General features: G+C 72.0%; 52 protein-coding genes and 2 pseudogenes (1 of these 54 running past the window's edge). 33 read left to right on the top strand and 21 right to left on the bottom strand.

The features are described from left to right. The 3 genes in view from ACYVIP_RS23380 to ACYVIP_RS23370 are tightly spaced (at most 43 nt apart) and all read right to left on the bottom strand, a layout consistent with a single transcriptional unit that may run on beyond the window. Nucleotides 1–112 carry the start of an LppA family lipoprotein gene (locus ACYVIP_RS23380; RefSeq protein WP_460399793.1) on the bottom strand. The gene continues 449 nt to the left of window position 1, outside the view, so only the first 112 of its 561 coding nucleotides appear in the window; it begins with the start codon at nucleotides 110–112; its stop codon lies beyond the left edge, outside the window. 19 nt (nucleotides 113–131) lie between these two features. After that, nucleotides 132–1,778, bottom strand: a complete 1,647-nt coding sequence (locus ACYVIP_RS23375) for an alpha/beta hydrolase (protein ID WP_460399791.1) — start codon at nucleotides 1,776–1,778, stop codon at nucleotides 132–134. Nucleotides 1,779–1,821: 43 nt separating this feature from the next. Then, nucleotides 1,822–2,118 (bottom strand): hypothetical protein, encoded by a 297-nt coding sequence (locus ACYVIP_RS23370; protein WP_460399789.1) that lies wholly within the window; start codon nucleotides 2,116–2,118, stop codon nucleotides 1,822–1,824. Nucleotides 2,119–2,504: 386 nt separating this feature from the next. On the opposite strand from ACYVIP_RS23370, the gene ACYVIP_RS23365 reads away from it, so the two are divergent. Genes ACYVIP_RS23365 through ACYVIP_RS23355 form a run of 3 tightly spaced genes read left to right on the top strand, consistent with a single transcriptional unit; the run spans nucleotide 2,505 to nucleotide 4,436 of the window. Then, the gene (locus tag ACYVIP_RS23365) at nucleotides 2,505–2,957 is read left to right on the top strand and encodes a hypothetical protein (RefSeq protein ID WP_460399787.1); all 453 of its coding nucleotides are present in this window, start codon (nucleotides 2,505–2,507) and stop codon (nucleotides 2,955–2,957) included. Nucleotides 2,958–2,959: 2 nt separating this feature from the next. After that, entirely contained in the window at nucleotides 2,960–3,568 is a 609-nt protein-coding gene (locus tag ACYVIP_RS23360; protein ID WP_460399785.1) for a cell wall protein, read from the top strand. Nucleotides 3,569–3,626: 58 nt separating this feature from the next. Then, nucleotides 3,627–4,436, top strand: coding sequence for a MauE/DoxX family redox-associated membrane protein (locus tag ACYVIP_RS23355; RefSeq protein ID WP_460399783.1), 810 nt, complete (start codon nucleotides 3,627–3,629; stop codon nucleotides 4,434–4,436). A gap of 72 nt (nucleotides 4,437–4,508) precedes the next feature. Here the strand turns inward: ACYVIP_RS23355 and ACYVIP_RS23350 are convergent, their stop codons facing one another. Continuing rightward, a complete protein-coding gene (locus ACYVIP_RS23350) occupies nucleotides 4,509–5,039 on the bottom strand; it encodes a hypothetical protein (RefSeq protein WP_460399781.1) in 531 nt (176 codons plus the stop codon). Nucleotides 5,040–5,105: 66 nt separating this feature from the next. After that, nucleotides 5,106–5,663: a GNAT family N-acetyltransferase gene (locus ACYVIP_RS23345; RefSeq protein WP_460399779.1), complete on the bottom strand. Its 558-nt coding sequence runs from the start codon at nucleotides 5,661–5,663 to the stop codon at nucleotides 5,106–5,108. Nucleotides 5,664–5,709: 46 nt separating this feature from the next. Here ACYVIP_RS23345 and ACYVIP_RS23340 point away from each other — a divergent pair, with 46 nt between their 5' ends. Together ACYVIP_RS23340 and ACYVIP_RS23335 are read left to right on the top strand one after the other, a co-directional pair. Further along, a complete protein-coding gene (locus ACYVIP_RS23340) occupies nucleotides 5,710–6,525 on the top strand; it encodes a protein kinase family protein (RefSeq protein ID WP_460399777.1) in 816 nt (271 codons plus the stop codon). A gap of 90 nt (nucleotides 6,526–6,615) precedes the next feature. Further along, the gene (locus ACYVIP_RS23335) at nucleotides 6,616–7,848 is read left to right on the top strand and encodes a winged helix-turn-helix domain-containing protein (protein WP_460399775.1); all 1,233 of its coding nucleotides are present in this window, start codon (nucleotides 6,616–6,618) and stop codon (nucleotides 7,846–7,848) included. A 199-nt stretch (nucleotides 7,849–8,047) separates the two neighbouring features. On the opposite strand, the gene ACYVIP_RS23330 is transcribed toward ACYVIP_RS23335, so the two are convergent. Beyond that, on the bottom strand, nucleotides 8,048–8,959 hold the full coding sequence (locus tag ACYVIP_RS23330; protein ID WP_460399773.1) for a DUF4097 family beta strand repeat-containing protein: 912 nt from the start codon (nucleotides 8,957–8,959) through the stop codon (nucleotides 8,048–8,050). An 8-nt stretch (nucleotides 8,960–8,967) separates the two neighbouring features. After that, nucleotides 8,968–9,513, bottom strand: coding sequence for a toxin-antitoxin system HicB family antitoxin (locus ACYVIP_RS23325; RefSeq protein WP_460399771.1), 546 nt, complete (start codon nucleotides 9,511–9,513; stop codon nucleotides 8,968–8,970). An 88-nt stretch (nucleotides 9,514–9,601) separates the two neighbouring features. On the opposite strand from ACYVIP_RS23325, the gene thyX reads away from it, so the two are divergent. Together thyX and ACYVIP_RS23315 are read left to right on the top strand one after the other, a co-directional pair. After that, nucleotides 9,602–10,354: an FAD-dependent thymidylate synthase gene (gene thyX, locus ACYVIP_RS23320; RefSeq protein WP_460399769.1), complete on the top strand. Its 753-nt coding sequence runs from the start codon at nucleotides 9,602–9,604 to the stop codon at nucleotides 10,352–10,354. 4 nt (nucleotides 10,355–10,358) lie between these two features. After that, on the top strand, nucleotides 10,359–10,754 hold the full coding sequence (locus ACYVIP_RS23315) for an ACT domain-containing protein (RefSeq protein WP_460399767.1): 396 nt from the start codon (nucleotides 10,359–10,361) through the stop codon (nucleotides 10,752–10,754). A gap of 62 nt (nucleotides 10,755–10,816) precedes the next feature. Here the strand turns inward: ACYVIP_RS23315 and ACYVIP_RS23310 are convergent, their stop codons facing one another. Further along, the gene (locus ACYVIP_RS23310; protein ID WP_460399765.1) at nucleotides 10,817–11,833 is read right to left on the bottom strand and encodes a DNA polymerase IV; all 1,017 of its coding nucleotides are present in this window, start codon (nucleotides 11,831–11,833) and stop codon (nucleotides 10,817–10,819) included. 33 nt (nucleotides 11,834–11,866) lie between these two features. On the opposite strand from ACYVIP_RS23310, the gene ACYVIP_RS23305 reads away from it, so the two are divergent. From ACYVIP_RS23305 to ACYVIP_RS23285, 5 genes are all read left to right on the top strand, one after another. Continuing rightward, on the top strand, nucleotides 11,867–13,321 hold the full coding sequence (locus ACYVIP_RS23305; RefSeq protein WP_460399763.1) for a serine/threonine-protein kinase: 1,455 nt from the start codon (nucleotides 11,867–11,869) through the stop codon (nucleotides 13,319–13,321). A 27-nt stretch (nucleotides 13,322–13,348) separates the two neighbouring features. Next, entirely contained in the window at nucleotides 13,349–13,975 is a 627-nt protein-coding gene (locus ACYVIP_RS23300; RefSeq protein WP_460399761.1) for a TIGR03085 family metal-binding protein, read from the top strand. Nucleotides 13,976–14,049: 74 nt separating this feature from the next. Then, nucleotides 14,050–15,543, top strand: coding sequence for a serine/threonine-protein kinase (locus ACYVIP_RS23295; protein ID WP_460399759.1), 1,494 nt, complete (start codon nucleotides 14,050–14,052; stop codon nucleotides 15,541–15,543). A gap of 34 nt (nucleotides 15,544–15,577) precedes the next feature. Next, entirely contained in the window at nucleotides 15,578–16,591 is a 1,014-nt protein-coding gene (dapA, locus tag ACYVIP_RS23290; RefSeq protein WP_460399757.1) for a 4-hydroxy-tetrahydrodipicolinate synthase, read from the top strand. Further along, nucleotides 16,588–18,270 (top strand): ribonuclease J, encoded by a 1,683-nt coding sequence (locus ACYVIP_RS23285; protein ID WP_460399754.1) that lies wholly within the window; start codon nucleotides 16,588–16,590, stop codon nucleotides 18,268–18,270. Before dapA ends, ACYVIP_RS23285 begins: the two co-directional genes overlap by 4 nt. Nucleotides 18,271–18,288: 18 nt before the next feature. On the opposite strand, the gene ACYVIP_RS23280 is transcribed toward ACYVIP_RS23285, so the two are convergent. Further along, nucleotides 18,289–19,785 carry an MFS transporter gene (locus tag ACYVIP_RS23280; protein ID WP_460399752.1) on the bottom strand — a complete coding sequence of 499 codons (1,497 nt, stop codon included), beginning with the start codon at nucleotides 19,783–19,785 and terminating at the stop codon, nucleotides 18,289–18,291. Here ACYVIP_RS23280 and ACYVIP_RS23275 point away from each other — a divergent pair. Further along, nucleotides 19,673–20,650, top strand: a pseudogene (locus tag ACYVIP_RS23275) (helix-turn-helix domain-containing protein); the annotation flags it as partial. The gene ACYVIP_RS23280 and the pseudogene ACYVIP_RS23275 sit on opposite strands and share 113 nt — an antisense overlap. 72 nt (nucleotides 20,651–20,722) lie before the next feature. Here the strand turns inward: ACYVIP_RS23275 and ACYVIP_RS23270 are convergent. Continuing rightward, on the bottom strand, nucleotides 20,723–21,625 hold the full coding sequence (locus ACYVIP_RS23270; RefSeq protein WP_460399750.1) for an EamA family transporter: 903 nt from the start codon (nucleotides 21,623–21,625) through the stop codon (nucleotides 20,723–20,725). 161 nt (nucleotides 21,626–21,786) lie between these two features. Between ACYVIP_RS23270 and ACYVIP_RS23265 the strand changes: the two genes are divergently transcribed. After that, entirely contained in the window at nucleotides 21,787–22,269 is a 483-nt protein-coding gene (locus ACYVIP_RS23265) for an Lrp/AsnC family transcriptional regulator (protein WP_460399748.1), read from the top strand. A 4-nt stretch (nucleotides 22,270–22,273) separates the two neighbouring features. On the opposite strand, the gene ACYVIP_RS23260 is transcribed toward ACYVIP_RS23265, so the two are convergent. Then, nucleotides 22,274–23,098, bottom strand: coding sequence for a lysophospholipid acyltransferase family protein (locus ACYVIP_RS23260; protein ID WP_460399746.1), 825 nt, complete (start codon nucleotides 23,096–23,098; stop codon nucleotides 22,274–22,276). A 150-nt stretch (nucleotides 23,099–23,248) separates the two neighbouring features. On the opposite strand from ACYVIP_RS23260, the gene ACYVIP_RS23255 reads away from it, so the two are divergent. Together ACYVIP_RS23255 and ACYVIP_RS23250 are read left to right on the top strand one after the other, a co-directional pair. Continuing rightward, on the top strand, nucleotides 23,249–25,837 hold the full coding sequence (locus ACYVIP_RS23255; protein ID WP_460399744.1) for an FtsK/SpoIIIE family DNA translocase: 2,589 nt from the start codon (nucleotides 23,249–23,251) through the stop codon (nucleotides 25,835–25,837). A gap of 94 nt (nucleotides 25,838–25,931) precedes the next feature. After that, nucleotides 25,932–27,053 carry a lipase family protein gene (locus ACYVIP_RS23250; RefSeq protein WP_460399741.1) on the top strand — a complete coding sequence of 374 codons (1,122 nt, stop codon included), beginning with the start codon at nucleotides 25,932–25,934 and terminating at the stop codon, nucleotides 27,051–27,053. A 50-nt stretch (nucleotides 27,054–27,103) separates the two neighbouring features. Here the strand turns inward: ACYVIP_RS23250 and ACYVIP_RS23245 are convergent, their stop codons facing one another. From ACYVIP_RS23245 to ACYVIP_RS23235, 3 genes are all read right to left on the bottom strand, one after another. Beyond that, nucleotides 27,104–27,550 (bottom strand): phospholipase, encoded by a 447-nt coding sequence (locus tag ACYVIP_RS23245; protein WP_460399739.1) that lies wholly within the window; start codon nucleotides 27,548–27,550, stop codon nucleotides 27,104–27,106. Nucleotides 27,551–27,665: 115 nt separating this feature from the next. Then, nucleotides 27,666–28,163: an amino-acid N-acetyltransferase gene (locus tag ACYVIP_RS23240; protein ID WP_460399737.1), complete on the bottom strand. Its 498-nt coding sequence runs from the start codon at nucleotides 28,161–28,163 to the stop codon at nucleotides 27,666–27,668. Between the two features lie 70 nt (nucleotides 28,164–28,233). Continuing rightward, nucleotides 28,234–28,836 (bottom strand): response regulator, encoded by a 603-nt coding sequence (locus tag ACYVIP_RS23235; protein WP_460399849.1) that lies wholly within the window; start codon nucleotides 28,834–28,836, stop codon nucleotides 28,234–28,236. 174 nt (nucleotides 28,837–29,010) lie between these two features. On the opposite strand from ACYVIP_RS23235, the gene rimO reads away from it, so the two are divergent. The 6 genes from rimO to pspM all read left to right on the top strand — a co-directional run bounded on the left by rimO (nucleotide 29,011) and on the right by pspM (nucleotide 34,376). Next, entirely contained in the window at nucleotides 29,011–30,429 is a 1,419-nt protein-coding gene (gene rimO / locus ACYVIP_RS23230; protein ID WP_460399735.1) for a 30S ribosomal protein S12 methylthiotransferase RimO, read from the top strand. Between the two features lie 108 nt (nucleotides 30,430–30,537). Then, entirely contained in the window at nucleotides 30,538–31,140 is a 603-nt protein-coding gene (pgsA, locus tag ACYVIP_RS23225) for a CDP-diacylglycerol--glycerol-3-phosphate 3-phosphatidyltransferase (protein ID WP_460399733.1), read from the top strand. Continuing rightward, complete coding sequence (locus ACYVIP_RS23220) at nucleotides 31,133–31,651, top strand: CinA family protein (RefSeq protein WP_460399731.1); 519 nt, start codon at nucleotides 31,133–31,135, stop codon at nucleotides 31,649–31,651. The genes pgsA and ACYVIP_RS23220 overlap by 8 nt, the downstream gene beginning before the upstream one ends. 178 nt (nucleotides 31,652–31,829) lie before the next feature. Beyond that, entirely contained in the window at nucleotides 31,830–32,288 is a 459-nt protein-coding gene (locus tag ACYVIP_RS23215) for a helix-turn-helix domain-containing protein (RefSeq protein WP_460399729.1), read from the top strand. Nucleotides 32,289–32,630: 342 nt separating this feature from the next. Continuing rightward, nucleotides 32,631–33,470 carry a PspA/IM30 family protein gene (locus ACYVIP_RS23210; protein ID WP_460399727.1) on the top strand — a complete coding sequence of 280 codons (840 nt, stop codon included), beginning with the start codon at nucleotides 32,631–32,633 and terminating at the stop codon, nucleotides 33,468–33,470. 30 nt (nucleotides 33,471–33,500) lie between these two features. After that, nucleotides 33,501–34,376, top strand: coding sequence for a phage shock envelope stress response protein PspM (pspM, locus tag ACYVIP_RS23205; RefSeq protein WP_460399725.1), 876 nt, complete (start codon nucleotides 33,501–33,503; stop codon nucleotides 34,374–34,376). Between the two features lie 86 nt (nucleotides 34,377–34,462). On the opposite strand, the gene ACYVIP_RS23200 is transcribed toward pspM, so the two are convergent. Next, a complete protein-coding gene (locus tag ACYVIP_RS23200) occupies nucleotides 34,463–35,488 on the bottom strand; it encodes a quinone-dependent dihydroorotate dehydrogenase (protein WP_460399723.1) in 1,026 nt (341 codons plus the stop codon). Nucleotides 35,489–35,530: 42 nt separating this feature from the next. On the opposite strand from ACYVIP_RS23200, the gene ACYVIP_RS23195 reads away from it, so the two are divergent. After that, nucleotides 35,531–36,403: a hypothetical protein gene (locus ACYVIP_RS23195; RefSeq protein WP_460399721.1), complete on the top strand. Its 873-nt coding sequence runs from the start codon at nucleotides 35,531–35,533 to the stop codon at nucleotides 36,401–36,403. Between the two features lie 331 nt (nucleotides 36,404–36,734). Here the strand turns inward: ACYVIP_RS23195 and ACYVIP_RS23190 are convergent, their stop codons facing one another. Further along, entirely contained in the window at nucleotides 36,735–37,610 is an 876-nt protein-coding gene (locus ACYVIP_RS23190; RefSeq protein WP_460399719.1) for a ParA family protein, read from the bottom strand. Nucleotides 37,611–37,644: 34 nt separating this feature from the next. Here ACYVIP_RS23190 and ACYVIP_RS23185 point away from each other — a divergent pair, with 34 nt between their 5' ends. The 4 genes from ACYVIP_RS23185 (at nucleotide 37,645) to ACYVIP_RS23170 (ending at nucleotide 41,433) form a co-directional block, all read left to right on the top strand. Continuing rightward, a complete protein-coding gene (locus ACYVIP_RS23185) occupies nucleotides 37,645–38,373 on the top strand; it encodes a class I SAM-dependent methyltransferase (RefSeq protein ID WP_460399717.1) in 729 nt (242 codons plus the stop codon). Nucleotides 38,374–38,430: 57 nt separating this feature from the next. Beyond that, entirely contained in the window at nucleotides 38,431–39,708 is a 1,278-nt protein-coding gene (locus ACYVIP_RS23180; protein WP_460399715.1) for a DNA polymerase IV, read from the top strand. Between the two features lie 59 nt (nucleotides 39,709–39,767). After that, entirely contained in the window at nucleotides 39,768–40,949 is a 1,182-nt protein-coding gene (locus ACYVIP_RS23175) for a hypothetical protein (protein WP_460399713.1), read from the top strand. An 88-nt stretch (nucleotides 40,950–41,037) separates the two neighbouring features. After that, nucleotides 41,038–41,433, top strand: a complete 396-nt coding sequence (locus ACYVIP_RS23170; RefSeq protein ID WP_460399710.1) for a hypothetical protein — start codon at nucleotides 41,038–41,040, stop codon at nucleotides 41,431–41,433. Here ACYVIP_RS23170 and ACYVIP_RS23165 read toward each other — a convergent pair. Beyond that, nucleotides 41,420–42,205, bottom strand: coding sequence for an SIR2 family NAD-dependent protein deacylase (locus ACYVIP_RS23165; protein WP_460399708.1), 786 nt, complete (start codon nucleotides 42,203–42,205; stop codon nucleotides 41,420–41,422). The genes ACYVIP_RS23170 and ACYVIP_RS23165 overlap by 14 nt on opposite strands. Beyond that, nucleotides 42,202–43,203, bottom strand: coding sequence for a PHP domain-containing protein (locus tag ACYVIP_RS23160; RefSeq protein ID WP_460399706.1), 1,002 nt, complete (start codon nucleotides 43,201–43,203; stop codon nucleotides 42,202–42,204). The genes ACYVIP_RS23165 and ACYVIP_RS23160 overlap by 4 nt, the downstream gene beginning before the upstream one ends. Before the next feature lie 216 nt (nucleotides 43,204–43,419). On the opposite strand from ACYVIP_RS23160, the gene ACYVIP_RS23155 reads away from it, so the two are divergent. The 3 genes from ACYVIP_RS23155 to ACYVIP_RS23145 all read left to right on the top strand — a co-directional run bounded on the left by ACYVIP_RS23155 (nucleotide 43,420) and on the right by ACYVIP_RS23145 (nucleotide 48,162). Further along, nucleotides 43,420–43,836 carry a DUF3040 domain-containing protein gene (locus tag ACYVIP_RS23155; RefSeq protein WP_460399704.1) on the top strand — a complete coding sequence of 139 codons (417 nt, stop codon included), beginning with the start codon at nucleotides 43,420–43,422 and terminating at the stop codon, nucleotides 43,834–43,836. Nucleotides 43,837–43,981: 145 nt separating this feature from the next. Next, nucleotides 43,982–45,547, top strand: coding sequence for an aldehyde dehydrogenase family protein (locus ACYVIP_RS23150; RefSeq protein ID WP_460399702.1), 1,566 nt, complete (start codon nucleotides 43,982–43,984; stop codon nucleotides 45,545–45,547). An 86-nt stretch (nucleotides 45,548–45,633) separates the two neighbouring features. Beyond that, nucleotides 45,634–48,162: an FAD-dependent oxidoreductase gene (locus ACYVIP_RS23145; RefSeq protein WP_460399700.1), complete on the top strand. Its 2,529-nt coding sequence runs from the start codon at nucleotides 45,634–45,636 to the stop codon at nucleotides 48,160–48,162. A gap of 65 nt (nucleotides 48,163–48,227) precedes the next feature. On the opposite strand, the gene ACYVIP_RS23140 is transcribed toward ACYVIP_RS23145, so the two are convergent. The 3 genes from ACYVIP_RS23140 to ACYVIP_RS23130 are packed head-to-tail and all read right to left on the bottom strand — an operon-like array spanning nucleotide 48,228 to nucleotide 53,000. Continuing rightward, on the bottom strand, nucleotides 48,228–50,708 hold the full coding sequence (locus ACYVIP_RS23140) for a transglutaminase TgpA family protein (RefSeq protein ID WP_460399698.1): 2,481 nt from the start codon (nucleotides 50,706–50,708) through the stop codon (nucleotides 48,228–48,230). Nucleotides 50,709–50,710: 2 nt separating this feature from the next. Further along, nucleotides 50,711–51,994: a DUF58 domain-containing protein gene (locus ACYVIP_RS23135; RefSeq protein ID WP_460399696.1), complete on the bottom strand. Its 1,284-nt coding sequence runs from the start codon at nucleotides 51,992–51,994 to the stop codon at nucleotides 50,711–50,713. A gap of 4 nt (nucleotides 51,995–51,998) precedes the next feature. Continuing rightward, complete coding sequence (locus tag ACYVIP_RS23130) at nucleotides 51,999–53,000, bottom strand: AAA family ATPase (protein WP_460399847.1); 1,002 nt, start codon at nucleotides 52,998–53,000, stop codon at nucleotides 51,999–52,001. Nucleotides 53,001–53,589: 589 nt separating this feature from the next. On the opposite strand from ACYVIP_RS23130, the gene mraZ reads away from it, so the two are divergent. The 3 genes and pseudogenes from mraZ to ACYVIP_RS23115 form a co-directional block, all read left to right on the top strand. After that, nucleotides 53,590–54,021 (top strand): division/cell wall cluster transcriptional repressor MraZ, encoded by a 432-nt coding sequence (mraZ, locus tag ACYVIP_RS23125; protein ID WP_260192729.1) that lies wholly within the window; start codon nucleotides 53,590–53,592, stop codon nucleotides 54,019–54,021. Nucleotides 54,022–54,250: 229 nt separating this feature from the next. Further along, nucleotides 54,251–55,207 carry a 16S rRNA (cytosine(1402)-N(4))-methyltransferase RsmH gene (rsmH, locus tag ACYVIP_RS23120; protein ID WP_460399693.1) on the top strand — a complete coding sequence of 319 codons (957 nt, stop codon included), beginning with the start codon at nucleotides 54,251–54,253 and terminating at the stop codon, nucleotides 55,205–55,207. Between the two features lie 19 nt (nucleotides 55,208–55,226). Further along, nucleotides 55,227–55,550 (top strand): annotated as a pseudogene (locus tag ACYVIP_RS23115) (hypothetical protein); the annotation flags it as partial.

Genomic DNA, 55,550 nt, shown 5'->3' with positions numbered 1-55,550 from the left:
GCATGAGCTGGGTGAACTGTTCTTCTGGGGTCACGCCGTTGTCCTCGTTTCCGCAGGCGGTGAGTGTGATGACGCAGGCCAGCAGGAGTGTGCCGAGTGCCAGTTTGGGCACGGTGGTCCCTTCGGGTCGCCTACCGGTCGTGGATGGCGTTGTCAGGTAGGCCGGTGAGGACGGCGGCCATGTTGAACTGACTGGTGCTGTTGTCGTCAAGGTAGTAGCTGTGCCAGGCGGATTCGGTCATCGGTCCGTAGGGACCCGCTTCTTCGCTGGCGGAGAGTTGGTTCATGCCGCCCATACCGCTGGGGTCGGGGCCGAACTGGCCCATGTCGGCGACCGGGTCGGAGCGGCCTTCGATGTTGAAGGCGTGCCCGTCGGGTATCTGGAGATTGCCGACGTCGCGGGTGCCGATACCGGGGGAGCCGAAGAACACCGCGTCATCGACGCCGGTGTCCTGCTGGAGGGCGTAGCCGGTGGTGACGGAGCCGTAGGAGTGACCGAGTGCGGTCAGATGCGGGTCGTCCGGCCGGCTGGCGTCGATGCCGTTGAGGAACGGTGCGAGCTTGTCCGCGCCTCGCAACGCGGCATCGGCGCCGGACACCGAGTTGTTGCCAAATGTCTCGTCCCATTGCGGCGCCTGATATCCGATCCAGGTCACGGTGGCTACCGTCTCCGCGCCACGGCCTTCGGCACGCAACAGCCGCTCGCTTCGTTCCTGCAGGTGCTTCATGTCCTGGTCGTAGGTCTTGAGGTCGCCGTCGACGGTGGTGGCGAGGCCGGGGGTGAAGACCGAGACGTGGTCGGCGGTGTCCACGTCGCCGACGGCGATGGCGGCCTCGGCGCGTTCACCGGTCAGGTCCAGGGTCAGCAGTTGGCGGTCGGACTGGCTGATGACCTCTCGGATGCGGTCGAGGGAGGCGAGTTTGGCCTCGACCTGTTCCAGGCCGGCGTCGGCGTTGCTGAACGTGCCGCCGAAGAGGTTGCCATCCAGTTCCGCGCGCAGTTCGGCGGCCTTCTGCTGAAGGGTGGCGTATTCGCGTTCGATGAGACCCCGGTTGGCCGCGTCCCGTACTTCGGCGGGCAGCCCGTTACGGTTGCCAAGCCAGTCCGGGTGTTCGCCGATGAGTTGCCGTCGCTCGGCTTCCGACAGGGTGCTCCACCAGCCGGCATTGTCCGCGGGTGAACCGCCTCGTGGCGGTTCCACCGTGGACAGTCCGCCCTGGTGGTCCCCGGCGGTCGCGGCGGCGGTCAGCGTGGTCGCGTCGCCCGCGCCGATCTCACCTCGGCGCGCGGCGTCGAGGACCCCGGTCAGGTCGTCGTCGATGTCCTTGGCGCGGCGGAGGATCTGGGTCACCCGATCGGCCAGCTCATCCGCGATCCGCTGCCGGTCGCGGGCGATCTCCTCCGCCGACCTCTGGTCGGCGCCCGGCGCAGGCCCTCGGTCGTGCACCGTGCCGGCGTCGTCGATGTCGAAGTTGTGGATGGTCGCCAGTTCCACCGCCTCCACCACGCCGTACCGGAGTCCGTCCACCGCGTCGGCGGCCTCACCCACCGCCCTGCGGACCGCGGCCAGTTGGGCCACCGCGTCCTCCAGGGCCTCACCCATCATCCGCTGTTCCCGGTAGGCGGCCAGTCGAGCCTCGCCGACCCAGTGTCCGGTCCTGCCGGCCTGGTCCAACTCGTCAGCCAGGCCAACGAGCAGATCGCTCCGGTCGACCAGTGCCCGCTCCGCGTCGTGCAACGGCTCGGCGGCCCAGCGCCGGACATCCCCAAAGGACACCACGGTTACCCCCCAGCATGTGTCGGACTTGGTCCGGTTTCGCCTAATGCGCGGGTTTGAACGCCTCGGTGGCCGCCTGCTCGTTGGCGGCGTACTCGTCGGCGGTCGTGGTGAGGCGGTCCGCGTGCCCGGTCGCCCAGGTTCCCCAGTTCCGGCATCTGCGGGTGGTGAAGTGATCCGCCCATTTCGTGATCGCCGGCCCGGACCGGGAGCCGGGCAGCCCGGTCGGCACCGCGGCGACCGCGGAGTTCACCTCAACGGAGCTGGCTTGCTCGCCGGCCGATCGTGCACCATCCGCCGCTGTCCGAATCTCGGCGATCTCGACCTCATAGCCGGCCATCGCTGCCCCCAGCGTCTCTCACAGTAATCGCAATCCCACATTGTGCCACTGTGGTGTTGCCCCGCAGGGGTGATTTGACGACAGGCGTGCCAACTGGGAAAACGTGACTCGAGTTGGGCCGTTTGCGATGCAACGCTGCTCCGAGTGGCTGGTGTGATCTTGGAATGCCACCAAGTAGCGTCGGGACCCGTCAGTAGCTAACTAACTCCCGTCTGTTCGTGCGAAAGTCCCACCCTGCAATCGTCACCGGGACCGCGTGCGTAGAGGGCCAGACGTGGGTCAGGGTGAGTTCGCGTTCCCGCGCGCGTGCTCATCCCGACCTGTCATGCCCTCGATTCGACGCGGATCGACGGCGATGCCGGGGCACTCCTTGAAGGGAATGACCCATGGCACAACAGGTTCACTCCGCGCCCGCCGCTCAGGGCGACCCCCGAGCGCCAACCACCGCCGAGACCTCGTGGTTCTGTTGCGGTGCCGCCTGGGGCCCGTGTGGCTCGGCCGGTGGCGGCGCCTGCGGCAACTGCCGGTCCGACAGCCGGCACTGCGCCTGGCCGAACACCTCCGACAACTGCTTCGCGATCACCAGACCCGACACCTGCGGGGACACCCTGCTGCGCCGGACCTGCGGCCACACCTTCTACGTCAAGCACCTGTGCGGCTCGACGGAGATCGCCGTGACCATCGCCGACTGCGGCCCGCAGACCGACCTGTGGTGCGGGGAGCGCTCCTGCTGCTCTGGCAACTGCGGGACCGACCGGCTGCTCGACCTGACCCCGTCCGCGTACAGCGCGATCGGCAACCTGTCCAGCGGCATCATGCCGGTCACCATTCGGAGCTGATCATGGATTCCTTGGGACGCAGGCGTTTTCTCAGCAACGCGGTGCTCGGCACGACGGCCGCCACGGTCGTCGGCGCGAGCACGATCGGGTCGTTCGCGCCAGAGGCGGCGGCCGACCAGCGGGCCAAGCTCGACGTCGAGGCGGGCGCACCCGACCCGAACTTCGTCGACGGCCGGGTGCTGAGCATCCGGCAGGGCGTACTGCTGGTCACCAGCGCCGACCGCAGCATGCACCGGATCCACCTGACCTCGGCGACCAGCGTGTGGAAGCTGCGCCCGACCACCTCGGACGCGGCCAAGGTCGGCGACGGGCTCTACGCGCGCGGCGTGCGCATGCCCGACGGCACGCTCGCGGCCGACGCCGTCTGGTTGAACATCGTCAACCTGCAGGTCCACATCACGTCGATCGGCCGGAACATGATGCACCTTGACCACCACGGCGACCGCATCGTCGGGCACGTGGTCGCGGGCACCACCGCGGCGGTCTACAACAGCACGCCCGCGGTGAGCGACCTGTCGATGCTGCAGGTGGGCAAGCACGCGCAGGTGATCGGCGCCTGGCGCCCGGACACCAACGAGGTCGACCTGGCCACCGTGTACGCGGCGGCCTGACTTCTCCTCCCGGGCCGCCCGCCGGGCGGCCCGGGACCCGGCGTGATCGGAGGACAGCGTGATCGAGTGGTTGGCGAGCGGGCAGCAGTTCGTCCTTGGCGGCGTGCTGATCTGGGCGAGCACGGTGAAGTTCGGCCGCCAGGCGCCGGCGGCGGCCCGCCGGTCGGCGTTGCGGCGGCTGGTCGGTGAGCGGTACGCCGTACCCGCCTACCGGGCGGTCGGTGTGGTCGAGCTGGGGCTCGGCTCGTTGTTGGTACTGCCGCCGGTGCTGGTGGTCGAGGCCTGGCTCGCGGTCGCGCTGTCGGTCGGCATGGTCGGGTACCTGACGTTCGCGAAGCTCAAGGCGCCGGACGCGGGCTGTGGCTGTCTGGGCGACAAGCAGACGCCGGTGCGCGGGCGGGCGTTCGCCAGGGCCGGGGTGCTGGTGGCCGCGGGGGTGCTCGCCGCGTGGGGCGTCGCGTGGTGGCCGGTCGCGCTGGCCGACTCGCCGCTGGCGTGGCTCGCGGTGGTGGTCGTGGAGGCGGCGGCGGTGGTCGCGCTGTCCCCGGAGCTGGATCACCGCTGGCTGCTGCCGTTGCGCCGGTGGCGGGTGCGGCTGAGCCACCCGTTGGCGCGGGTGCCCAGGACGATTCCGCTGGCGTCGAGCATCCAGCAGCTCCAGCACAGCGACGCCTACCGCTCGGTGGTGGAGAACCTGCGCTCGGACCTGCTCGACTCCTGGGAGGAGGGCGACTGGCGCATCCTCACCTACAGCGCCGACCAGGACGGCGCCAAGGCGACCGCGGTCTTCGCCGTCCCACTGACCGCCCATCGCCCGGCCGACATCAGAGTGGCGCTGGTCCCGGAAACCGACGACGCGCTGGTGTAAGCGCGCCACGAACTGCGATGAAGGCGTCCTTGGTCGCGTTGAAGGACGCCTTCATCGCATTGGACGGAGGGATTAGAGCAGCCAGCTGGCGAACATGGCGGGGGAGGCGGCGATGGCGCTGAAGCGGACGAATCGGCCGATCAGGCCGGCGGACAGGAACATGGACAGGCTCATTCGCACCATGCCCGCGAGCACCGTGGTGGCCATGTAGGGCGGTGCCCCGAGGACCGAGCTGAGACCGTAGGTACCGACCATCCACCGCGGATGCCGGTGGCATTTCTCCCGTAACCGGTCCACCCAGCCGCGGATGACCTTGGTGCGCAGCTGCCATCGAATTCGCCGCGCGGTGATCGGCCGGAGCCGCTCGCGCCTGCGCTGTTGCAGGCGATGCATCCACGCCGGTAACTGCAGCTGGCCGCGGGCGGCGTAGTAGTACACGAGCTTGCCGCCGACCTGGCCGACGGCCACCACCGCGCCGAGCGCGAGCCAGGGAATATGCGGTTCCTGAAGTGCGAGGCCGACCAGGAATATCTCGACGCTGACCAGCGGTAAGAGGGCTGACCCAAAGGCGATACCGAGGGTGATGCACAGCCATGCAACCACCAGTGTTACCCCTAGCGATGTCGAGGATCAGCCGACAGAGTATCTACAACCTATACGTGTCAAAAGTCAGGTCAGTTCGATACGGAGAGTTCCAGTCAACCGAATTTCTCGCAGCGGTCGGCCATCGGCGTCCAACGTACGGACGGTGCCGTCGCGCACCCAGGACGCGCGTTCCAGGAACCCGACCGACGCCTTGTCCGCCTCCGGCACCCAGGCGATCCCCCTGGTCGACCCGGTGTCCAGCATCGCCTGACCGGCCGAGGCGAGCAGTCGCCCGCCGTGTCCCCGGCGGCCCCAGCGGGGTTCCACCAGCATGGTGCTGACCAGCGCGACGGTCGGCGCGTCCTTGGCCGGCGTGCCGGCCGCGTCGGCGGTCTCCTCCTCGGGCGCCGGGCCGGCCGCGCAGAACCCCACCACGTACGCGCCCTCGACCGCGACGAACACCCGCGCGGGCCCGTGCTCGATGGTCTGTCGCCAGGTCAGCGCCGCCTCGGCGGGATCGAGGGCGTCCAGCACCGAGGCGGGCAGCAGGTCGGTGTAGGCCGCCCGCCAGGTCTCCAGCTGGATCCTGGCGATCTCCTCGGCGTCGGTGGGTTCGGCGGGGCGCACGGTGGCTTCGGCCATGGCCGGCAACCTACCCGAGCCCGTTCGGCGGCCGTACGCTTCCGCCGTGCACGTCCCCGGCTACGAGGTCCACGAGGTGATCGGCCGGCGCGGGACCGGGGTGGTCCACCGCGCCCGGCGGCTGGCCGACGACCGTGCGGTGGCGATCCAGGTCGACGACCGGCCGGTCGTCGACCGCGAGCGGTTCGCCGAGGACACCCGGGCCGCCCGGGCGCTGTCGGCCCATCCGTTCGTAGTGGCGGTGCTCGACGCCGGGGTGCTGGCGGACGCGCGGCCGTATGTGGTCATGGAGCCGGGTACCGACTCGCTCGACTCGCCGCTGCCGCCGGACGAGGTGGCCGAGCTCGGGCAGCGGATCGCCGACGTGCTGGTCGCCGCGCACGACCTCGGCCTGGCCCACGGCGGTATCGAGGCGAGCGAGCTGCTGGTCAGGCCGGACGGCGTGGTCGGGCTCGCCGGCTTCGGCCTGGCGTCGGTCCGCGCCGCGGCGACACCGGCAGGCGACGTGCGGGCGCTGACCGCGACCCTGTCCACGCTGCTCGGCGACACGCCGGTGTCGGCGGAGTTCCTGGCGATCCTGCGCCGCGGTTACCCCGACGCGGCCGCTCTGCGCGCGGACCTGAGCCAACTGACCGTCGCCGCCGCGCCCCGGCGCCCGAGCACGGCGCAGGCCCCGCCCGCCACGGCCGACGACGACGAGCCGGGCCGGGGCACCTGGTCTCCGGGGGAGCCGAGTGCGCCCGAGCCGGCGCCGCCGACGCCGGTCAGCCGGGCGGTGGTCAGCCGGGCGATGGTCGTGGTGTTCGTGCTGGTCGTGGTGGTGGCGGTGGTCGTGCTGGGTTGGGTTCTGCTGGCCGGGTAGTAACCGCCGTCAGTTTTGTCGGTGGTTCGTGCGATCGTGACGTGCACCGGGGTGCGGCGGCGCACCTGACCGGCCACCTTGTTCGGAGGAATGTCGATGATCGGGCCCGAGGTAGCGCGGCGGATCGCCCTGGCGGCGCAGGGATTCGCCGACGCTCGCCCAGGTGGCGAGGTGACCAGGCGGCACCTGAGCCGAGTGCTGGAGCGGGTCCGGTTGATCCAGCTCGACTCGGTGAACGTGGCGGTGCGGGCGCACTACATGCCGCTGTTCAGCAGGCTGGGGCCGTATCCGGCGGCGCTGGTCGACGACGCCGCGTGGGTTCATTCGACGCGCCGGCCGAGGATGTTGGTCGAGTACTGGGCGCACGAGGCGAGCCTGCTGCCGGTGGCGGACTGGCCGCTGTTCCGCTGGCGGATGCGCGACTTCGAGCGGCGGCTCGGGCAGCGCTACGCCGACCTGCTGGCCGGCTCGCCCGGGCTGCTGGACGACGTGCTCGCGGCGGTGAAGGACCTCGGCCCGATCGGCGCCGGCCCGCTGGAGCAGGAGCTGGGCCTCGCCGGCAGGCGCGCGGGCGGCGGCTGGTGGAACCGATCGTCGGTCAAGCACGCGTGTGAGTACCTGTTCGCCGTCGGCGAGCTGACCACCGGTGCGCGCCGGGGCTTCCAGCGGCTCTACGACTTACCCGAGCGGGTGCTGCCGCCATCGGTGCTGGCCACCCAGGTGTCCGACGAGGAGGCGTTCCGCGAGCTGACCAGGCGCGCGGCGATCGCCCACGGCATCGCCACCGAGCCCGACCTGCGCGACTACTACCGGATCAAGCCGCCGGAGCGCAGCCGGACCGCGGTCGCCGAGCTGGTCGAGGCGGGGGAGCTGGTGCCGGTCGAGGTGGCCGGGTGGCCGAGCCCGGCCTACCGCCACGTGGACGCGCGGGCGCCCCGGCGGGTGTCCGGGCGGGCGCTGCTGGCCCCGTTCGACCCGCTGATCTGGGAACGGGCGCGCACCGAGCGGATCTTCGGGTTCCACTACCGGATCGAGATCTACGTGCCGGAGCCCAAGCGGGTGTACGGGTACTACGTGTTCCCGTTCCTGCTGGACGGGGAGCTGGTGGCGCGGGTGGACCTGAAGGCCGACCGGGCAGCGGGGGTGCTGCGGGTGCGCGGCGCCTTCGCCGAGCCGTCCGCCGCGGCGACGACCTCCGCGCCGAGAGTGGCCGCCGAACTGGCCGCCGAACTCGCGGTGATGGCGGACTGGCTGGAGCTGGACGGGGTGGTGGCCGAGAACCGCGGCTCACTGGCCCGCGCCCTGCGCGCGGTACTCCGCTGAGCAAATGGCGGCGGGCCGGGCGACACCTCGCCGCCCGGCCCGCCATCCCCCCGGTTGGCCCCCCTCGGCCAGTCGGTGACCGCACTGAAGTAATGCAGCGAAGGGCTCCTTCGCTGCGGCTGGCGCAGCGAAGGAGCCCTTCACTGCATGAGACGCCTTCATCGCATGTGGGCGCCGCGGTCCGCACCGCGCGTGGGCGTCAGTCGATGGCGGTGGTGACCAGGGCCGCGCCGGAGCCGGAGCGGCCGCGGATCTTGAGGGGTGGCGCGGATTCGGGTGGGGTCGTGGACAGTCGGAGGTCGCTGCGGACCTCGCCGGAGCCGGACGACAGGTCGATCTCGGCCCGGTTGCCCTCCCGCACGCCGATCCGGATCGCGCCGGAACCGGTGTGCAGTTCGAGCTGGCCGGCCGCCGCGTTGGCGATGGTGACGTGCCCGCTGCCGGTGCGCACCAGCGCGTCGTCGTCGACCGTGCCGAGCCAGACGTCGCCGCTGCCGGTGATCACCGTGCTCGCGCCGCCGACCGCCGAGACCTCGACGTCGCCGCTGCCGGTCTTGACCCGCACGCCGGCCGCCATCGCGCCAAGGCGCACCACGCCGGAGCCGGTGTCGACCTTCGCCGGCGCGGCGGCCTGGTCGGAGCTGATCCGCCCCGAGCCGGTGTTCAGCTCCAGCCGCCCGGCCGCACCGGTGACCGTGAGGTCGCCGGAGCCGGTCTTGGCCGCCACCTGGCTGCCAAGCGGCGCCTGCACCGACACCGCGACCGCGACGTTGCGCAGGTGCATGTCCTTTGGCGCGCGCACGACCAGCCGGCCGCCGCTGAGGTCGACCCTCGTCTGGCGCACCGCCTCGGCCGGCAGGCTGCCCTCGGCCGGGTCGAGGTTGCCGAACTGGTAGCCGATCCAGTTCATCAGGTTCGACACCCCCTGGGCGAACGGCGTGCCCCCGTGCGGCTCGTGCCGCACCTCGACGTGCACCCCCGGGCTGTCGACCAGCCGTACCTCGATGCGGCCCGGCCCGGTGGCGAGATCGAGCTCGACCGGACCGTCGACCTCGAAACTCTGCTGGCGGACCAGCTCTTCTGAGCCCTCGGTGTCCTGCGTGTCAGTCATCGGTTTCCTCAGCCCTCGTACCAGCCGTGCACCCGCGACGACGAGTCGTCGCCCCGGCCCTCGTTCGGCCACTCACCCCAGCGCGCGCCCCACTCGCGGCCCCGGTTCTTGCCCTTGCCGTGCAGCGCGCCCTGGACCGCCTGCTGGACGAAGGTGTTCAGCGAGACGCCCTGGGAGGCCGCTGCCTGCTCGGCCTTGCTCTTGAGCTGCTCGAACAGCCGCAGCGTCATCCGGCTCATGTCGCCGCTCATGTCGCCGTCGTTGGGCGGGGGCGGCGCCTGCTCCTGCTCGCGCGGGCGCTCCCGGTTCGACCGGGTGCCGGTGACCACGACCTGCACGTCCCGGCCGTCGAGCCGCACGTCGATGACGTGGTCGTCGAGCGAGGCGGTGACCTCAGCGGCCAGGTCGGACAGCGCGTTCATGATGGCCAGGCGGGCGGCGGGTTCCAGCGCGGCGGCCAGCACCGCGGCCGCGCGCCGGGTGTTCTCGTCGCCGGCGGAGGCAGCCGTGGTCAGGTCCTCCCGCAATGAGGCGACGTACGGTGTGAGATCCATGATGCCACTATGACGTCATAGGTGACATCAGTCAAGGAACGGGTGACATTACGGTGCTGTCACCGGGATCCGGTTTAGGCTGCGAACCATGACGGAGACCGTGTCGCCCAAGGTGCAGTTGATCGCCAAGACGGAGTTCTTCCCACCGGCCGACGTGCCATGGTCGACCGACGCGGACGGCGGCGAGGCGCTCGCCGAGTTCGCCGGTCGGGCCTGCTACCAGTCATGGAAGAAGCCGAACCCGGCGACCGCGACCAACGCCGGGTACCTGCGGCACATCCTCGAGGTCGGGCACCTGTCGGTGCTCGAACACGGCTCGGTGAGCTTCTACATCACCGGCATCTCCCGCTCGCTGACCCACGAGCTGATCCGCCACCGGCACTTCTCCTACTCCCAGCTCTCCCAGCGCTACGTCCCCGAGCGGGACGCCGCCATGGTGGAGCCGGCGGCCATCGCGGGCGACCCGGAGCTGCACGCCAGGTTCCTCGCCGCCACCGAGGCCAGCGTCGCCGCCTACACCGAGCTGCTCGCCGGGCTCGAACAGCGCTTCGCCGACGTGCCGAACGCCACGCTGCGCCGCAAGCAGGCCCGTCAGGCCGCGCGCGCCGTGCTGCCCAACGCCACCGAGACCCGCATCGTGGTCACCGGCAACTACCGGGCGTGGCGGCACTTCGTCGCCATGCGCGCCAGCGAGCACGCCGACGTCGAGATCCGCGAGCTGGCCGTCGAGTGCCTGCGCGAGCTGCAGAAGGCCGCCGCGAACGTGTTCGACGACTTCGTCATCTCCGCGCTGCCCGACGGCACCGAGGTCGCGTCCAGCCCGTTCGTCACCGAGGGCTGAGCTGGTGAAGCGGCTGGTCATCGAGGTCGGCGACGGCGACTACACGGTGTCGCGGCTGCCGGCGGGCACGACACCGCCGGCCGGCCTGTTCACCGCCGGCGGCGCGACCGTGGTGTCGGTGGTCAGCGCCCAGGACGGGGTGACCGTGGTCTGCCCGACCAGCCTGACTCCCGAGGCCGAGGCCAGGGAGGACGGCTGGCGCCTGCTGTCGGTGCGCGGGCCGCTGGACTTCGCGCTGACCGGGATCATGGCCGCGTTGGCCGGCGAGCTGGCCGCGGCCGGGGTCAGCCTGTTCGCGGTGTCCACCTACGACACCGACCACGTACTGGTGAAAGCCGCCGACCTGGACCGCGCCCTCGCCGCCCTACGCGCCGCCGGCCACGAAGTCCCCATGCCCTGAATGAGGCATTGGCGACGTTCAACGTCCCGAATGGGGCATTCAGGGCAGTTGGCCTGGGTGTACTAGAACTCGGCTCGGACGCCGAGGAGGCGGACCGGGCGGTCGTCGGTGAACAGGGCGAGCACGGCGAGGGCGGCCCTGGTCAGCTCGTCGGCGTCGCTGGTCGGGGCCGGCAGGGTGCTGCTGCGGGTGTGGGTGAAGAACGGCGCGAACCGCACCTTCACCGCCACCCGCGCCGCCGGCCTGCCCTCGGCCGCCACGTCCAGCGCCACCCGCCGGGCGAGGTCGACGACCGCCGCGCTGATCTCGGCGGGCGTGGTCAGGTCCTGCTGGAAGGTGGTCTCCCGGCTGCGGGAGCGCGGGACGTACGGGGTGGCCGAGACCTCGGTGCCGCCCGCGCCCAGCGCCAGCGTCCGGTACCAGGGGCCCATGGCCGGCCCGAGCCGCGCGGCGAGCACCTCGGGGTCGGCCACCGCCAGCTCGCGGACCGTGTGGAAGCCGAGCCCGGCCAGCTTGGCCGCGGTCTTCGCGCCGATGCCCCACAGCGCTCTTGTCGGCAGCTCACCCATCACCTCGGCCCAGTTTTCCCTGGTCAGCCGGTAGATTCCGGCCGGCTTGGCGAACCCGGTGGCGAGCTTGGCGCGCAGCTTGTTGTCGCCGACGCCGACCGAGCAGTGCAGCCGGGTCCGGTCGAGCACGGCCCGCTGGATGTCGCCCGCGACCGCCTCCGGGTCCTCGGTGCGCACGCCGAGGAACGCCTCGTCCCAGCCGAGCACCTCGACCACCGCGTCGAACTCCCGCAGCGTGGCCATCACCTCGGCCGAGGCGGCGTCGTAGGCGGGCGGGTCGTGCGGCAGGAAGACCGCCGCCGGGCACTTGCGCGCGGCCAGCCGCAACGGCATGCCGGAGTGCACGCCGAACTCCCGCGCCTGGTAGGAGGCGGTGGCCACGACCGCCCGCTGGGTCGGGTCGCCGGTGCCGCCGACGACCACCGGCCGGTCCCGCAGCTCCGGTCGCCGCAGCACCTCGACCGCCGCGATGAACTGGTCGAGATCCACGTGCAGAATCCACGCCGCCATCCCGCCAGTGTCGCGCGCAGTAGCATCCTGCGGGTGACCCAGCAGCCCGAACAGGTGACGTACCAGCGCGTGATCGCCGGTCGGTACGCGGTACTCCAGGAGATCGGCCGCGGCGGCATGGGCATCGTCTGGCTCGCCGAGGACCGGATGATCGGCCGGCAGGTCGCCATCAAGGAGCTGCACCTGCCCGCCGGGGTGCCGCCCGAGGAGCGGCTGGTCCTGGAGGAGCGGGTGCTGCGCGAGGCGCGGGCGGCCGGCAGGCTCAACGACCCGGCCGTGGTCACCGTGTACGACGTGCTGCAGGAGGCCGGCAACACGTTCATCGTGATGGAGCTGATCAAGGCGCCGACCCTGTCCGCGATCGTCGCCCAGCAGGGGCCGCTGCCCCAGGACGCGGTCGCCCGGCTGGCCGAGCAGCTGATGTCCGCGCTGGAGGCCGCGCACGCCGCGGGCATCGTGCACCGGGACGTCAAACCCTCCAACATCATGGTGTCGGCCAACGGGCGGGTGAAGCTGACCGACTTCGGCATCGCGCAGTCCACCGACGACCCTCGGCTGACCACCAGCGGCGTGCTCGTCGGCTCGCCGAGCTACATCGCGCCCGAGCGGATCCGCGGCGGCGAGGCCGACCCCGGCTCGGACTTGTGGGCGCTGGCCGCGGTGCTCTACTTCGCGGTCGAGGGGCACTCGCCGTTCGAGCGGTCGTCCACCGCGGCGACCATGCACGCCATCCTCAACGAGGTGCCCTACCTGACCCGCTCGCAGGGGCCGCTGGCGTCGGTGATCATGGGCTTGCTGAACACCGTGCCCGAGGCGCGGCTGTCCGTCGACCAGGTCCGCGGCCTGCTCGCGCACGCGAACGCGACCCCGCCCGCGGGCACCAGGGCGATGGGACCGGGCGTCACCTACGCCGCGCCGGCCCTGCTCGGCCACCCGCCGGCGCGGGGCGGCCGCAAGTGGGTGCTCGTCGGGCTGGTCGGCATGTTGCTCGCCGGGCTGGCCGGCGGCTGGTTCACCGCGCAGGCGATCAACGCCGAGGCGGTCGACCCGGCCAAGGGCCCGACCATGACCTACGGCCGCGGTGGCCAGATCGAGGAGTTCGCGATCGACGACGAGGAGTGCTCGGCCGCGGAGCTGGCGGCCGGCAAGCGCTTCCCGTCCAGCAGCCGGACCGACTGCGCCGAGCCGCACGAGTTCGAGGTGGTGGAGGTGGACGTGTTCGACACCAGCGACCTCGACTACCTCGGCGAGGACGTGCTGACCCGCTACGCCGAGGCGACCTGCGCGATGGTGTTCGCCAGCGACCTGGTGGCCAACCGGGACAAGGCGGTGGAGCTGCGCTACTCGACGCTGCTGCCGTCCAGCAAGTCGTGGGACGACGCGGCCAACGACGACTCCACCGACGGCGGCGACCGGGCGATCAAGTGCGTGCTCACCAGCCAGAACGGCGGCCAGCTCGAGCAGACCCAGCTCCTCCAGCAGGAGTGACCGCCTGGCCATGGCTAGGCTCGGTACATGGCGGTTTCCACCGATGAGCGTGCCGCGCTCTGCGATCTGTTCACCACGCTCGGCCCGGACGAGCCGACCCTGTGCACCGGCTGGCGCACCCGCGACCTCGCGGCCCACCTCGTGCTCCGGGAGCGCAGGCTGGACGCGGCGCCCGGCATCCTGTTCTCGGCGCTGGCCGGGCGCACCAAGCGGATCCAGGACGGCATCGCCCGCCGGCCGTGGGCCGAGCTCGTCACGCTGGTGCGCACCGGACCACCGGCGCTGTCGCCGACCCGGATCCCGCTGCTGGACAAGCTGGTCAACTCCGTCGAGCTGTACGTGCACCACGAGGACGTCCGGCGCGCGCAGCCGGACTGGGAGCCCCGCCCCGCCGACCGCGCCCGCGACGCCGCCACCTGGGCCGGGGTCGCCAGGGCGGGGAAGATGACGCTGCGGCGCAGCCCGGTCGGGGTGGTGCTGCGCCGGCCGGACGGCGTCGAGGCGGTCGCGCGGCGCGGCCCGAACACCGTGGTCGTCAGCGGCGAGCCGGGGGAGCTGCTGCTGTGGGCGTTCGGCCGTGACCAGGTGCGGCTGACCTTCGACGGCGAGCAGGCCGCGCTCGCCACGCTGCGTGAGCTCAACCGGAGTCTGTGACCGCCCGTCCACGATTGACTGGAACCTGAGATCCTGCTGCCTGGTCGGAGACACATGGGCAGGAGGAGGTCGAGGTGACCGAAGAGCTCGAGAACACCGTGCGGCAGGAGCAGCCGGTCGGCCAACGACTGGTCGCCGGCCGTTACGCGCTGCTCCAGGAGATCGGCCGCGGCGGCATGGGGGTCGTCTGGCTGGCCGAGGACCGGATGATCGGCCGGCGGGTGGCGGTCAAGGAGGTGCACCTGCCAGCCGGGGTCCCGCCGGCGGAGCGGCAGGTGCTCGAGGAGCGGGTGCTGCGCGAGGCGCGGGCGGCCGGCAGGCTCAACGACCCGGCCGTGGTCACGGTGTACGACGTGGTGCAGGAGGCCGGCAACACGTTCATCGTGATGGAGTTGCTCGAGGCCGCCACGCTGACCGACGTGGTGTCCCGGCAGGGGCCGCTGTCCCAGGACGCGGTGGCCCGGTTGGCCGAGCAGCTGTTGTCCGCGCTGGAGGCCGCGCACGCGGCGGGCATCGTGCACCGCGATGTCAAGCCGTCGAACATCATGGTGTTGGCCAACGGGCGGGTGAAGCTGACCGACTTCGGCATCGCGCAGTCCACCGACGACCCCAAGCTGACCACCAGCGGCGTGCTGATCGGCTCGCCGAGCTTCATGCCGCCGGAGCGGATCAAGGGCGCGGAGGCCAAGGCCGCCTCGGACCTGTGGGCGCTGGGCGCGGTGCTGTTCTTCGCGGTCGAGGGGCATTCGCCGTTCGAGCGCTCGTCCACCGCGGCGACCATGCACGCGATCGTCAGCGAGGTGCCGTACCTGACCCGGTCGCAGGGGCCGCTGGCGTCGGTGATCATGGGGCTGCTGAACACCGTGCCCGAGGCGCGGCTGTCGGTCGAGCAGGTCCGCGGCCTGCTCGCCCAGGCCACCTTCACCCCGCCAGGGGGGATCACCGGCCAGGCCACCCAGCTCCACGCCGCGCCCGCCGGGTCGACCAGACACCTCGCCGGCCCGGTCCGGGGCCCGCGCCGGGGGCCGCTCATCGGCATGGCGGCCGGGCTGGCGGTGGCCATGTTCGCCGCCGGGTTCCTGACCGACCGGGCCTTCGGCGGCCCGGCGGAGACCGAGCGGCCGGCGGCGATGGACGCGACCGTCACCTACGGCGATGACGACGCGACGCTGCCGGAGTTCACCTGGAACGAATCCCCGGAGGGCGGCTGCCTGAACGGCCGGATCGAGCAGGGGCGGCGGATCTCGGGCAACGTCGAGTGCACCGAGCCGCACGACCTGCAGGTCTACCAACAGGGCTGGTCGATGAGCGTGCCCGACGAGTCCGACGACTACCCCGACCCGAGCTACCCCGGTGTGGACGTCCTCGCCCGCTACACCGAGCGGTACTGCACGATGGTGTTCGACTCCGAGTGGGTGGTCGGGTCCGACGCCGACAAGCAGAAACTGCGCTATCAGGCGGTCGTGCCGTCGAGAAAGGCATGGGGGGAGGAATACCGGTCGACCTACTGTGTGCTGCGCGACGCGCAGGACAAACAGCTGACCGAGGACTACATCGCGTCGAAGTGATAAGCAATTGGCTTCCGGGGTAGCGTCTAGGGCCATGAACATGTGTCCGACCGCGAAACCGGGTAGGCCGTTCGGCCAGGTGCTCACCGCGATGGTCAGCCCCTTCGATCCCGACGGCAAGCTCGATCTGGACGCGGCCGGGCGAATCGCCAATCACCTGGTTGACCTGGGCAACGACGGCCTGGTGGTCAACGGGACCACCGGTGAGTCGCCGACCACCAGCGACGGCGAGAAGGCCGACCTGGTGCGCGCGGTGACCGACGCGGTTGGCGACCGGGCCACGATCGTGGCCGCGGTCGGCACCTACAACACCGAGCACTCCGTGCAGCTGGCCCGCGAGGCCGAGCAGGCGGGCGCGCACGGGCTGCTGGTGGTCACCCCGTACTACTCGCGGCCCCCGCAGGCTGGGCTACTCGCGCACTTCACCGCGGTCGCCGACGCCACCGAGCTGCCGAACATGCTCTACGACATCCCGCCGCGCTCGGTCATCCCGATCGAGGTCGACACCCTGCGCAGGCTGGCCGAGCATCCGCGGATCCGGGGCGTGAAGGACGCCAAGGGCGACCTGTTCGCCGGCAGCGAGGTCATCGCGAGCACCGACCTGGCCTACTACTCCGGCGACGACGCGCTGAACCTGCCGTGGCTGTCGATCGGCGGGGTCGGGTTCGTCAGCGTCATCGGGCACGTGGTGGCCGGCAGACTGCGGCGCATGCTGGAGACCTACGAGAACGGTGACGTGAGCACCGCGCGCACCGTGCACCGTGGCCTGCTGCCGGTGCTGCGGGCCCAGGGCAGGGTCGGCGGGGTGCTGTTCGCGAAGGCCGCGCTGCGCGCCCGCGGGTACGACGTCGGCGAACCCAGACTGCCGCTACCCCCGACGACCGACGAGCAGAACGCGCTGATCGCCAGCGACCTGGCCGACGCGGGCGTGCCGCTGACCGAGGTGCCGCCGTCCAACGTGGACGCCGCGCGGGTGGCGCGGGCCGATGCCGCGGCCGCCTACGTCGCCACCACCACCCACACCAGCGCCGGGCAGGTGCATCAGTGACGGCCGGACAGTTGGCGCAGCCAGGCCCGTTGGTCGAGGGTGGCCTGCGGATCGTGGCGCTCGGCGGGATCGGCGAGATCGGCCGCAACATGACCGTGTTCGAGTACGGCGGACGGTTACTGATCGTCGACTGCGGGGTGCTGTTCCCCGAGGACCAGCAGCCGGGCGTGGACCTGATCCTGCCGGACTTCCGGGCCATCGAGCCCCGGCTGGACGACATCGACGCGATCGTGCTGACCCATGGGCACGAGGATCACATCGGCGCGGTGCCCTTCCTGCTGCGCCAACGACCCGACCTGCCGGTCGTCGGCTCCCGCTTCACCCTCGCGCTGGTGGCCGCGAAGTGCCGCGAGCACCGGCTGACGCCCAAACTGGTCGAGGTGGTCGAGGGCGGCCGGGCGGTCTACGGCGACTTCGACTGTGAGTTCTTCGCGGTCAACCACTCGATCCCGGACGCGCTGGCGGTCGCCATCCGCACGCCGGCCGGGCTGGTGCTGCACACCGGCGACATCAAGCTGGACCAGCTGCCGCTGGACGGCAGGCTGACCGACATCGCGGGCTTCTCCCGCCTCGGCGACGAGGGGGTCGACCTGTTCCTGGTCGACTCCACCAACGCCGAGGTGCCCGGCTTCGTGATGTCCGAGCGGGAGATCGGCCCGGTGCTGGACAGCGTGATCACCCGCGCCGACCAGCGGGTGATCGTCGCCTGCTTCGCCAGCCACGTGCACCGGGTGCAGCAGGTGCTCGACGTGGCCCAGGCGCACGGGCGCCGGGTCGCGCTGGTCGGGCGGTCGATGGTGCGCAACATGGGCATCGCCACCGATCTGGGCCTGCTGCGGGTGCCCGACGGCCTGGTCGTCGACCTGGACGAGGCGATGGCGCTGCCCGAGGGGCAGGTGCTGTTCGTGTCGACCGGCTCGCAGGGCGAGCCGCTCTCGGCGCTGTCGCGGATGGCGCGCGGCGAGCACCGCCAGATCGGCATCCGTCCCGGCGACACCGTCGTGCTCGCCAGCTCGCTGATCCCCGGCAACGAGACCGCGGTGTTCGGCGTGGTCAACGGGCTGGTGCGGCTCGGGGCGTCGGTGGTGCACCAGGGCAACGCGCGGGTGCACGTGTCCGGGCACGCGTCGGCGGGGGAGTTGTTGTTCCTGTACAACGCGGTGCGGCCGTCGAACGTGATGCCGGTGCACGGCGAGTGGCGTCACCTGCGGGCGAACGCGGCGCTGGCGGTGGCCACCGGGGTGCCGGCGGAGAACGTCGTGCTGGCCGAGGACGGCGTGATGGTGGACCTGATCGACGGCCGGGCGCGGATCAGCGGCCGGGTCGAGGTCGGCCATGTCTATGTCGACGGCCTGTCGGTCGGCGACGTCGGCGAGTCGACCCTGTCGGACCGGTTGATCCTCGGCGAGGGCGGCTTCATCGCGATCACCGTCGCGGTCGACTCCACGACCGGCCGGGCGCTTGGCCCGCCGACGATCTCCGGGCGCGGGTTCTCCGACGACCCCAAGGCGCTCGACCAGGCCTTGGCGCTGGTGGAGATGGAGCTGTCGCACACCGAGAGCGAGGGCATCACCGACACCCACCGGATCGCGCAGTCGGTGCGCCGGGTGGTCGGCCGCTGGGTCGCCGACACCTACCGCCGACGCCCGATGATCGTGCCGACCGTCATCCCGGTCTAGCCCGATGCCCTGAATGGGTCATTGGCGACGTTCACCGTCCTGAATGGGGCATTCAGGGCGGTTGACCCTGGGGAGCCAGCGCAGCGCGAGGACGCCGAGGGCCAGGTGCAGGAGGCTGGCCACGACGGCGGCCACGTGCAGGCCGGTGACGAACGCGGCCTTCGCCTGGTCGATGGTCTCGGCGGCCAGGCCAGGGAGCTGGCGGGTCTCGTGCAGGGTGGGCGCCAGGTCAGGACCATGGAGCCGGAAGATCACCGCGGCGAGTGAGCCGAACACCGCGATCCCGAGCGCGGTGCCGATCTCGTTGCCGGTCTCGGAGATCGCGGCGGCCGAGCCGGCGCGTTCGGTCGGCACGGCGCCGACGGCGGTGTCCGCGACGACGGCGAAGGAGATGCCGTAGCCGACGCCGGCGATGACCGTGGACGCGACGTACCAGCCGACACCGCCGTCGATCGTCGCCGGCAGCAGCAGGAGCAGTCCGGCCGCGATGGCGAGGTGGCAGCTGATCAGGATGGCTCGCCGGCCGACCCGGTCGGCCACCATCGGCACCACCACGCAGGTGGCGGTCAGCACGATGGCCCCGGGCAGCGCGAGGAACGCGGTCCGCAGGACGGAGAGGTCGAGCACGGACTGCAGATAGCTGCCGGCCAGGTAGGCGGTCGCCGACCACGCGGCCAGCGGCAGCAGCGCGCTGATGATCGCGACGGTGAAGACCCGGTCGCGGAACAGCGAGAAGTCCACCAGCGGGTGGGCCAGGCCGCGCTGTCGCCGGGCGAACCACCCGAGCAACGCCAGCCCGGTGAGGCCGGTGAGCAGGGCGACGGCCGAGAGTCCGTCGGTCGCCGCGTGCTTGAGGCCGTAGACGGTGAGCAGCAGACCCACCGAGGAGCTCACCACGCTGAGCACGTCCACGCGGCCGGGCCGGGTCGCGCGCACCTCACTGAGCAGCACCGGCGCGACGACCAGGAACCCGGCGATCACGGGCAGGTTGACCAGGAAGACCGACCCCCACCAGAACTGTTCCAGCAGGACGCCGCCGACCACCGGGCCGATCGCGAAGCCGAACGCGTAGGCCGCGGCGAAGATGCCGATGGCCCGCGCCCGGCGTCGCGGGTCCGCGAACAGCTCGCTCAGCACCGCCAGCGCGGAGGGCAGCAGGGTCGCGCCGGCCACCCCCATGAGTGCGCGCGCGGCGATGAGCAACTCGGGGGTGGGCGCGAAAGCGGCCGCCGCGGACCCGATGCCGAAGACCACCGCACCGACCATGAGCAGCCGAAGCCGGCCGTACCGGTCACCGACGCTGCCGAAGGTGATGAGCAGGGACCCGACGGCGAAGCCGTAGCTGTCCAGGATCCACAGCGCCTGGTCCGCGGTCGGCGTGAGCGCCTGGCTGATCCGAGGCATGGCCAGGAACAGGATCGACCCGTCCATCGACACCAGCAGGACGGGCCCGAGCAGCGCCAGCAGCCCCAGCCAGGAACGGCGGGTGGCGGTCGTCGGGTGCGATGTGGACATGGCGTCCACGCTTGGCGACGGTCAGCACAACAGCCATCCCCGTGCCGTGGGTACACCCAGCAGGTGCACCCACGGCGCCACCGCGCCGCCTACGCTCGAGGTCGTGGAGACCCTCGGCGCGTTCCTGAGGAGTCGTCGTGCTCGGATCACGCCGGCCGAGATCGGGCTGCGTTCCTACGGGACCGCGCGCCGGGTCCCCGGCCTGCGCCGCGAGGAGCTCGCCCAGCTCGCGGGGGTGAGCGCCGGCTACTACACGCGCCTGGAGCAGGGACAGGCCGAATCCGCCTCCGCGCAGGTGCTCGGCGCCATCGCCAGAGTGTTGCGGCTCACCGAGATCGAGGCGACCCACCTGCGCAACCTCGCGCGACCGCCCGCCGACCCCGGGCTGTCCGAACCACCCCAGGAGATCCCGCACGCCCGTGTCCTGGCCCTGCTGGAGTCGCTCGACGAGATCACCCCGGCGATCGTCCTCGGCCGCCGGGGAGACGTGCTGGCGTGGAACCGCACCGGCCACGCGCTGTTCGCCGGACACCTCGCCTTCGACGCGCCGGGGGACCGGGAGCGGCGGCCGTCGATGCCCCGGATGTTCTTCCTCGACCCCCTGGTCCGCGACCTGTACCGCAACTGGGACGAGCTCGCGCGCAGCCACGTCGCCTACCTCCGGCTCACCGCGGGCCGGTTCCCGACCGACGCGCGCCTGGCCGAGCTGATCGGGGAGCTGGCCATGCGCAGCGACGAGTTCGCCACCATGTGGGCCACCGGCACCGTCGCCGAGTGCACCGTCGGCGACATGCACCTGCGCCACCCCACCGTCGGCGCGGCGAGCGTCACCTACCAGGTCTGGCACCAGCCGGACAGCCTCGACCACCGGCTGGAGATCTACACCCCCAACGACATCGGTGCCGAGGACGCGCTGCGGCTGCTGACCCAGGAGTCGTCAGCGTGGCCGGTCGGCCAGCTGGACCAGGGTGGCGCCGGCGAGCAGGACGGCGGCGCCGACCAGCTGCACGGGGGTGAGGGTCTGGCCGAGCAGCAGCCAGGCCAGTGCGGTGGCCACGACCGGTTCGCACAGCGCGAGCACGCTGACCACGTTGGCCGGCATGTGCCGTAACGCGGTGATCGAGAGCAGGTAGGCGACGGCCGTGCTGACCACCGCGCAGGCGACCAGCAGGCTCCACACCGGCACCCGCCACGCGCCGAGGTCGGCGCCCGCGACCAGCAGGTCCGGCGGCAGCGACCACGGCGGCGCGATGACCGCGACCGCGACCGCGCCGACGACCATGCCCCAGGTGACCATGCCGATCGGGGACAGCGAGTTCATCCCGTGCTCGCCGAGCAGGAAGTAGGCCGCGGCACACAGCGCCGCCGCGATCCCGGCGAGCAGGCCGATCGTGTCCAGCCGCAGGCCCTGCCAGACCTGGGCGACCATGGCGAGCCCGGCCAACGCGAGCACGGTGCCGACCCACATCCGCGCCGGCAGGATCGTGCGGCGCACGAACCGCACCCACAGCGCGACCAGGATCGGCGAGGTGAACTCGAGCAGCATCGCGATGCCGATGGGGATCCTGGCCACCGCGGCGAAGAAGAACAGCTGCACCCCGGCCACCCCGACCAGCCCGTAGCCGGCGAGCAGCCGCAGGTCCGACCGGCGGACCCGCAGCAGCGCCGGCCGGACCAGCCCGACGGCCAGCAGCAGTGCCAGCGCGGCCAGCGCGATGCGCGCGCTGGCGACCTGCTGGGGGCTCAGCCCGGCGTCCATCGCGGGTTTGGCCAGCACGCCCGAGGTGCCGAAGCAGAACGACGCCGCCAGCACGAGCAGCGTGCCCCGCCGCCTAACCATCGTTCTCGAATCACTGGTCGCACGATCGCCGTTTGTGGTCGTGCCGGTGATCGTCATGCGGCCGGTGGCCCTTCCGTGGCAGGGAGTTCTCCGTTCGCAGGCTATGTCAGCGGCGGCGCGTCGCGATTGAATTTTCTCCCGCGCTGACGCAAGATTTTTGCGTGCGCAAGCTCACCCTGGATGAGATCGACTACCGGCTGCTCGACGAGCTGCAGGCCGACGCCGGCCGCACGCTCAGCGCGCTCGGCGAGATCGTCGGATTGTCGCCAAGCGCGGTGCAGCGGCGGGTGGAGCGCTACCGCACCTCCGGCCTGCTGGCCAGGACGGCGGCCGTGCTCGACCCGAGGTTCAGCCCGGACCTGGTGCTCGCCGTGTGCCTGGTGGGGATGGAACGCGAGTCGCGCCGGCTGCACGAGGCCTTCCAGCGGCGGCTGCTCGCCGCGCCCGAGGTGCAGCAGGTCTACGAGGTGTACGGCGAGTGGGACTACGTGGTGGTGCTGGCCGCGGCCGGGATGGCCAACCACAACGAGATCTCCGAGCGGCTGTTCATGGACACCCCGAACGTCCGCAAGTACTCGACGCTGTTCGTGCTGAACCCGGCCCGCACCGGCGCCGCGATCCCCACCAGAGCCCTTCGCCCGTGAGGACCTACGGCCGCCAGGGGCTGGTGCTGTCGGTCGGCCGGGTCGGGTCGTGGAAGCGCGGGGTGTCCGGCTCGTCGGTGCGCAGCGGAACCAGGTTGTCGGTGATCGCGCGCATGATCCGGCCGTGCGCCTTCACCGCGTCGCCCGGCGTGCTCTGGGACAGGTCACCGAGGTCGACCAGCGGGCCGAAGTGCACCCGGAACACCGGCCGGTCGCGGATCGCGCGCAGCGCCGACCCCACCATGGGCAGCACGTCCCGCACGCCGTTGACCCGCTCGCTGCCCCAGTACATCGCCTCGTGCGCGCCCCACTGGCTGATCGTCATCACCGGCGCCTTGGCCGCGAGCGCCATCCTGGCGACCCCGGTCTTGCCGCGCTCGGGCCACAAGCCTGGCTCGCGGCTGATCCGGCCCTCCGGGTAGACGAGCATCGGCCCGGACGCCGACTGCAGCGCCTCGGTAGTCCGCGCGAACGCCTCGATGACGTTGCTCTTGCCCCGGTCCACCCGGATGGACCCGCCCTGGCGCAGCCCCCAGCCGACCACGGGCGCGTCGAGCAGCCCCGCGGTCAGCACGAACCTGGGGTTGACCCCGGACTTACGCAGTGCCGCGGTCAGCACGAACGGGTCGAACATGCCGATGTGGTTGGCCGCGATCAGTCCGGGACGGTCCCGGAAGTCGGGCGGGATGGTGCCGGTGATCTCGATCCGGCCGACCAGCCGGACGAGCGCGCGATCCACCTGGGTCATGGCGAACCAGACCGGGGAGACGCGGGCGGCACCCTCCTTCCGGCGTGTCGGCTCGGTTAAGCGGCGAAACAGCGCGACCATGTGCCGGAGCATCGCATGGTCCCGTCCGGCAGTGAAGACGTGGGCCACAAGACGCCGGCCCCGGTTACCCGGGATTCACCGCGAATGGCCTTGCCGATGCCCGTGTGGCAGGAGTGACGTGTGTGGTGAGGGCGGACTACCGTGTCGGACATGGCGAACCGGACAGCAGCCTCGAAGTCGTCCAAGGGCAGCAGCGGTGGCCGTAGCGGTAGCGCTCGATCGTCGACCAAGTCCACCAAGACCACCAGTTCGACCAAGTCGACCAGGCCGTCCCCGTCGCCCCGGACTCGCGGTACCTCCTCGGCGTCCTCGTCGCGCACCCGTACCGCCGCCGCCCGCAAGCCCGCCGCCCGCCCGGCCCCCAAGCGCAAGGCCGGGGTCACGCACACTCTGGCCCGCGGTCTGCGCGGTGGCTGGAACCTGCTGGCCAAGGGCGTCGGCGGGCTGGCCAGGACGGTCGGGCGCACCAAGGAGCTGGACCCGGCCCACCGCCGGGACGGGATCGCCTTCGCGCTGATCGCCATCGGCGTGATCGCCGGCGCAGGGATCTGGTGGAAGGCGGCCGGCCCGATCGGTCGCTGGCTGGAGGTCGGCGCGCGCTCGACGGCCGGCGCGGCGGCGATGGCGCTGCCCATGGTGCTGCTGGTGATCGGCATCGCGCTGATGCGTTCGGACCCGCAGCCGGACAAACGGCCGCGGCTGGTGGTCGGCACGCTGCTGTTCGCCATGGCCTTCCTCGGCATCCTGCACGTGTTCAGCGACCTGCCGGAGGACAACGACGGCCGGATGTACGCCGGTGGCGCGCTCGGCTACGCCTCCGGCGGCATGCTCGCCAAGGGCGTGACGACCTGGGTCGCCATCCCGTTGCTGGTGCTCGTGCTCGGCTTCGGCGTGCTCGTGTTCACCGGCACCCGCTTCCGCGACATCCCGACCCGGCTGCGCGAGCTGGGCCTTGAGCCGGAGGACGACGAGGACTACCTCGACGGCGAGGGCCTCGACCTGCCCGGCACTGAGGAGGAGGACACCCCGGCCGCCGAGACCCGGCTGCGCCGCCCGTCCCGCCGCCGCCAGGCCACCATGGCCGAGGAGCCGCCAGCCGAGGCCCAACAGCTGGCGCTCGAACCACCCGAGGAGCCGCCGCCCCCGCCGCCGCGGCGCAAGAAGCCCAGCGTGCGCCCGGAGCAGGTCAAGGAGAACCCGCCGGCCAAGGAGCAGACCGGCCAGCTCGCGCTGACCCGCGTGGTCGACGGCGACTACACGCTGCCCGACCCCGGCCTGCTCGCCGGCGGCGACCCGCCCAAGGCCCGCAGCCGCGCCAACGACACGATGATCGAGGCGATCACCGGCGTGCTGGACCAGTTCTCGATCGACGCGCAGGTCACCGGCTTCACCAGGGGCCCGACGGTGACCCGCTACGAGGTCGAGCTCGGCCCCGGCGTGAAGGTCGAGAAGATCACCGCGCTGACCAAGAACATCGCCTACGCGGTGGCCACCGACAACGTCCGGCTGCTGGCCCCCATCCCCGGCAAGTCGGCGGTCGGCATCGAGGTGCCCAACTCCGACCGGGAGATGGTCCGCCTCGGCGACGTGCTGCGCTCGGCCACCGCGGTCAAGGACACCCATCCGATGGTGATCGGCCTCGGCAAGGACATCGAGGGCCACATGGTCACCGCGAACCTGGCGAAGATGCCCCACCTGCTGTGCGCCGGCTCCACCGGCTCCGGCAAGTCGAGCTTCGTCAACTCGATGCTGGTGTCGCTGCTGGCCAGGGCCACCCCGGACGAGGTCCGGATGATCCTGATCGACCCGAAGATGGTGGAGCTGACGCCCTACGAGGGCATCCCGCACCTGATCACGCCGATCATCACGCAGCCGAAGAAGGCCGCGGCCGCGCTGACCTGGCTGGTCGAGGAGATGGAGCAGCGCTACCAGGACATGCAGGCCAACCGGGTGCGCCACATCGACGACTTCAACAAGAAGGTCCGCTCCGGCGAGATCACCGCGCCGCCGGGCTCGGAGCGGGAGTACCGGCCCTACCCGTACATCCTGGCCATCGTCGACGAGCTGGCGGACCTGATGATGACCGCGCCGCGCGACGTCGAGGACGCGATCGTGCGGATCACGCAGAAGGCGCGCGCCGCCGGCATCCACCTGGTGCTGGCCACCCAGCGCCCGTCGGTCGACGTGGTGACCGGTCTGATCAAGACGAACGTGCCCTCCCGGCTGGCGTTCGCGACCTCGTCGCTGACCGACTCGCGGGTCATCCTCGACCAGCCGGGCGCGGAGAAGCTGATCGGCATGGGCGACGGCCTGTACCTGCCGATGGGCGCGTCCAAGCCGGTGCGGGTCCAGGGCGCGTTCATCACCGACGAGGAGATCAACGCGATCGTCTCGTCGGTCAAGGAGCAGGCGCAGCCGGAGTACACCGAGGGCGTGACGGCCGCGAAGGCCGGCGAGAAGAAGGAGATCGACGAGGACATCGGCGACGACCTCGACGTGTTGTTGCAGGCCGCGGAGCTGGTGGTCACCTCGCAGTTCGGGTCGACGTCGATGTTGCAGCGCAAGCTGCGGGTCGGCTTCGCGAAGGCGGGCAGGCTGATGGACCTGCTGGAGAGCCGGGGCGTGGTCGGCCCGTCGGAGGGCTCCAAGGCCCGCGACGTGCTGATCAAGCCCGACGAGCTGGACAGCGTGCTGTACCTCATCCGCGGCGGCGGCCCCGACCCGGACGAGGACGACTGAGCAACCGGCCGAACATTCGATAAGAACCTTTACCAGTTGTGATCGGGCCGTTACGGTGAGGTGGTCTGAACCAACTGTCAGAGGGGACAGTTAAATGCGTCGAGTACTCGCCGGGATCCTGTTCGTGGCACTGGGATTCGCCGCGCCGGCCGCGGTGGCCGAACCTGTTGCCGTCGCCGCGCCGGGCGACGTGGTCACCGCCCGCGCGGTCAGCGCACCGGGCTTCTTCTACGCCCGCACCTGGTTGATCACCTACACCTCGACCTCGTCCACCGGGCAGCCGATCACGGTCAGCGGCACGGTGATCGTGCCGCGCGGGGCCAACGCCGACACGCCGGTCGTCGGCTACGCGCCCGGCACCCACGGCCTCGGCGACCAGTGCGCGCCCTCCCGCCACCTCGAGGCCGGCGACGAGACCGAGGGCCTGCTGATCCACCAGTACGCGACCCGCGGCTACGCCGTGGCGATCACCGACTACGAGGGCATCGGCACGCCGGGCGACCACACCTACATCGCCGGCCGCGCCGAGGGGAACGCCACGCTGGACTCGGTCCGCGCCGCGCTGCGCCTGCCCGGCACCGGGCTCTCGCCATCGACCGACGTCGCGATCGTCGGGTACTCCCAGGGCGGACACGCCGCCGGCTGGGCCGCGCAGCTCGCGCCGAGCTACGCCCCGGAGCTGAACATCGCCGCCTACGCCGTCGGCGCCCCGCCGGCGAACCTGAAGACGGTGGCCGACCACAACGACGGCGGGGACAACGTCGGGCTGGTCATGGCTGCGGGCTTCGGCATGGACGTCACCTACCCGGAGCTGGACCTCGCGCCGTACCTGAACGACGCCGGCCGGGTCGCGTTCGCCGACGTCGCCGACGACTGCACCGACGAGCTGTCCAAGTACGCCGGCACCAGGATGGCCGACTACACCACCGAGGACGTGCTCGCCCGGCCGGAGTGGAGCGCCAGGGTCGACGAGCAGAACCTCGGCGGCGCCACGCCCCAGGCGCCGGTGCTGCTCTACCACTCCAACGGCGACGAGATCCTGCCGGTCGAGGTGAGCGTCAACCTGCGGGCCGACTGGTGCGGCGACGGCGCCAACGTGACGTACTGGCAGACCAACACCGGTGCGCACTTCACCACCGCCGCGCTGATGAGTCCGGCGGTCACCGGCTGGGTCGCCGACCGCCTCGCCGGCCGCGCGACCGGCGGCGACTGCTAGCTCGCTGGCTGGGGCGGCCGCGACCGCCCCAGCCAGCTCAGGCGGGCTGCCTAGCCGAACTGGCGTACGGCGGCGTAGTAGACGTCGGCGAAGCGGTTGCAGGCCCAGTTTCCGTCGCAGATGGTGTACATGTCGGACTTGAACCGGTTGTCGATCGTCAGCCGGTTGGCCTCGGTGAACCGGCCCTGCTTCTTGTAGTTGCGGTAGCCGAAGTCGTGCCGGTAGCAGGCGCGCACGAGGTTGAAGCCGAACGGGTTGTCCGGCGAGTTGGAACAGCCGTCGGAGGACCAGTCGAGCTGGCCGCTGTGGGGTTGCTGGGCCCGCACGGTCTGGAACCCACTGAGGCTGGTGCTGTGCAGGTACTGGTCGGTCACCGCCCGGAGCTGGGCGGGATCGAGCGCCGCCTGGGCGGTGCCGACGCCGATGAACAGGGTGCCGATCACCGCGATGGTGGTGACGAACGCTTGGGCTACACGACGCAGGGTTGACGTGGCCACGCGATCTCCTTGTCCGCATACGGGGCCCGCCCGATGCGGACCCCTGATCAATTACGCCTGGCCACAGACGTTTACGTAACCCTCTAACGGGCGAATGTTAGGTATCGAAAGGCTTTTACAACTCGAGCAGCATGCGAGAGTTCCCCAGCGTGTTGGGCTTGACGTAGGGCAGGTCGAGGAACTCGGCGACCCCCGCGTCGGCCGAGTGCCGCATCTGCTCGTAGACCTCCGGGGTGACCGGGGTGCCGTCGATCTCCACGAAACCGTGCCGCGCGAAGAACTTCATCTCGAAGGTCAGCACGAACAGCCGCGCCAGCCCCAACTCCCGCGCCACGGCGATCAGCTGGGCGACGATCCGGCTGCCGACGCCGAGCCGGGCCGCGCGCGGCAGCACGGCGATCGACCGGATCTCCGCGATGTCCTCCCACAGCACGTGCAGCGCACCGCACCCCACCAGCTCGCCGTCCACCTCGCCGACCCAGAACTCCTGCACGTCCTCGTAGATAGTGACGAGTTCCTTCTCCAGCAACACCTTGCCGACATAGGTGTCGATGATCGACTTGATGGTCCGCGCGTCACCGATCCGCGCCCGGCGGACCACCACTCCACTCACAGCCCAAACCTAGTCGCCACCCCACCGCGGTCACCCATGAGTCCACCGCTCTCGCGCGACAGCGCGGCGGTCAGCCCAGCTCAGCGGGTGGGATGAGCCCGGCCTCGTGAGCGACGATCGCGGCCTGCACCCGGTTGCGGGCGCCGAGCGCGCGCAGGATCGTGCTGACGTAGGCCTTGACCGTTCCCTCGACCACGTGGATGCGCGCGGCGATCTCCCCGTTCGACAGGCCGGCGCCGAGCAGGCCGAGCACCTCGCGCTCCCGCTCGGTCAGCCCGGCGACCCGGTCCCGCCGGCCAAGGCCCGGCCCGGTGCCGGCGAGGTGGTCGATCACCCGCCGCGCGACCAGCGGCGACAGGTACGCGCCACCGGTGGCGACGGCCCGCACCCCGGCGATGATCTCGTGCGGGTCGCCGGTCTTGAGGACGAAGCCGCCGGCACCCTCGCCCAGCGCGCGGGCGATGTTCGTGTCGTCGGCGAAGGTGGTGAGGATGAGCACGCCGGTGCCGGTGCCGAGGCGGCGCAGCTCGGCGGCCGCGTCCAGCCCGTCGAGACCGGGCATGCGGATGTCGAGCACCGCGACGTCGGGGTGGTGGGCGAGCACGAGATCGACCGCCTCGCGGCCGGTCGCCGCCTCCGCGACCACCGCCACGCCCTCGGCCGCGGCCAGCACCGCCCGCCGCGCGCGCTCCTGCCGATCGGCAGGGCCGTCCCCGACAGTCGGGAGCCCGGACGGGTGCCGGCCGGCCGCCAGGTGGACCAGCCGATACACACCCCGCGCATGGACATCACCCTGGCGGCGGAGTAACCCGCGTTAACCGAGGCACCGGCGGTTACCCTGAGAGCCGTGCCAACTCCACCGGCCGAGCGCCGTGCCGCCCTGCTCACCCTTGGGTGTGCCCGCAACGAGGTCGACTCCGAGGAGCTCGCGGGCCGGCTCGCCGGCGATGGCTGGCAGCTGACCACCGACGCCGAAGGCGCCGACGTCATCGTGGTGAACACCTGCGGCTTCGTCGAGTCGGCGAAGAAGGACTCGGTGGACACCCTGCTGGAAGCGGCCGAAACCGGCGCGAAGGTGGTCGCGGTCGGCTGCATGGCCGAGCGCTACGGCACTGAGCTGGCGCAGAGCCTGCCCGAGGCGGCCGCCGTGCTCGGCTTCGACCACTACCCGACCCTGGGGGCGCGGCTCGACGACGTGGTGGCCGGCCGCCCGGTCGCCGCGCACACCCCGACCGACCGGCGCACCCTGCTGCCGATCACCCCGGTCGACCGGTCGGCCAGCGACGTCTCGGTGCCCGGCCACGGCTGGGGTCCCCGGGCGCTGCGCAAGCGGCTGGACGACGCCCCGGTGGCCGCGCTCAAGATCGCCTCCGGGTGCGACCGGCGGTGCTCGTTCTGCGCGATCCCGTCCTTCCGCGGGTCGTTCGTCTCCCGCCAGCCGGCCGAGGTGCTCGCCGAGGCCGCCTGGCTGGCCGAGCAGGGCGTCCGCGAGTTGTTCCTGGTCAGCGAGAACTCCACCTCCTACGGCAAGGACTTCGGCCGCGAGCACGGCGGCCAGGCCGCGCTGGAGCGGCTGCTGCCCAGCCTGGCCGACCTCGACGGGATCGAGCGGGTCCGGGTGTCCTACCTGCAGCCGGCCGAGACCCGGCCCGGCCTGCTGGCGGCGATCGCCGGCACCCCCGGGGTGGCCAACTACTTCGACATGTCCTTCCAGCACGCGAGCTCGACCGTGCTGCGCCGGATGCGCCGGTTCGGCGGCACCGAGTCGTTCCTGGCGCTCATCGAGCAGATCCGCGAGCTCGCGCCGGACGCCGGCATCCGCAGCAACGTGATCGTCGGCTTCCCTGGCGAGACCGAGGACGAGCTGGCCGAGCTGGAGCACTTCCTGACCGAGGCGCGGCTGGACGTCGTCGGCGTGTTCGGCTACTCCGACGAGGACGGCACCGAGGCCGAGCGGCTCGCCGGCAAGCTCGACCCGCTGGTGGTCACCGAGCGCGTCGCGCGGGTGTCCGACCTGGTCGAGCAGCTGACCGCGCAGCGAGCCGAGGACCGGATCGGCGAGGAGGTCCTCGTGCTCGTCGAGCGCGTTGGCGCGGAGTGCGCGGGACGGGCCGCGCACCAGGGACCAGAGGTGGACGGCGAATGCCTGCTCACCGGTGAGGGGAGGCTGGCCGTGGGTGACCTGGTGCGGGGCAAGGTGGTCGACGCGGAGGGTGTCGACCTGATCGTGACGCCGGCCGAGGTGGTCGCCGGTGGTTCGCCGTGACCGGGCCCGTGAACGCAGCGAAGGGCTCCTTCACTGCGTCCACCGCAGCGAAGGAGCCCTTCGCTGCGGTGACCGGGGTACGGGCGAGCGCGCCGGTGAGGGGTTGTCGTGAGTTCGGCTGCTGACGGACGGCCGCCGGAGCCGACCGTCGGCGTGGCCGCCGTGCCGGTGCCGATCCTCAACGTCGCGAACATCCTGACCGTCACCCGGCTCGCGCTGGTGCCGGTGTTCCTGCTGACCCTGTTCGCCGAGCCGGAGTCCACCGGCTGGCGGCTGATCGCCGCGCTGGTGTTCGCCGTCGCGTCGGTCACCGACCACATCGACGGCACGCTCGCCCGCAAGTTCGGCCTGGTCACCGACTTCGGCAAGGTCATCGACCCGATCGCGGACAAGGCGCTGACCGGCTCCGCGCTGATCGGCCTGAGCATCCTGGGCGAGCTGCCGTGGTGGGTCACCATCACCATCGCCGGCCGGGAGATCCTGATCACGCTGCTGCGGTTCTGGGTCATGCGCTACGGCGTGATCGCCGCGAGCTACGGCGGCAAGCTCAAGACGATCGTGCAGATCTTCGCCATCGGGCTGTTCCTGCTGCCGCTGCCGGCCGGGTTCGACCCGCTCAACTGGTTCGTCATGGGCGTGGCCCTGGTGCTGACGGTCGGCACCGGCGTCGACTACGTGGTGCGCGCGCTGCGGCTGCGGGCACGTGGCTAGGAATCCCCTGGCCGACACGCTCGGCGTCCCGGCCGAGGAGGTGGCCGAGTTGGTCGCCACGTTACGGCGGCGCGGCGAGACCGTCGCCACCGCCGAGTCGCTCACCGGCGGGCTGGTGGCCGCCACGCTGACCAGCGTGCCCGGCTCCAGCGCCGTCGTGCGCGGCGGCCTGGTGGTCTACGCCACCGAGCTGAAGACCGACCTGGCAGGCGTGGCCGCCGCGCTGGTCGCCGAGCACGGCGCGGTACACCCGTTGGTCGCCGAGCACCTGGCCATGGGCGCCCGCCGGGTCTGCGGCGCGACCTGGGGGATCGGGCTCACCGGCGTCGCCGGTCCCGATCCGCAGGACGGGGTCGAGCCGGGAGTGGTGCATCTGGCCGTGTCGGGCGCCGGCTCGACCACAGTGCACACGATCGGTGTCGACGGAAATCGTCACCAGGTCCGCTCGGCGGCCGTGCTGGCGGCGTTCGACCTGCTCAGGGCCCAGTTCGCGGAGTCGTCACCTGCCTGAACTCAACCGATGCTCCAGTTCCGTTCCGTAACGTTCGGGAACATCGAGACCCGCTCGGTCGTTCGCTTGTGGCGGACGAGTGGTGATGTCGCTGCCGACGATCATGCTCGATCGGTAACGTTGTCACTGTGCTCGACCGCTTCGGCCGAGCGGTCGATCTTGAAGGGAGGCGCGCGCGATGACCGTGCTGTTGCGTGAGGCGATCGGTGATCGGCTCCGGCATGCCCGCACGAACCAGCGGCGGACGCTGCGCGAGGTCTCCCGGGCCGCCCGGGTGAGCCTCGGCTACCTGTCCGAGGTCGAACGCGGCCGCAAGGAGGCGTCCAGCGAACTGCTGGCCGCGATCTGCGACGCGCTCGAGCTGCCGTTGGGCCAGTTGATGCACCACGTGGCCAGCGACCTGGTCGTCGTCGACTCGATGCCGGACGCGGCCGAGGCCCCGGAGCGGGCCGAGGCGCTGGACCGGGCGGGCGCCGACGCCGTCCCCCGCGCGTCGGCGGACGGCGTCGACGGTGGTCAGCTGCTGCCCGCCGTGGTCGGCGACAGCCTTGCCGACCTGCGCATCCAGCCTGTGCTGACCCATCGGATGGACGCGTCGCTGAGCGGCCGCCGGATCGGCGCGGTGTTCGCCGCCTGATCCCGACACGCTCGGTGAGCGCCTCAGCCGGTGCCGTCACGGCCCCGGCTGGCGATCACCCGCGATGCTCCGACACCAGCGTGCCTGCTCACGGGTAGGCTCGATGTTCTGCGGGCGGGGCTGGCTGTGTGTACGTCAGGTGACCAACCCCGAGATCGGTTCGGAGCCTCAGGGCCATCCCTGATTCGGTGCTGATTTCTGCCCGGTCCGGTGGTAAGGACGCCGCCGCACCTGACACGATGGAACCGACAGCGATGACGGGGCGTTGCCGTACCAACCGCACAACGCGGACTCTGGTGGGCAGCCAGCAGCGAACCAGTTCGGAGAAGGCAGGCGGAGGAGATGGCCAACCCTTTCGTGAAGTTCTGGAAGTACATGATGGCAGCGTTCTCGTCGAAGATCGACGAGCACGCTGACCCGAAGGTACAGATCCAGCAGGCCATCGAGGAGGCCCAGCGGCAACACCAGGCGTTGTCCCAGCAGGCGGCCGCCGTGATCGGCAACCAGCGTCAGCTGGAGATGAAGCTCAACCGCCAGCTCGGCAACGTGGAGAAGCTGCAGGCTTCCGCGCGCCAGGCGCTGGTGCTCTCCGACGAGGCGCGCTCCAACGGCGACGAGGCGAAGGCCACCCAGTTCGAGCAGGCCGCGAACTCGTTCGCCACTCAGCTGGTCACCGCCGAGCAGGACATCGAGGACCTCAAGACGCTGCACGACCAGGCGTTGCAGGCCGCGACGCAGGCCAAGAGCGCGGTCGAGCGCAACGCGATGATGCTGCAGAACAAGCTCGCCGAGCGCACCAAGCTGCTCAGCCAGCTCGAGCAGGCCAAGATGCAGGAGCAGGTCTCCAAGAGCCTCAACCAGATGAGCGAGCTGGCCGCGCCGGGCAACACGCCATCGCTGGAAGAGGTCCGGGACAAGATCGAGAAGCGGTACACCACCGCGCTCGGCTCCGCGGAGCTCGCCTCGAACTCGGTCCAGGGCCGCATGATGGAGGTCCAGGCCTCGACCACGGAGATGGCCGGGCAGTCCCGCCTGGAGCAGATCCGCGCGTCGATGGCCGGTGGTTCGGTCACCCCGCAGGTCACCAGCGGTTCGGCCACCACGCCGGCGGCGGGCAACATCCAGGCCGAGATCGCGCAGCGGGTCGCCCAGGAGCAGAAGGCGAACCCGCAGAGTTCCTGATCAGCTGACCCCACCGGAGGTGCCGGGACCATGCGCGGGCGCGAGATCTACCAGCTGACCAAACTGGCCAACCGGTATGCCAACGGCCAGGTCGGCCAGGTCATGCAGCAGGTGCAGTCCGCGCTGGCCGCCCGGGGCGACGAGGCGGCCAAGATCCAGCGCCACCGCCGCAAGCTCGAGCGGCGGCGGATCTGGGCGTCCCGGTGGGCCACGATGTGGGCGTTGATCTGCGCGATCGGCATCGTGCTCGCGGTCGCGGCGGCCACCGGGGTGATCATCGAAGGCACCTCGTCGGCCGTCGACCAGGCGAGCGCGGTCATCTTCGGCATCGCCATGGCGCTGGTCACCGGCACCTTCGCGGTGCGCGCGACCAGGAAGATGACCCTGATCAAGCGGGAACAGCGGAAGTTCGACGAGCGGTACGCCCCCGCCGACTCGGTGGGGGCCGCCGCGCCGCCGGCCGCGCTGCCGCCGAAGGGCTCCTCGGCCAGGGAGCCGATCCAGCGGCTGGCCGAGGCGGAGGCGGCGCTGGACAAGGTGCTGGCCCAGCTCGCCGGTGGCGGCGGCCAGCCGGCGTCGGTGCCGGCGGAGTCGGTCGAGCAGGCCAGGGCGACCAGCGTCGAGGCGGCCACCGCGTTGCGGGCGGTCGCGGCGCAGCTGGTCGCGGTCGAGCTTGCCCGTGACCACGCGCCGCCGTTGGAGCGGGGTCCGCTGGTCGAGGGCGTCGCCCGGCTGCGTGAGCAGCTCGACGAGGGCCTCGACGGGTATCGCAGCCTGGTGGCCGCCGCCGGCGGTGTGGTGGCGGCCAGCTCGTCGGCCGGCCCCAACCAGGAGCTCACCGACGCCACCGACCACCTCGCCGGCCTGGCGGCCGCGCTGCGCGAGCTGTCGCAGGCGGGCGGCTAGCCCGACAGGGCCAGATCCGAGGGCCGCGGGTTGGGGAAGTGCCCTGAATGCCCCATTCGGGACGTTGACCGTCGCCAATGCCTCATTCAGGGCATTCGTGGCAGGCGGTTGATTCGGCGGGTCAGGGCTGGGCCTCGGTAGATGAAGCCGGTGTAGAGCTGCACCAGGCTGGCGCCCGCGTCGAACATGCGGGCCGCGTCGGCCGGGGTGTGGATGCCGCCGACGCCGATGACCGGCAGGCCGCCGCGCGCCACGTGTTCGACCACCGCCAGCGCCCGCGCGGTCAGCGGGCGGCCGGACAGGCCGCCTGCCTGCTGGCCGACGACCGCGTCCTGAGCGGCCAGCCCGTCCCTGGACAGCGTGGTGTTCGTCGCGATCAGTCCGGCCACGCCGTGCTCGACACACACCGCGAGCACCTCGTCGATGGCCTCGAACGTCAGGTCGGGGGCGATCTTCACCAGCAGCGGCGGCCGCCTGCCCGCCGAGGCCGCCAGCGAGTCGGCCGTCCGCGCCAGCTCGGCCAGCAGCTCGGCCAGCGCCCCGCGGTCCTGCAGCCCGCGCAGGCCAGGCGTGTTGGGGGAGCTGACGTTGATCGCGAAGTAGTCGGCGTACGGGAACAGCACCCGTAGCGACTCCCGGTAGTCGGCCACCGCCTCCTCGACCGGCGTGACCTTCGACTTGCCGATGCTCACCCCGACCGGCACCGGCGACGATCCGAGCCGGCGCAGCCGCCCCGCGAGCGCCTCGGCGCCCGCGTTGTTGAACCCCATCCGGTTGATCACGGCCTCACTGGCCGGCAGCCGGTAGAGCCGGGGCAGGGGGTTGCCCGGCTGTGGGTGCGCGGTCACCGTGCCGACCTCGACGAACCCGAAGCCGAGCCCGGGCCACGCGCGCAACGCCACCCCGTTCTTGTCCACGCCGGCGGCCAGCCCGACCGGCCCGGGGAACCGCAGGCCGAACGCCTCCACCGGCCTGCCCCGCCCGTAGAACGGGCGCAGCACCCTGGTCAGCGAGCCGACCCTGGCCAGCGTGGCCAGGGTGCGCTCGTGGGCGCGCTCCGGGGCGCCGCCGAACCGGAACAGCGCCGGCCGCACAACATGCTGGTAGACCACCCGCGCATCGTTTCATCGTCGCCGAGGCGGGAGGATGGTGGCGTGCCAGACATCTCTCTCGACGCCGCGGCCGACGAGCTCTACGCGGGCTCCCGCGAGGCGTTCACCAGCCGCCGCAAGGAGCTGGCCAAGCAGGCCCGCGAGCAGGGTGACCAGCAGACCGCCAAGGCGATCGACAAGCTGGCCAAGCCGACGACCTCCGCGTGGCTGGCCAACCAGGTCGCCAGGGACGAGTCCTCGGCCGTCGACCAGGTCACCGAGCTCGGCGACCAGCTAAGGGAGGCGCACGCCGCCCTCGCCGGCGCCGACCTGAAGGCCCTCTCCCAGCAGCGGACCAGGCTGGTCGCGCGGCTGGTCGAGCAGGCGGGCACCCACCACGCGACGCCGCTGACCGAGTCGGTCGTGCGTGAGCTGGCGGAGATCTTCACCACCGCCATCGCCGACCAGGAGGTGGCCCGCGTGCTGCTGGCCGGCCGGCTGGCCTCGGCGAAGGAACTGGCGGTCCCGGCCTGGCCGTTGGCCGACGGCCAGGCCGCGCCCGCGCCCCGGCCCCGGCCGGCGAAGAAGGAGCCGCAGCGGGCGCTGTCGGACCGGGAGGCGGCCGACCGGGCCAGGCGGATCGAGGCCGCCCGCAGCCAGCTGGAGGAGGCACGGGGCGCGGTCAAGGAGGCCGAGGCCGACCGCGCGGACACCGAACGTGCCCTCGACCAGGCACAACGCGCCGCCGACGACGCGACCGAGAGGGTAAGGCGGGTCTATGAGGAGCTGGACGCGGCCGAGGCCGAGGAGAAGGAGGCCCGCAGGCGGGTCGGCTCCGCGAGCCGGACGGTGAAGGACGCCGAGCGGCGGGCCGGTCAGGCCTGGCGGCAGGTGCAGCAGGCCGAGCGCGGGCTGGCGGAGCTGGAGGAGAAATAAAAGCGGCCCCCGGGCGGCTCCCGCGCTCCGTCAAAAGCGCGGGCTCAGGGTCGGACGAGTTCCCTGAGAGCTCCGAGGGCCGGGTGACTGCCTGGTATTCGCCGACCACACCGCGCGTCTACGGCACCGGCGAAAGCCGATGTCAGCCGTGTTGCGCAGCCAGCCAAACCATGTCCGGTCAATGTCCGGTCGGTGGTCCTTAGCGGACAGTCACCTCACGTGTCCGATAGCAATTCACCGTTGGACCACCTCCTCTCTCGTGTACCGCGAGATTACGTGCTGGAGAGGGCTCGGGCCAAAGGATTTTGTCCGCGATCTGGCGCACGCTTTATCAGGTGTCCAGTACGACGCTGGTGTCGGTGTCGCCTTCGCGCTCGTCGGTGTCGGACTCCGGCCAGCTGGCGGTGCGATGCCTGCCCCGGCCGCTGGTGCGCAACACCCTGGCCAGCAACAGGTTCAGCGCCAGCGACACCTCCCGCGCGCCGGGTGTCGACCACTGGTGGATCGGCACGCACGCGCCCTGCGCCTGCTGCACGGCCAGCCGGTCGGGCAGGGCGACCGGCATCACCAGCCGGCCGAACTGCTCGCGCAGCTCGGCGATCCGGTACTGGTGCTCGTAGGACTGCGGGCGCACCCGGTTGACCACGATGCCCAGCGGCGAGAGCGCCGGGTTGTGCTCCTCGCGGGCGTTCTCCACCGCCTCGAACGCCCGCTGCACGCCCGACACCGCGAACATCGTCGGCTCGGTGACCAGCAGCGCGCCGTGCGCGGCCCGCAGCGCGGAGCGGGTCAGCCGCCCGAGCGAGGGCGGGCAGTCCAGCAGCACCAGCTGGTAGGGCAGCGTGTCGTCGTCCAGCAGCGGCCCGAGCTGGGTGAGCGCGCGGGCCAGCTTGTCCAGCCTGCGCGGGTCGGAGTCCTGGTCGTTGAGCAGCTCGAGGGACTCCGAGCCGACCAGGACGTCGACCTCCTCGCCCCACGCGCTGTTGGCGATCGCGTCGCGCAGCACGGCGGGCCGGGGGGTTTCGAGTACGTCGGCGACGGTGGCCTTGGTGTCCTCCGGGTCGAGCGTGGTCGTCGCGTTGCACTGGGGGTCCAGGTCGACCACGAGCGTGCGCGCGCCCCGGCGCAGCGCAGCCGAGGCAAGGCCGAGCGCGATGGTGGTCTTGCCGACACCACCCTTGAGGCTGAGCACCGCCACCGTTTGCACGTCGACAACCCTACGGGGCCTACCCTTCTGCTCCATGCGACCGGATGCAGTTCGCCGCACGCTCGACGCCGAGTTGATCTCGGCCCGTCGTCGGCGGGGTGGTCAGCCGCCGAGGGTGCTCGACGTCGGCGGTGGTAGCGGCGTGCTGGCGGTGCCGTTGGCGGTGGCGGGGTGCGCGGTGACGGTCGTCGAGCCGAATCCCAACGCGCTCGCCACGCTGTCGCGGCGGATCGACGACGCCGGGGTCGGCGACCGGGTGACCGCCGTACAGGCCGACAGTGACGCGCTCGGTCAGGTGGTGGCCGCCGGCGCGGCCGATCTGGTGCTGGCGCACGGGCTGCTCGAGGTGGTCGACGACCCGAAGGTGACCGTGGCGGCGATGGTGGGCGCGGTCGCGCCGGGTGGGGTGGTGTCGGTGCTGGTGGCCAACCGGACCGCCGCGGTGGTGCACCGGGCGGTGGCCGGGCGGCTGGCCGAGGCCGGGCGGCTGCTCGACGACCCGGACGGGCGGCTGCCGGAGGAGGCGCTGCTGCGGCGGTTCGACACCGCCGGGCTGAGCGGGCTGCTCGCGGACGCCGGGCTGATGGTCGAGTCGTTGCAGGGCCTGGGGGTGCTGAGCGATCTGGTGCCCGGCTCGGCGCTGGAGCAGGACCCGGGGGCGGTCGAGGCGTTGGCGGAGCTGGAGTCGCGGCTGGCCGGGGTGTCCCCGCTGCGCGACATCGCCACCCGCCTGCACGCGGTCGGCCGGTGGGGCGCGGCCTGACCTGAGCGCCCCGGCCGATGACCGCCGTTGTCGGTGCGGTCTGGTTGGCTGCGGGGTATGGGGCGGAGTGCGGACCTGCCGCGGGGTCTGGTCGAGCGGTACCTGGCGCGGGACGGGGCGTGGCCCGACGACGCCGGCTGTGCGGTGCTGCACGTCGACATGGACGCGTTCTACGCCGCCGTGGAGATCCGCCAGCGGCCGGAGCTGGCCGACCGGCCGGTGGTGGTCGGTGGTGTCGGCGGGCGCGGGGTGGTCAGCTCGGCCAACTACATCGCGCGCACCTTCGGCGTGCGCTCGGCCATGCCGACCGCGCACGCGCGGCGGTTGTGTCCGTCGGCGGTGTTCCTGCCGCCGACGTTCGCGCTGTACCAGGAGGTCTCCGCCGGGGTGATGGCGATCTTCCGGGACGTCACGCCGCTGGTGGAGCCGTTGAGCCTGGACGAGGCGTTCCTGGACGTGTCCGGGGCGCTGCGCCGGTTGCGGTTGACGCCGGGGGAGATCGCGCAGCGCATCCGGGCGCGGGTGGTCGCCGAGCACGGCATCACCTGTTCGGTGGGGGTGGCGGCGACCAAGTTCGTCGCCAAGCTGGCCTCCGGGCTGTGCAAGCCGGACGGGATGCTGGTGGTGCCGGCCGGGGAGGCGCTGGCCTTCCTGCATCCGTTGCCGGTGTCGGCGTTGTGGGGCGTCGGCAAGCGCACCACCGAGCGGCTGTCGGCCGTCGGGCTCAACCGGATCGGCGACGTGGCGGCCACGCCGTTGCCCCGGCTGCGGCGCACGCTGGGCAACGCGGCGGCCGAGCACCTGCACGCGCTGGCCAACGGGCGCGACGACCGGGTGGTCGAGCCGGAGTCGGTGGAGAAGTCGATCGGCGCGGAGGAGACCTTCGAGGTCGACCGCACCGACCGGGAGGCGCTCAAGCAGGAGCTGTTGCACATGGCCGAGCGCACGGCGGCCACGCTGCGCCGCCGGGGGCTGCGCGGGCGCACGGTGTCGATCAAGGTGCGGTTCGGCGACTTCACCACGATCACCCGGTCGCGCACGTTGTCGGTGGCCACCGACGTGACCCAGGAGATCTACCGGACGGCCTGCCGGCTGCTGGACGAGCAGACCCCGCCGGGGGCGGTGCGGTTGATCGGGGTGCGGGTCGAGCAGTTGGGCGAGGGCGGCGCCCAGCAGTTGTTCCTCGACGCGCCGGAGCGGGGCTGGCGGGACGCGGACCAGGCCGCCGACCAGGCCAGGGCGAAGTTCGGTGGCGCGGCGGTGCGGCCGGCCAGCCTGCTGCGCCGCGATCGGGCAGCGCGTTCACCGAGCGCGGGCGGCGAGCCGGAGCGATGATGGGCTGTCCGCACTGACCGGTATCTCGCGGGTCCGAATCGCCGGGAAGAGGAGGGCCGATGGTTACCTACTGGGCGATCAGCGTCGGTGTCGTGCTCCTGATCGCGGCGATCTACTACGGCCAGAAGCTGCGTGGGCGCCCGCGCACGATGTCGGGGCGGTGGGCGGCGGGCAACGGCTATGTCTACCGGCGGGACCTCCGGGTTCATCTGTTCGTGCAGGGGCCGCCGTTCGATCGGGGCGTTGAGGTGATCGAGCGGGTACTGCTGGTCGGCTCGTGTGCCGGGCGACCGTCGCTGATTACCCACTTCGGTTGGTACGACGACCATCGCGACGGCGTCGATCTCGGCGATGCCGGCGGTGCGTGTGTCGCGCTGGCGCTGCAGCTGCCCGGCGAGGTGACCCCGTTGCAGGTCAACCATCTCGGTGTCGATGGCGAGGAGTTCACCGACGTCTACGAGATCACCTGCGACGTCCCGGGGTTCGCCGCGCGGGTGGTCGGGCTTCGGCTGCGCCGGGCCATGCTGGCCTGGCCGAGCGCCGAGCGGGTCAACTTCCGCCTCGACGGCGACGCGATGATCGTCTGGCTCGAGGGCGAGCTGGTCAGCACCCGCCAGCTCGAGATCGTGCACGACTGCGCGACCGAGCTGTACCGGCTGCTCCCGCGGTCGCTGTTCGCCGAGGACCCGTCGCGGGTCGTGCCGGTCTCGGTGCGGCGGCGGCCGGCGTCGCTGCGGACCATGGACATCCACGGCCGGCCGGGGGAGGCGTGGCAGACCAGCTACCGGGACGGCGTCGACGAGGTGTCGGTGAGCCTGCTGGTGGACGCCGCGTGGCCGCGGCTGAGCATCGAGGCCTACGAGTGGTTGGTCGACCACTACAACGCCACCAGCTTCGACAAGCCGGACCCGAGCGCGTATCCCTTGGTGGACATCATGTTCGCGGTGCGGTCGGCCGACGAGAACTTCCGCCGGCAGGTGCTCGACGACCTGGCCGAGTGGCTGCCGCTGGACGAGCGGACCCGGCGCTGCGGGCTGCAGTTCGAGACCGACCCCGCGCCAGACGACGACGAGGACCGGCCGGTCAGCCGCATCACCGCCTACGCGCCGGGCCAGCTCACGAACGACCCGCTGGTCACGCTGCTGGCCGACGTGGTGCACGAGGTCGGCCAGCGGTTGAGCCGCCAGACCTACCGGTACCCGCCGGTGAAACTGTCGGCCGCCGACCTGCGCTCATCCTGAGTACGTGGCCGTTGCCGGTGCCCGCGAAGCCGCTGCGCTTCTCGTTGAGCGTCATCGTGAGGTTCTGACGAGGCTAGAATCCTCGGCCATGGGCGAGGTTCCGCTGGCGAACGTGCTGCTGTTGGTGGCCGCGGTGCTCGCGCCGACACTGCTGTTCGCGGCGCTGCTGCGGATGCCGAGGGTGGTGGACGGGATCGGCGCGCTGGTGCGCCGCCGCCGGGAGCCGCCGCCCGCCGGGCCGCCGATCGAGCGGCTGACCGCCGACCTGCGCCGGGTCCACCGCACGCTCGCCGAGTACCCGCCGGGCACGCCCAACGTCCGCCGGTGCGCGACCAGGGACGCCTACGACGCCCTGCTCGTCCAGGCGTGCGCCGCCGTCGACGTGCCCCACCGGCTGGCCGACCTGCCCGCCGGCATGGCCAGGGAGCTGGAGCGGCTGCGGGTCGAGGAGGCCCTCCGCCAGGCCGGCCTCACCATCCCCTGACCAGCCCCCTGACCAGCGCCGGCAGCACCTCGCCGAGCGGGTCGCGCAGCACGGCGGTGGCCAGGTGGTCATACGGCGTCTCGCCCGCGTTGCAGATCACCACCGCCGCGCCGGCCCGCGCGGCGAGCCCGACCAGGCCGGCCGCCGGCTGGACGGCCAGCGAACTGCCGGCCACCAGCATCAGGTCGACGCTCTCGGCGGTCTGCTTCGCGCGCAGCAGCACGTCCACGTCCAGCGCCTGGCCGAACGAGATGGTCGCCGACTTCAGGATGCCGTCGCAGACCAGGCAGGGCGGGTCGGCCTCGCCCGCCCTGACCCGCGCCAGCGCCGCGCTCATCGGCCGCCGGTCGCCGCACTGGAGGCAGACCGTGTCGAACATGGAGCCGTGTAACTCCACCACCAGCTCGGCGGCCGAGCCCGCCCGCTGGTGCAGGCCGTCGATGTTCTGGGTCAGGATCGCGGCCAGCCTGCCCGCCCGCTCCAGCGCCACCAGCGCCCGGTGGCCGGCGTTCGGCTCGGCGGTCCACACCGGGTGGGTCAGCCTGGCCTGCCAGGACTGGCGGCGGACGTCCTCGTCGGCGCGGTAGGCCGACAGCGAGGACAGCCGTTCGCTGCTGGGGTCGCGGGTCCACAGGCCGTTCGGGCCGCGGAAGTCCGGGATGCCGGACTCGGTCGAGATGCCGGCCCCGGACAGCACCGCGATCCGGGACGCCTCGGCCACCACCGCGACCGCGTCGGCCACCGTGTCTGCCACCGCGTCGGGCTCCCTCATGATCGCCAGGCCAGCAGGTCGGCCGCGGTCCTGGTGTTGATCACTCTGTTGGGCGGCACCGCGCACTCCTCCGCTCGTTCGCAGCCGTAGGGCAGCCAGTCGAGCTGGCCGGGCGCGTGCGCGTCGCTGTCGATGGCGAACACGCAGCCCAGCTCGACGGCCCTGGTCAGCAGCCGCCGGGGCGGGTCGAGCCGGTCGGGCCGGCAGTTGATCTCCACGGCGACGTTGTTGTCCCGGCAGGCGGCGAACACCGTGTCGGAGTCGAACTCGGACTCCGGCCGGGACCGGCCGGCCACCCGCCTGCCGGTGCAGTGCCCGAGGATGTCGACGTTCGGGTTCGACACCGCCGCCACCATCCGGCTGGTCATCTCCGCCTTCGGCATCCGCAGCTTCGAGTGCACGCTGGCCACCACCACGTCCAAACGGGCCAACAGCTCCGGCGTTTGGTCCAACGCGCCATGATCCAAAATGTCAACCTCGATCCCGGTGAGAATCCGGAACGGATCCAGTTCCCGGTTCAGCTCGGCGAGAACATCGAGTTGGCGGCTGAGCCGTTCGGCCGACAGGCCGTTGGCCACGGTCAGCCGGGGGGAGTGGTCGGTCAGCACCATCCAGTCGTGCCCGAGCATGATCGCCGCCTCGGCCATCTCCCGGATCGGGCTGCCGCCGTCCGACCAGTCCGAGTGCGTGTGGCAGTCACCCCGCAACTCGGTGCGCATGGCCTCCCCGCCGGCCACCGGCTCGATGCCATGTTCGAGGAGTTTTGCCAGGTAGGCGGGTTGCTCGCCGCGCGCGGCCTCGGTGATCACGGTCCCGGTGGTGCGGCCGATGCCGGGCAGCGCGGTCAGCGTGCCGGCCGCCAGCCTGGTGTCCAGCTCGCCGTCGGCCAGCCCGTCCAGCACGCCGGCGGCCCGCCGGAAGGCCGTCACCTTGTGGGTCGGCTCGCCGGAACGCTCCAGCAGGAACGCGATCTGCCGCAGCGCTCGGGACGGGTTCATTCACCCACCTGATCGGGCTCGAGCCCACTCGTGACAGACTCGTGTCTGCCGGGGTTTTGCTGATGCATACGACCATGATTCCGGATCGGGTAGTCGCGGAGCCTCGCGGCTCGTATCCTGGGGAGTGACGCCCCCGGAGCGGGGCGCCCGCCGGGTCCGGCGGCCAACCACCGTGATCGCCCGGCGCTCGCGACCGCTGTGCCGGAGGAGGAACGAATGCCACTCTCCGAGCATGAGCAGCGACTGCTCGACCAGATTGAGCGTGCGCTATACGCCGAGGATCCCAAGTTCGCATCCACGGTGCGTGGCGCTCGCCTGCGCCGTCCCTCCCGGCGGCGACGCCTGCAAGGCATCGCGCTGTTCGTTCTGGGTGTAGCACTTCTCGTAGTGGGTGTGATCCTGCCGCTGAAGCCTGGCGGCGTCCCGGTAGTCAGCTTGCTCGGCTTCCTGGTCATGTTCCTCGGTGCGCTGCTCACGCTCTCCGCTATCCGCCACGGCGGAACCGAGAGCGAGGAAGGTGCCGAGGACGCCGATAGCGGGGGCGGAGGCGGCGGCACGCCCAAGGCGCGTCGCAGCTCGTTCTCGCAGCGTATGGAGGACCGCTTCCGCAAGCGGTTCGACGAGGAACCATAGATCCTGTTCGTCTGGATCGCCGGGTGCCGACCGTGGGCACCCGGCGATCTTTTCGTGCGTGAGGTCCACCGCATGCCAAGCCGAATGTCAGTGGGCATGGGGCAGCATGGTCCGGGCACCCCCTTTTTTCTGCTGGAGGTTTGCCATGGGCCTGCGGATTCCCGAGCACGCACAGTGGACGCGAGTGGCCGAACGAGTAGCCGAGATCGCCCCCGCCGGGTTCGCCGGCGACCGGCTGCGCAACCTGTACGAAGGTCGCTGGCAGGACGGCGGCGAACGGTCGGCGCTGGTCTCCCCGGTCGACCGGACGACCATCGGTCAGCTGTCGAAGGTGGACGAGCCGACCGCGCTCAAGGCGGTCTCGGCCGCCCACCAGCAGCACCGCGAGTGGGCGAGCGTCTCGCTGGCCGACCGCAGGGCACGGGTGCTCGCCGCGGTCGAGGCGATGTCCGAGGCCCGCGACGACCTGGCCCTGCTGCTGGCCTGGGAGATCGGCAAGCCGTGGAAGCTGGCGTGCGCGGACGTGGACCGGGCGCTCGACGGCGTGCGCTGGTACCTGGACAACATCGACCAGATGCTCGCCACCGACGCCCACGGGCGCCCGTTCGAGCGCGTGCCGCTGCCCGGCCCGGTCAGCAACATCGCCAGCTGGAACTACCCGATGTCCGTGCTCGTGCACGCCGAGTTGGTGCAGCTGCTGGCCGGCAACGCGGTCGTCGCGAAGACCCCGACCCAGGGCGGCGCGGTCTGCCTGACCGTCGCGCACGCGCTGATGAACGACGCCGGCCTGCCGGTCACGCTGCTGTCCGGCGACGGCTCGAAGCTCTCCGGCGCGCTGGTGCGCTCGACCGAGATCGGCGCGCTGGCCTTCGTCGGCGGCCGGGACAACGGCGGCAAGGTGGCCGCGCAGCTGGTGGACACCGGCAAGCGGCACATGCTCGAGCAGGAGGGGCTCAACAGCTGGGGCATCTGGGAGTTCTCCGACTGGGACGGGCTGGCCGCGCACCTGCGCAAGGGCTTCGAGTACGCCAAGCAGCGCTGTACCGCCTACCCGAGGTTCGTCGTGCAGCGCGACCTGGTGGACGCCTTCCTGGCGACCTACCTGCCGGTGGTCGGCTCGGTCCGCTTCGGGCACCCGCTGGCCGTCGAGGGCACCGGCGGCGAGCTTCCGCAGCTGGACTTCGGTCCGATGATCTCCGCCGCCAAGGCCTCCGACCTGCGTAAACGGGTCGACGAGGCGTTGCACCACGGTGCCGTGCCGCTGTACCGGGGCTCGCTGGACGAGGGCCGGTTCCTGCCCGGCCAGGACACCTCGGCCTACGTCGCGCCGACCACGCTGCTCGCCCCGCCCGGCGCGTCCCGGCTGATGCACGAGGAGCCGTTCGGCCCGGTCGACACGATCGTCGTGGTGGACACCAAGGCCGAGCTGCTGGCCCAGATGAACGCCTCCAACGGCGCGCTGGTGGCCACCATCGCCTGCGACGACGAGGAGCTGGCCGGTGAGCTGGCCCAGCACGTGCAGGCGTTCAAGGTCGGGGTGAACAAGCCCCGCTCCCGGGGCGACCGCGAGGAGCCGTTCGGCGGCCGGGGCGGGTCCTGGAAGGGCGCGTTCGTCGGCGGGGTGCACCTGGTGCACGCGGTCACCCAGGGGCCGGCCGACGAGCTGCTCTACGGCAACTTCCCGGACTACAGCCGGTACCCGACCGTCTGAGGTTGGGCCCTTTTGGTCTGCGATCGACCGACTTTTGTTGTTACGTTGCGAAAGTCGGTTGATTTCGACCCAAAGGCGGGCGAGGCATGGTCAACGAGCAACGGGAGTCGGCAACCACCTCGGTGACCAGGCGGGCGGTGCTCGGCGGTGCCGGCGCGGCGGCGCTGCTGCTGGCCGCCGGCACCGGCCAGGCGGGCGGCGCTCCCGGCCGGTCGCCCGCCCCGCGCTACTGGTATCCGGTGCGGCCGGCGCCCGGCGAGGTGCGCAGCGACGTCTGTGTCTACGGCGGCACCTCGGCCGGGGTGACCGCCGCGGTGCGCGCCGCGCGGTCCGGGCTGTCGGTGGTGCTGGTGGTGTTCGGCCGCCACCTCGGCGGGCTCACCTCCGCCGGGCTCGGCGCGACCGACACCGGGCGGATCGACGCCATCGGCGGGCTGTCGCGGGAGTTCTACCGCCGGGTGGGCGCGCACTACGGCCGGCCGGAGTCCTTCGGGTTCGAGCCGCACGTCGCCGAGCGGGTGTTCGACGAGTGGGTCGCGGAGGAGGGCATCCCGGTCCACCTCGAGCACCGGCTGGCCGGTGTGGACCTGACCGGTGACCGGATCACCGCGCTGCACACCGAGAACAGGAAGGTCTTCCGCGCGGCGGTGTACATCGACGCCAGCTACGAGGGTGACCTGATGGCCGCCGCCGGGGTCAGCCACACCGTCGGCCGCGAGTCCAACGCCACCTACGGCGAGACCCTCAACGGGGTGCAGTTCCGTTCCGGGCACCAGTTCCAGCGCCCGATCGACCCCTACGTCGTGCCCGGCGACCCGGCCAGCGGGTTGCTGGCCGGCATCCAGGCCGACCCGCCGGGCACCCCCGGCGCCGGCGATGACCGCATCCAGGCGTTCAACTTCCGGCTGTGCCTGACCAAGGCGGCCGACCGGCTGCCCTTCCCCCGGCCGGCCGGCTACGACCCGGCGCGCTACGAGCTGCTCCGCCGCTACCTCGACGCCGGGGTGTGGGACGTCATGGGCAACAACCGCCAGATGCCGGGCGGCAAGACCGACATGAACAACAACGGCGCGGTCAGTACCGACAACATCGGCCGTAACCACGCCTGGCCGGCCGGCGACTACCCGACCCGCCAGCGGATCTTCGACGATCACGTGCGCTACCAGCAGGGTCTGCTGTACTTCCTGGCCAACGACGCCCAGGTGCCGGCCGCGATCCGCGCGGAGGTGAGCGCCTGGGGCCTGCCGGCCGACGAGTTCACCGGCACCGGCGGCTGGCCGCACGAGCTGTACATCCGGGAGGGCAGACGGATGGTCGCCGACTACGTGGTCACCGAGCACGACTGCCGGTGGGCCGTGCGAGCCCCGGACCCGGTCGGCCTCGCCTCGTACAACATGGACTCGCACAACTGCGCGCGGGTGGTGGTCGACGGCCTCGCCCGCAACGAGGGGGACGTGCAGGTCGGCCCGGCCGGGCCGTACGGGATCTCCTACCGGTCGATCGTCCCGGCGCGCGGCGAGTGCGCGAACCTGGTGGTCCCGGTGGCGCTCTCGGCGTCGCACATCGCGTTCGGCTCGGCGCGGATGGAGCCGGTGTTCATGCTGCTCGGCCACGCGGCGGCGGCCGCGGCTGCGCAGGCCATCGCGGGTGGGCTGGCCGTGCAGGACGTCGACTACCCGACCCTGCGGCGCGGGCTGGTCGCCGACGGGATGGTGCTGGCCTGGCCGCCCGGCCAGGGCGCGCTGACCATCGACGCGGCGTCGGCGATGCCGGCGGGCGACCAGGCGGAGGTGACCACGACCGTGCGCAACGACGAGGGCGTCGCGGTCGCCGGGGTGTCGCTCGCGCTGACCGTGCCGGCCGGCTGGACCAGCACGCCCGCCGGCCCGCAGACCACCCCGACGCTCGCCGCCGGCGCGTCGTTCACCGCGACCTGGACGGTCACCACCGAGGCGCCGGCCGAGCTGCTGGCGCCCGCCTCCCTGGCCGCGGCGGCGACCTACACCGTGGCCGGCGAGTCGTTGACCCACAACGCCTCCCGGCCGGTGGTCGTGACCGAGCCGGTGGCGCCGCCGCTGGTCACCGCCGCGGCCGCCGAGGCCTACTTCGGCCAGCGCGGCGCCCACCTCGCGATCCTGGCCGGCGGCCGTGACCTGTGGACCGGCATCGACGAGTACGGCGCGATCCTGCGCCCCGGCGCGGCCGGCCCGGCGACCGTCGCGGAGGTCACGCTGGTCTCCCAGGACGCGACCGACCCGAGCGCCCGCGCGGGCCTGGTGTTCCGCGACGACCTGCGCGCCCCCGGCTCGTCGACCGGCTACGTCGCGCTGGTCGCCAAGCCGGCCAACGGTTTCCTGCTGCTGTGGGACGCCACCGGCGACGGCAACCTGGACACGGCCGCCCGCCTGGAGCTACCCACCACCCCGTACCCCACCCGCCTGCGCCTCACCCGCGCCGGCACCCGCTTCACCGGCGCGGTCCTGCTGGCCGACACCTGGCACCAGGTAGGCACCGTCGACCTCCCGGCCGCCGACACCCAGGACGTCGGCGTCCTCACCTGCGCCCACGCCACCACCCCCAGCCGCGCCCTCTTCCACAACCTCACCCTCACCTGACCAACTGCCCTGAATGCCCCATTCGGGACGTTGACCGTCGCCAATGCCTCATTCAGGGCATTGGGCTAGGGGTTGCGGCGGAGGACGGAGCGGGGGAGCAGGCGGGCTCGCCAGCCGAGTGGGTTTGTGCGGCGGAGGGCGGCGATGAGCTGGTCGAACGCGGACGCGAGGCCCTGGTTCGGGGTCGGCTGGCCGCCGTACCAGGCGCGTTCGACCTCGGCGACCACGGTGCGCAGCGCGCGGCGGCCGTCCTGGTCGAGCTCGTGCTGGTTGGCCAGGCGCCGGGCGGTCGCGCGCAGGGTCTCGGTGTCCTTGGGCTCCACGCCGCGGTCGGCGGACTCGGCCACCAGCTCGGCCCACGCCGAGGACGCCGCGGCCGGGCCGCTGGCGTGCACCTCGTGCCAGCGTTGCTTGCGACGACGCTCGCGCACCGCGCCGGGCACCGCGACCAGCAGCGCGACCACGACCAGCGCGGAGAGCCACCACGAGAACAGCGCCGCGGCGAACATCACCGTGAGCACCCAGCCGCCGGCCGCCAGCGCCGGGAGCGGCAGTCCACCGGCTCGCCGGCCCGGGCGTCGGCGAGCGCTCACCGCGATCACCGTGATCACGGCCGACAGCGCGAGCAGCGCGCCGATCGTCCACCACATCCAGGCCGGCGAACCGGTCTGGCTCTGGTCGTCGCTGTTGTCGCCACCGCCACCGGCCGCCTGGTCGTCCTGGTCGACCGTCGGACCGGCGGGGGCCGGGGTGGTGGTGGTCGCGTCCGGGGTGTCGGTCGGGTCGTCCTCGGGGACCGACGGGTCGCTCTCGGTGGCGTAGGGCGGGTTGTAGGTCGTGCCGTCGGCCAGCGGGGTCGGGTCGAACTGCACCCAGCCGGAGTCGGGGAAGAACACCTCGACCCAGGCGTGCGCGTTCATCGTGGTGATCGTGCGGTACTCGCCGGTCGACACCCCCGCCGTGTAGCCCATCGCCACCCGGGACGGGATGTTCGCCGCGCGCAACAGGATCGCCATCGCCGACGCGTACTGCTCGCAGTAGCCCGTCTTGCTGTCGAACAGGAAGTCGACCAGCGCGTCGTCGTCGCTGCCGGCGGCGGTCCGCAGCTCGTAGGTGAATCCGTTGGTCGGGTCGAAGTACGCCTGGATCGCCTGTACCTGGTCGAACACGTTCGTCTTGCCGGCGGTCAGCCGGGTGGCGAGCTCGATCACCCGGTCGTTCAGCCCGTCGCGCCTGGTGTAGACCTCGTCGATGTCCTCGGTGGTCGCCCGGCGGGCACCGCGCAGCGCCTGCGCCGAGGGCTGGCTGAGGTCGGCCTCCTCGGTGTAGGTCGGCAGCAGCTGGTGCTTTCCGTAGACCGCGCCGCTCTCCGGGTCGTAGCGCATGTCAGCCGGGAGGTTCTTCAGCCGCCGAGGGGTGCCGAAGATCGGCGCCCAGACGTCCCGGGAGTTGATCGGCTCGATGGTGATCTCGACGGTGTTGCCAGGGCCGGACGGGGTCTGGCCGGGCGGGGGCGCCAGCACCTCGTCGGCCGGGTCGCCGGGGGGCATCGAGTCCCGGTTGAGCCAGCCGCCGTCGTCGTTGTACTCGGCGAGGGTCAGTGCCCGCATGTAGCGCGGCTCGTCGCCGAGGTTGCGCACCCGGAACAGCTCCACGTTGCTGTCCCGGTCGAGCAGGCCGCGCAGTGAGGTGAACGGGTTGAGGCCAAGGCCGCCGGTGCCCGCCCCACCGGACCCGCCCGGCAGTTGGCCGACGGTGCCGATGCCGGTCACCGTCGCCCCGGCCAGCAGCGCGATCGCCACCGCGCCGGAGACCAGCGCGGTCGGCGACCCGGCGCCGCCTCCGGTGCCCTGCACCATCGGCCGGTTGCGCCACTGCTGGTGGCGGTGGGCGCCGTCGACCGCGAGCAGCGCGGAGAACGACGCCGCGCCGAGCACGAACGCCCACCACGGCAGCATCTCGTCGGCCAGCGAGGCCGGGACCGCGTACACACACAGCAGCACCAGGCCACACGCGGCGGGCGTGCCGGCCGACACCGCGAGCGTGTCCACCAGCACCGCGACCATCCCGATCGCGATGACCACCAGACACAGCACCGCCGAGCTGGCCGGCACCGGCGGCACCCCGGTGCGCACGACCTCGACCGACTCGCGCAACACCTGCCCGAGCTCGGCGAAGGCCTCCGGACCGGGTAGCAGACCCAGGATCCCGCTGTCGGTGAACAACGCGACCAGCAGGCACAGCAGCGCGAACATCTGCGTGAAGCCGACGAGCAGGATCGGCGTGCGCATCGCGCGCAGGCCGAGCCCGACCGCGGTGACCACCGTGACCGCCACCCCGGCGTACCCCCACCAGCGCAGGCCCTCGATCACGCCGGCCAGGGCGAGCGCGGCGCACAGCGTGGTGACCGCGGCGACCACCGGGGTCACCGTCATCGACCACTGCGCGGAGCTGACCTCACCGGCCGGTGGCCGGGGCGGCCTCGGCCGGGTCATCGGTGGGGGCGGCCCGTAGGGCGGCGGGGGTGCGGTCGGGGGTGCGGTCACAGTCAGATACCGCCGATCATCGCGTCGCTGCGGCTGCCGTTGGCGCGGCACAGGGTGGCCCAGATGGTGGACATCGGGATGTCGGGACGGGCCACCGTCACGCCCCACCCGGTGCCGCGCAACAACGCCTGCGCGCCGTCGATGTCGATCGGGGCGCCTGCCGGGGCGCCATCGCTCGCGCCCCAGGCCGCGGTGTCCAACAGCACGGCCAGGCTGCGGGTGCCCCGGCCGCGCTGGGTGATCAGCTGGCCGAGCTCGTCGGCACTGGTCGCGCCGAGGATCGCGATCAGCTCCTGGCCCTGCCCGGGATCGGTGCGGCAGTCGATCTGCTGACCGTTGGCCGGCTGCATGGCGGCCAGCGAGTCGAGGACCGCGTTGTCGTTGTGCGTGCCGTCGCCGGAGTCGCTGACCACCAGCCTGCCGTTCTCGGTCACCAGCCGGATCCGCTGGCCGTAGCGGTGCAGGTGCAGGCAGATGCTCGCGGCGAAGGACACCGCCCACTCCAGGGAGGAGGTCGTGCCGGTGCCCCGGTGGGCGGCCGCGCGGCGGTCGAGCAGCACCGTGGTGCCGCCCCGCCACGGGCGCTCCTCGACCCGCACCATCATCTCGTCGCGTTTGGCGGTGGAGCGCCAGTGGACCTTCCGCAGGTCGTCACCCTGGCGGTACGGGCGCACGATCACGTCGTCCTCGCCCTGCCCGGCGGCCAGCCGGACCGAGCCGTCGTCGCCGGAGCCGAGGCCAGAGCCCCCCGGCACGCCGACCAGCGGTACCACCCTGGGCACCACGATCAGCCGGGACATGCCGGCCAGCTCGCGCTCGAACTCGACCAGCCCGAACGGGTCGGTGATCGTCGCCTTCAGCGGGCCGAGCTGCTGGATGCCGCGCAGCATCGGGTGCACCGTGTACCGCAGCCGGGTGCCGGTGAGCCGGGGCAGGTGCTCGATCACGAACCGGGGCTTGCCGCCGAGCGAGTACGGCACCCCGTCGGAGACCAGCAGTCCACCGGTGGGCAGCCGTCCGGTGCTGCGCACGTGCACCGACACCTCGGCCCGGCCGGAGACCGGCACCCGGATCGGCACGATCTGGCGCTGTGCGTGCAACCCGACGCGGGCCACGGCCGTGAGAAAACAGACGAGGAGTGGTAGCGCGACCACGAACACCGACACCCGCAACAGGTCGCGCTCGTTGAGGATGAGCGAGCACAGCGCGGCGGCCAGGCCGGCGGCGAGCAGACATCTGCCGCGCGTGGTCAGGCCGGCTAGCGCGCCGCGGATCGACCGCGTCATCGACCTACCTGCTCCTGGCCCATGGTCCGGGGTCCGGCGCGGCCTGCGGCACCGGCACCCTGGCCACCAGGCCGCGGATCAGCTCGCCGGTCGAGCGCCTGCTCGCCTGCGCCTCCGGGGTGAGCACCAGCCGGTGGGCCAGCACCGGCACGGCGACCGCGTGCACGTCGTCGGGCACCACGAAGTCGCGGCCGGACAACGCGGCCTGCGCCCTGGCCGCGCGCACCAGGTGCAGCGTGGAGCGCGGCGAGGCGCCGATGCGGATCTCCGGCAGCCGCCGGGTGGTGGACACCAGCTCGACGCAGTAGCGGCGGATGTCGGGGGAGAGCTTGATCGCGCGCACCGTGGCGATCAGCCCGCGCACCTGGTCGGCGTGCGAGACCGGCTGCAGGTCGGCGAGCGGGTTGTGCCCGGCGTGCTCGTCGACCATCGCCAGCTCGGCCTGCGGGTCCGGGTAGCCGATGGACACCCGCGCGGTGAACCGGTCGCGCTGGGCCTCTGGCAGCGCGTAGGTGCCCTCCATCTCGATCGGGTTCTGGGTGGCGATCACCATGAACGGCGCCTCGAGCTGGTAGGTGGCGGTGTCGACGGTGACCTGCTCCTCTTCCATGCACTCCAGCAGCGCCGACTGGGTCTTGGGGGAGGCCCGGTTGATCTCGTCGCCGACCACGATGTTGGCGAACACCGGGCCGGGGCGGAACTCGAACTCGTTGGTCTGCCGGTTGAAGATCGACACCCCGGTCACGTCGCTCGGCAGCAGGTCCGGGGTGAACTGGATCCGGCTGACCGTGCAGTCGATGGAGCGGGCCAGCGCCTTGGCCAGCGAGGTCTTGCCGACCCCCGGCACGTCCTCGACCAGCAGGTGCCCCTCGGCCAGCAGCGTGACCAGCGCGAGGCGCACCACCTCCGGCTTACCGACCAGGACCCGCTCGACGTTGGCCGCGATCCGCTGCGCGGTGGCGTTCAGCTCGTCGAGGGAGGTGGCCGGCCGGTAGTGGTTGGCCACCTCGACCTGGGCGGCGTTGAGCCCGTTCGTCGGGGGTTGCGCGTACGCGTCGGCGGCGACCGGGTACTGCTGGTTGCCGGGTAGCGCCGAATGCGGGGTACTGGACGTCACGCGACCTCCTGTGGTCTTCGTCGGCGCAAAGCCTGCTCTGAAGTGTGTCAAACTGGCGAGAAGTACCCCACCCTCATGGTGGGGACGCGCCAGCAAGGCGAGGGTTCCCCCCAATTCTTCTACGTCCCCCTGGCGCGGTGTGCCCAGGTCCGGCGAAAAAATCCCCCACGACGCCCCACCGGCGGCGACCAGCTGCCGCGCGTGATCATGCTCTCCCCGCCGATCGGGCTCCCGGAGCCAACGGATTCGGCCGGAAGGTGATCGCCAACCTGCTCGGGGCGGCAACCCGGACGGGGGACCCACCACCGTCCCCCACCGTCCCCCCAAGCCGTTCACCTGCGTAAACGTCGGCGTGTCCGATCGCGAAACGCCGAGATCGCCGTTGACTGTGGTGAAAAGTGGGGTACGGTGGCCGCAAGTGGGGCGGAAGGGGGCTCCATGACTGATCCGCAAGGATCGGTGGGGAGGTGGGTCGCCAGTGTTTCTTGGCACGCACACCCCCAAATTGGACGACAAGGGGCGGCTCACGCTGCCTGCCAAGTTCCGAGACGCGCTCGCGGGCGGGTTGATGGTCACGAAGGGCCAGGACCACTGCCTGTATGTCTTCCCACGAGCGGAGTTCGAGGAGATGGCACGCAAGGTGGCCGCGGCGCCCCTGACGAACGAGGCGGTTCGCGCCTACCAGCGGTACCTGTTCGCCGGAACCGACGAGCAGCGACCCGACGGTCAGGGGCGGATCGCGGTCGCACCAGAGCTTCGGCGCTACGCCGGGCTGACCAAGGAGTGCGTGGTCATCGGTGCGATCACCCGCTTGGAGATCTGGGACGCGCAAGCGTGGCAGACCTATCTGGACGAGCACGAGGACAGCTACTCCCAGGCCGCTGAGGAGGTCCTCCCCGGGGTGTTCTGATCCCGGCTCGGCCGGTGTTCTCCGAAAGGGACGTGGGTGCCGCGAGGCCTCGGTCCGCTCGCTTTCGGCCCTGGCGCACCTTCCCCGGTGCCAGGTTCGACGAGCGGGCGGGGACCTGGCGGCACCCCGCCTCGTTGACCAGGGGGATTCGTCGGCTCGTGGAGTCGACTCATGATCTGTCGGCCTGCCCCCTTGTCGTCCGGGAGAACACAGCGGGAAGGGGGTGACCATGACTCAGCACGTCCCCGTGCTGCTGGACCGAGTGCTCGACCTGCTCGCGCCGGCGCTGTCGCGGGAGTCCTCGGTGCTGGTCGACGCGACGCTCGGCCTCGGCGGACACGCCGACGCCCTGCTGTCCGCGCACCCCACGCTCGTCCTGGTCGGCCTCGACCGCGATCCCAACGCGCTCGCCAGCGCGGGGGCCCGGCTGGCCCGCCACGGTGACCGCGTGCACCTGGTGCACGCGGTCTACGACGAGCTGCCAGAGGTGCTCACCGGGCTCGGGTACGCGGCGACCGGCGCGGTCGACGGCGTGCTGATGGACCTCGGCGTGTCCTCGATGCAGCTCGACGTCGCCGAGCGGGGCTTCGCCTACTCCCAGGACGCGCCGCTGGACATGCGGATGGACCCGACCGCGGAGCTGACCGCGGCCGAGGTGCTCAACACCTACCCGGCCGCCGACCTGGCCAGGGTGCTGCGCGACTACGGCGAGGAGCGGTTCGCCCGCCGGATCGCCGGCGCCGTGGTCACGGCCAGGGCCACCGAGCCGTTCACCACCAGCGGCCGGCTGGTGCGGCTGCTCTACGACGCGGTGCCGGCGGCCAGCAGACGGACCGGCGGGCACCCGGCGAAGCGGACGTTCCAGGCGCTGCGCATCGAGGTCAACGGTGAGCTGGAGGCGTTGCGCCGGGCGCTGCCGGTGGCGCTTTCGGCGCTGCGGGTCGGCGGCCGGATCGTCGTCGAGGCCTACCAGTCGCTGGAGGACCGGCTGGTGAAGCGGGCACTCGCCGAGCTGGCGAAGTCGCGGACCCCACCCGGGGTGCCGGTGGAGCTGCCGGGGCACGGCCCGCAGCTGCGGCTGCTGACCAGGGGCGCGGTGCAGGCGGACGAGCAGGAGACGGAGCACAACCCGCGGGCGGCCTCGGTTCGGCTGCGCGCGGCGGAGCGGATCTTGGAGGCGTCATGAGGCAGGCAGGTGAGGTGGCATGACCGCACCGGCACGAGCGAAGACGGCCAAGACCGCGGCACGACTGGAGGCCGAGGCCCGGCGCAGGGAGGCCCGCCTGGCTGAGCGCGCGGCCGGCGGCGGCACCCGCCGCCAGCGCACCACCGCGAGGACCACCGACACGGCGAAGACACCGGAGACGGCCAAGCCGACGGCGAGGGCCAAGACCGCGACGAGGTCGGCGGCGCGGACCGGCACGTCCACGGCGGCGACCGGGACGCGCCGGGCCGAGCGCGCGGCCGCGTCCGCCAGGATCGCCGAGCGGACCACCACCGGCACCCGGCGCCGGCGCGCCGGCACGGCC

This window comes from Actinophytocola sediminis (assembly GCF_054779715.1).
This window is presented reverse-complemented; position numbering and strand designations above follow the sequence as displayed.

Bases quoted from the DNA above. Each gene is read 5' to 3' on its own strand.
- ACYVIP_RS23370 (WP_460399789.1), bottom strand. From the start codon at position 2,118: ATGGCCGGCTATGAGGTCGAGATCGCCGAGATTCGGACAGCGGCGGAT.
- ACYVIP_RS23365 (WP_460399787.1), top strand. From the start codon at position 2,505: ATGGCACAACAGGTTCACTCCGCGCCCGCCGCTCAGGGCGACCCCCGA.
- ACYVIP_RS23360 (WP_460399785.1), top strand. From the start codon at position 2,960: ATGGATTCCTTGGGACGCAGGCGTTTTCTCAGCAACGCGGTGCTCGGC.
- ACYVIP_RS23345 (WP_460399779.1), bottom strand. From the start codon at position 5,663: ATGGCCGAAGCCACCGTGCGCCCCGCCGAACCCACCGACGCCGAGGAG.
- ACYVIP_RS23335 (WP_460399775.1), top strand. From the start codon at position 6,616: ATGTCGATGATCGGGCCCGAGGTAGCGCGGCGGATCGCCCTGGCGGCG.
- ACYVIP_RS23330 (WP_460399773.1), bottom strand. From the start codon at position 8,959: ATGACTGACACGCAGGACACCGAGGGCTCAGAAGAGCTGGTCCGCCAG.
- ACYVIP_RS23325 (WP_460399771.1), bottom strand. From the start codon at position 9,513: ATGGATCTCACACCGTACGTCGCCTCATTGCGGGAGGACCTGACCACG.
- thyX (WP_460399769.1), top strand. From the start codon at position 9,602: ATGACGGAGACCGTGTCGCCCAAGGTGCAGTTGATCGCCAAGACGGAG.
- ACYVIP_RS23310 (WP_460399765.1), bottom strand. From the start codon at position 11,833: ATGGCGGCGTGGATTCTGCACGTGGATCTCGACCAGTTCATCGCGGCG.
- ACYVIP_RS23300 (WP_460399761.1), top strand. From the start codon at position 13,349: ATGGCGGTTTCCACCGATGAGCGTGCCGCGCTCTGCGATCTGTTCACC.
- dapA (WP_460399757.1), top strand. From the start codon at position 15,578: ATGAACATGTGTCCGACCGCGAAACCGGGTAGGCCGTTCGGCCAGGTG.
- ACYVIP_RS23280 (WP_460399752.1), bottom strand. From the start codon at position 19,785: ATGTCCACATCGCACCCGACGACCGCCACCCGCCGTTCCTGGCTGGGG.
- ACYVIP_RS23270 (WP_460399750.1), bottom strand. From the start codon at position 21,625: ATGGTTAGGCGGCGGGGCACGCTGCTCGTGCTGGCGGCGTCGTTCTGC.
- ACYVIP_RS23260 (WP_460399746.1), bottom strand. From the start codon at position 23,098: ATGGTCGCGCTGTTTCGCCGCTTAACCGAGCCGACACGCCGGAAGGAG.
- ACYVIP_RS23255 (WP_460399744.1), top strand. From the start codon at position 23,249: ATGGCGAACCGGACAGCAGCCTCGAAGTCGTCCAAGGGCAGCAGCGGT.
- ACYVIP_RS23250 (WP_460399741.1), top strand. From the start codon at position 25,932: ATGCGTCGAGTACTCGCCGGGATCCTGTTCGTGGCACTGGGATTCGCC.
- ACYVIP_RS23215 (WP_460399729.1), top strand. From the start codon at position 31,830: ATGACCGTGCTGTTGCGTGAGGCGATCGGTGATCGGCTCCGGCATGCC.
- ACYVIP_RS23210 (WP_460399727.1), top strand. From the start codon at position 32,631: ATGGCCAACCCTTTCGTGAAGTTCTGGAAGTACATGATGGCAGCGTTC.
- pspM (WP_460399725.1), top strand. From the start codon at position 33,501: ATGCGCGGGCGCGAGATCTACCAGCTGACCAAACTGGCCAACCGGTAT.
- ACYVIP_RS23185 (WP_460399717.1), top strand. From the start codon at position 37,645: ATGCGACCGGATGCAGTTCGCCGCACGCTCGACGCCGAGTTGATCTCG.
- ACYVIP_RS23180 (WP_460399715.1), top strand. From the start codon at position 38,431: ATGGGGCGGAGTGCGGACCTGCCGCGGGGTCTGGTCGAGCGGTACCTG.
- ACYVIP_RS23175 (WP_460399713.1), top strand. From the start codon at position 39,768: ATGGTTACCTACTGGGCGATCAGCGTCGGTGTCGTGCTCCTGATCGCG.
- ACYVIP_RS23170 (WP_460399710.1), top strand. From the start codon at position 41,038: ATGGGCGAGGTTCCGCTGGCGAACGTGCTGCTGTTGGTGGCCGCGGTG.
- ACYVIP_RS23165 (WP_460399708.1), bottom strand. From the start codon at position 42,205: ATGAGGGAGCCCGACGCGGTGGCAGACACGGTGGCCGACGCGGTCGCG.
- ACYVIP_RS23160 (WP_460399706.1), bottom strand. From the start codon at position 43,203: ATGAACCCGTCCCGAGCGCTGCGGCAGATCGCGTTCCTGCTGGAGCGT.
- ACYVIP_RS23155 (WP_460399704.1), top strand. From the start codon at position 43,420: ATGCCACTCTCCGAGCATGAGCAGCGACTGCTCGACCAGATTGAGCGT.
- ACYVIP_RS23150 (WP_460399702.1), top strand. From the start codon at position 43,982: ATGGGCCTGCGGATTCCCGAGCACGCACAGTGGACGCGAGTGGCCGAA.
- ACYVIP_RS23145 (WP_460399700.1), top strand. From the start codon at position 45,634: ATGGTCAACGAGCAACGGGAGTCGGCAACCACCTCGGTGACCAGGCGG.
- ACYVIP_RS23135 (WP_460399696.1), bottom strand. From the start codon at position 51,994: ATGACGCGGTCGATCCGCGGCGCGCTAGCCGGCCTGACCACGCGCGGC.
- rsmH (WP_460399693.1), top strand. From the start codon at position 54,251: ATGACTCAGCACGTCCCCGTGCTGCTGGACCGAGTGCTCGACCTGCTC.